Source organism: Rhizobium zaerense, assembly GCF_051810725.1.
Taxonomy (GTDB): domain Bacteria; phylum Pseudomonadota; class Alphaproteobacteria; order Rhizobiales; family Rhizobiaceae; genus Rhizobium; species Rhizobium leguminosarum_I.
In genome coordinates, this window is record NZ_JBPWQY020000003.1 from 112,869 (window position 1) to 169,139 (window position 56,271).

The 56,271-nt window shown below is 61.4% G+C and carries 55 protein-coding genes, 1 pseudogene and 1 riboswitch (2 of these 57 running past the window's edge); of the genes and pseudogenes, 39 read left to right on the plus strand and 17 right to left on the minus strand.

Annotated elements, in window-relative coordinates:
- Positions 1-823: the 3' portion of an 8-oxoguanine deaminase gene (locus tag ACS4RR_RS26925; protein WP_260112151.1), read on the plus strand. Its footprint begins 527 nt before the window's first position; only the last 823 of its 1,350 coding nucleotides appear in the window; its start codon lies beyond the left edge, outside the window; it ends in the stop codon at positions 821-823.
- Positions 824-832: 9 nt separating this feature from the next.
- On the plus strand, positions 833-2,065 hold the full coding sequence (locus ACS4RR_RS26930) for an amidohydrolase family protein (RefSeq protein WP_260112152.1): 1,233 nt from the start codon (positions 833-835) through the stop codon (positions 2,063-2,065).
- A gap of 444 nt (positions 2,066-2,509) precedes the next feature.
- On the opposite strand, the pseudogene ACS4RR_RS26935 reads toward ACS4RR_RS26930, so the two are convergent.
- The 5 genes and pseudogenes from ACS4RR_RS26935 to ACS4RR_RS26955 all read right to left on the minus strand — a co-directional run.
- Positions 2,510-3,076: pseudogene (locus ACS4RR_RS26935) on the minus strand (helix-turn-helix domain-containing protein); the annotation flags it as partial.
- Between the two features lie 278 nt (positions 3,077-3,354).
- Entirely contained in the window at positions 3,355-3,648 is a 294-nt protein-coding gene (locus tag ACS4RR_RS26940) for a type II toxin-antitoxin system RelE/ParE family toxin (protein WP_222384816.1), read from the minus strand.
- A complete protein-coding gene (locus ACS4RR_RS26945) occupies positions 3,645-3,887 on the minus strand; it encodes a type II toxin-antitoxin system ParD family antitoxin (protein WP_017968613.1) in 243 nt (80 codons plus the stop codon). Before ACS4RR_RS26945 ends, ACS4RR_RS26940 begins: the two co-directional genes overlap by 4 nt.
- 165 nt (positions 3,888-4,052) lie before the next feature.
- The gene (locus ACS4RR_RS26950; RefSeq protein WP_222293944.1) at positions 4,053-4,955 is read right to left on the minus strand and encodes an MBL fold metallo-hydrolase; all 903 of its coding nucleotides are present in this window, start codon (positions 4,953-4,955) and stop codon (positions 4,053-4,055) included.
- Positions 4,956-5,059: 104 nt separating this feature from the next.
- On the minus strand, positions 5,060-5,692 hold the full coding sequence (locus ACS4RR_RS26955; RefSeq protein ID WP_456190439.1) for a DsbA family protein: 633 nt from the start codon (positions 5,690-5,692) through the stop codon (positions 5,060-5,062).
- 114 nt (positions 5,693-5,806) lie between these two features.
- Between ACS4RR_RS26955 and ACS4RR_RS26960 the strand changes: the two genes are divergently transcribed.
- The 10 genes from ACS4RR_RS26960 to ACS4RR_RS27005 all read left to right on the plus strand — a co-directional run bounded on the left by ACS4RR_RS26960 (position 5,807) and on the right by ACS4RR_RS27005 (position 15,482).
- Complete coding sequence (locus ACS4RR_RS26960; protein ID WP_222293940.1) at positions 5,807-6,700, plus strand: LysR family transcriptional regulator; 894 nt, start codon at positions 5,807-5,809, stop codon at positions 6,698-6,700.
- A 171-nt stretch (positions 6,701-6,871) separates the two neighbouring features.
- Positions 6,872-7,138 carry an acylphosphatase gene (locus ACS4RR_RS26965; protein ID WP_222293938.1) on the plus strand — a complete coding sequence of 89 codons (267 nt, stop codon included), beginning with the start codon at positions 6,872-6,874 and terminating at the stop codon, positions 7,136-7,138.
- A gap of 155 nt (positions 7,139-7,293) precedes the next feature.
- Positions 7,294-7,947, plus strand: a complete 654-nt coding sequence (locus ACS4RR_RS26970) for a Rieske 2Fe-2S domain-containing protein (RefSeq protein WP_222293936.1) — start codon at positions 7,294-7,296, stop codon at positions 7,945-7,947.
- Positions 7,944-8,789 (plus strand): aromatic ring-hydroxylating oxygenase subunit alpha, encoded by an 846-nt coding sequence (locus ACS4RR_RS26975; RefSeq protein ID WP_222293934.1) that lies wholly within the window; start codon positions 7,944-7,946, stop codon positions 8,787-8,789. The genes ACS4RR_RS26970 and ACS4RR_RS26975 overlap by 4 nt, the downstream gene beginning before the upstream one ends.
- Positions 8,786-9,445: a glutathione S-transferase family protein gene (locus ACS4RR_RS26980; protein WP_407752411.1), complete on the plus strand. Its 660-nt coding sequence runs from the start codon at positions 8,786-8,788 to the stop codon at positions 9,443-9,445. Before ACS4RR_RS26975 ends, ACS4RR_RS26980 begins: the two co-directional genes overlap by 4 nt.
- A gap of 1 nt (position 9,446) precedes the next feature.
- Entirely contained in the window at positions 9,447-10,826 is a 1,380-nt protein-coding gene (locus ACS4RR_RS26985; RefSeq protein ID WP_222293930.1) for an amidohydrolase, read from the plus strand.
- Between the two features lie 26 nt (positions 10,827-10,852).
- Positions 10,853-11,950, plus strand: coding sequence for a BMP family ABC transporter substrate-binding protein (locus ACS4RR_RS26990; RefSeq protein ID WP_456190440.1), 1,098 nt, complete (start codon positions 10,853-10,855; stop codon positions 11,948-11,950).
- 3 nt (positions 11,951-11,953) lie between these two features.
- Positions 11,954-13,474, plus strand: a complete 1,521-nt coding sequence (locus ACS4RR_RS26995; protein WP_456190441.1) for an ABC transporter ATP-binding protein — start codon at positions 11,954-11,956, stop codon at positions 13,472-13,474.
- Positions 13,474-14,574, plus strand: coding sequence for an ABC transporter permease (locus ACS4RR_RS27000; RefSeq protein ID WP_222293924.1), 1,101 nt, complete (start codon positions 13,474-13,476; stop codon positions 14,572-14,574). The genes ACS4RR_RS26995 and ACS4RR_RS27000 overlap by 1 nt, the downstream gene beginning before the upstream one ends.
- Complete coding sequence (locus ACS4RR_RS27005) at positions 14,571-15,482, plus strand: ABC transporter permease (RefSeq protein WP_456190442.1); 912 nt, start codon at positions 14,571-14,573, stop codon at positions 15,480-15,482. Before ACS4RR_RS27000 ends, ACS4RR_RS27005 begins: the two co-directional genes overlap by 4 nt.
- Before the next feature lie 41 nt (positions 15,483-15,523).
- Here the strand turns inward: ACS4RR_RS27005 and ACS4RR_RS27010 are convergent, their stop codons facing one another.
- Positions 15,524-16,057: an NUDIX hydrolase gene (locus tag ACS4RR_RS27010; protein ID WP_170255622.1), complete on the minus strand. Its 534-nt coding sequence runs from the start codon at positions 16,055-16,057 to the stop codon at positions 15,524-15,526.
- Between the two features lie 96 nt (positions 16,058-16,153).
- Between ACS4RR_RS27010 and ACS4RR_RS27015 the strand changes: the two genes are divergently transcribed.
- From ACS4RR_RS27015 to ACS4RR_RS27035, 5 genes are all read left to right on the plus strand, one after another.
- On the plus strand, positions 16,154-16,798 hold the full coding sequence (locus tag ACS4RR_RS27015; protein WP_222293922.1) for a DUF47 domain-containing protein: 645 nt from the start codon (positions 16,154-16,156) through the stop codon (positions 16,796-16,798).
- Entirely contained in the window at positions 16,798-17,802 is a 1,005-nt protein-coding gene (locus tag ACS4RR_RS27020; protein ID WP_162117552.1) for an inorganic phosphate transporter, read from the plus strand. The genes ACS4RR_RS27015 and ACS4RR_RS27020 overlap by 1 nt, the downstream gene beginning before the upstream one ends.
- A gap of 466 nt (positions 17,803-18,268) precedes the next feature.
- The gene (locus ACS4RR_RS27025) at positions 18,269-19,582 is read left to right on the plus strand and encodes a CmpA/NrtA family ABC transporter substrate-binding protein (RefSeq protein ID WP_170260044.1); all 1,314 of its coding nucleotides are present in this window, start codon (positions 18,269-18,271) and stop codon (positions 19,580-19,582) included.
- 55 nt (positions 19,583-19,637) lie between these two features.
- The gene (ntrB, locus tag ACS4RR_RS27030; RefSeq protein ID WP_456190443.1) at positions 19,638-20,531 is read left to right on the plus strand and encodes a nitrate ABC transporter permease; all 894 of its coding nucleotides are present in this window, start codon (positions 19,638-19,640) and stop codon (positions 20,529-20,531) included.
- An 11-nt stretch (positions 20,532-20,542) separates the two neighbouring features.
- Positions 20,543-21,340, plus strand: coding sequence for an ABC transporter ATP-binding protein (locus ACS4RR_RS27035; protein WP_456190444.1), 798 nt, complete (start codon positions 20,543-20,545; stop codon positions 21,338-21,340).
- 50 nt (positions 21,341-21,390) lie between these two features.
- On the opposite strand, the gene ACS4RR_RS27040 is transcribed toward ACS4RR_RS27035, so the two are convergent.
- On the minus strand, positions 21,391-22,065 hold the full coding sequence (locus tag ACS4RR_RS27040) for a GntR family transcriptional regulator (protein WP_017968632.1): 675 nt from the start codon (positions 22,063-22,065) through the stop codon (positions 21,391-21,393).
- A 340-nt stretch (positions 22,066-22,405) separates the two neighbouring features.
- Between ACS4RR_RS27040 and ACS4RR_RS27045 the strand changes: the two genes are divergently transcribed.
- The 9 genes from ACS4RR_RS27045 to ACS4RR_RS27085 are packed head-to-tail and all read left to right on the plus strand — an operon-like array spanning position 22,406 to position 30,970.
- Complete coding sequence (locus ACS4RR_RS27045) at positions 22,406-23,533, plus strand: BMP family ABC transporter substrate-binding protein (protein WP_162117555.1); 1,128 nt, start codon at positions 22,406-22,408, stop codon at positions 23,531-23,533.
- 20 nt (positions 23,534-23,553) lie between these two features.
- On the plus strand, positions 23,554-24,681 hold the full coding sequence (locus ACS4RR_RS27050) for an ABC transporter permease (RefSeq protein ID WP_162117556.1): 1,128 nt from the start codon (positions 23,554-23,556) through the stop codon (positions 24,679-24,681).
- A complete protein-coding gene (locus tag ACS4RR_RS27055; RefSeq protein ID WP_162117557.1) occupies positions 24,681-25,607 on the plus strand; it encodes an ABC transporter permease in 927 nt (308 codons plus the stop codon). The genes ACS4RR_RS27050 and ACS4RR_RS27055 overlap by 1 nt, the downstream gene beginning before the upstream one ends.
- A 12-nt stretch (positions 25,608-25,619) precedes the next feature.
- The gene (locus ACS4RR_RS27060) at positions 25,620-26,636 is read left to right on the plus strand and encodes a formamidase (RefSeq protein ID WP_456190445.1); all 1,017 of its coding nucleotides are present in this window, start codon (positions 25,620-25,622) and stop codon (positions 26,634-26,636) included.
- A gap of 11 nt (positions 26,637-26,647) precedes the next feature.
- The gene (gene biuH / locus ACS4RR_RS27065) at positions 26,648-27,349 is read left to right on the plus strand and encodes a biuret amidohydrolase (RefSeq protein WP_456190457.1); all 702 of its coding nucleotides are present in this window, start codon (positions 26,648-26,650) and stop codon (positions 27,347-27,349) included.
- A complete protein-coding gene (atzD, locus tag ACS4RR_RS27070) occupies positions 27,349-28,404 on the plus strand; it encodes a cyanuric acid amidohydrolase (RefSeq protein ID WP_260299808.1) in 1,056 nt (351 codons plus the stop codon). Before biuH ends, atzD begins: the two co-directional genes overlap by 1 nt.
- Before the next feature lies 1 nt (position 28,405).
- Positions 28,406-29,956 (plus strand): ABC transporter ATP-binding protein, encoded by a 1,551-nt coding sequence (locus tag ACS4RR_RS27075; protein WP_170281822.1) that lies wholly within the window; start codon positions 28,406-28,408, stop codon positions 29,954-29,956.
- Complete coding sequence (locus tag ACS4RR_RS27080) at positions 29,956-30,624, plus strand: cysteine hydrolase family protein (protein ID WP_170255253.1); 669 nt, start codon at positions 29,956-29,958, stop codon at positions 30,622-30,624. The genes ACS4RR_RS27075 and ACS4RR_RS27080 overlap by 1 nt, the downstream gene beginning before the upstream one ends.
- Positions 30,617-30,970 carry a cupin domain-containing protein gene (locus ACS4RR_RS27085; protein WP_170255254.1) on the plus strand — a complete coding sequence of 118 codons (354 nt, stop codon included), beginning with the start codon at positions 30,617-30,619 and terminating at the stop codon, positions 30,968-30,970. Before ACS4RR_RS27080 ends, ACS4RR_RS27085 begins: the two co-directional genes overlap by 8 nt.
- A 32-nt stretch (positions 30,971-31,002) precedes the next feature.
- Here ACS4RR_RS27085 and ACS4RR_RS27090 read toward each other — a convergent pair whose 3' ends face one another.
- From ACS4RR_RS27090 to ACS4RR_RS27105, 4 genes are all read right to left on the minus strand, one after another.
- Positions 31,003-31,794 carry an amino acid ABC transporter ATP-binding protein gene (locus ACS4RR_RS27090; protein WP_170281821.1) on the minus strand — a complete coding sequence of 264 codons (792 nt, stop codon included), beginning with the start codon at positions 31,792-31,794 and terminating at the stop codon, positions 31,003-31,005.
- Complete coding sequence (locus ACS4RR_RS27095; protein WP_170255256.1) at positions 31,791-32,459, minus strand: amino acid ABC transporter permease; 669 nt, start codon at positions 32,457-32,459, stop codon at positions 31,791-31,793. The genes ACS4RR_RS27090 and ACS4RR_RS27095 overlap by 4 nt, the downstream gene beginning before the upstream one ends.
- A complete protein-coding gene (locus tag ACS4RR_RS27100) occupies positions 32,456-33,097 on the minus strand; it encodes an amino acid ABC transporter permease (RefSeq protein WP_170281820.1) in 642 nt (213 codons plus the stop codon). The genes ACS4RR_RS27095 and ACS4RR_RS27100 overlap by 4 nt, the downstream gene beginning before the upstream one ends.
- A gap of 98 nt (positions 33,098-33,195) precedes the next feature.
- Positions 33,196-34,023, minus strand: a complete 828-nt coding sequence (locus tag ACS4RR_RS27105; protein ID WP_162117566.1) for a transporter substrate-binding domain-containing protein — start codon at positions 34,021-34,023, stop codon at positions 33,196-33,198.
- Between the two features lie 226 nt (positions 34,024-34,249).
- On the opposite strand from ACS4RR_RS27105, the gene hutC reads away from it, so the two are divergent.
- From hutC to ACS4RR_RS27125, 4 genes are all read left to right on the plus strand, one after another.
- Positions 34,250-34,957 (plus strand): histidine utilization transcriptional repressor HutC, encoded by a 708-nt coding sequence (gene hutC / locus ACS4RR_RS27110; protein WP_456190446.1) that lies wholly within the window; start codon positions 34,250-34,252, stop codon positions 34,955-34,957.
- Between the two features lie 30 nt (positions 34,958-34,987).
- Positions 34,988-35,926 carry a LysR family transcriptional regulator gene (locus ACS4RR_RS27115; protein WP_456190447.1) on the plus strand — a complete coding sequence of 313 codons (939 nt, stop codon included), beginning with the start codon at positions 34,988-34,990 and terminating at the stop codon, positions 35,924-35,926.
- Between the two features lie 113 nt (positions 35,927-36,039).
- Positions 36,040-37,395, plus strand: a complete 1,356-nt coding sequence (locus tag ACS4RR_RS27120; RefSeq protein ID WP_170281817.1) for an LLM class flavin-dependent oxidoreductase — start codon at positions 36,040-36,042, stop codon at positions 37,393-37,395.
- The gene (locus ACS4RR_RS27125) at positions 37,392-37,928 is read left to right on the plus strand and encodes a flavin reductase family protein (protein WP_222384841.1); all 537 of its coding nucleotides are present in this window, start codon (positions 37,392-37,394) and stop codon (positions 37,926-37,928) included. Before ACS4RR_RS27120 ends, ACS4RR_RS27125 begins: the two co-directional genes overlap by 4 nt.
- Here the strand turns inward: ACS4RR_RS27125 and ACS4RR_RS27130 are convergent.
- Positions 37,908-39,071 (minus strand): aminotransferase, encoded by a 1,164-nt coding sequence (locus ACS4RR_RS27130; protein ID WP_222384842.1) that lies wholly within the window; start codon positions 39,069-39,071, stop codon positions 37,908-37,910. The genes ACS4RR_RS27125 and ACS4RR_RS27130 overlap by 21 nt on opposite strands.
- 96 nt (positions 39,072-39,167) lie before the next feature.
- Between ACS4RR_RS27130 and speB the strand changes: the two genes are divergently transcribed.
- Positions 39,168-40,223, plus strand: a complete 1,056-nt coding sequence (speB, locus tag ACS4RR_RS27135; protein ID WP_222384843.1) for an agmatinase — start codon at positions 39,168-39,170, stop codon at positions 40,221-40,223.
- Between the two features lie 90 nt (positions 40,224-40,313).
- Here speB and ACS4RR_RS27140 read toward each other — a convergent pair whose 3' ends face one another.
- Together ACS4RR_RS27140 and ACS4RR_RS27145 are read right to left on the minus strand one after the other, a co-directional pair.
- Complete coding sequence (locus ACS4RR_RS27140; RefSeq protein WP_456190448.1) at positions 40,314-40,898, minus strand: cysteine hydrolase family protein; 585 nt, start codon at positions 40,896-40,898, stop codon at positions 40,314-40,316.
- A gap of 81 nt (positions 40,899-40,979) precedes the next feature.
- Positions 40,980-43,373 carry a putative bifunctional diguanylate cyclase/phosphodiesterase gene (locus tag ACS4RR_RS27145; RefSeq protein ID WP_222384844.1) on the minus strand — a complete coding sequence of 798 codons (2,394 nt, stop codon included), beginning with the start codon at positions 43,371-43,373 and terminating at the stop codon, positions 40,980-40,982.
- Between the two features lie 105 nt (positions 43,374-43,478).
- Here ACS4RR_RS27145 and ACS4RR_RS27150 point away from each other — a divergent pair, with 105 nt between their 5' ends.
- The gene (locus ACS4RR_RS27150) at positions 43,479-44,282 is read left to right on the plus strand and encodes an ABC transporter substrate-binding protein (protein ID WP_170281811.1); all 804 of its coding nucleotides are present in this window, start codon (positions 43,479-43,481) and stop codon (positions 44,280-44,282) included.
- An 88-nt stretch (positions 44,283-44,370) separates the two neighbouring features.
- On the opposite strand, the gene fdhA is transcribed toward ACS4RR_RS27150, so the two are convergent.
- Both fdhA and ACS4RR_RS27160 read right to left on the minus strand, forming a co-directional pair.
- Positions 44,371-45,561: a formaldehyde dehydrogenase, glutathione-independent gene (gene fdhA, locus ACS4RR_RS27155; RefSeq protein ID WP_456190449.1), complete on the minus strand. Its 1,191-nt coding sequence runs from the start codon at positions 45,559-45,561 to the stop codon at positions 44,371-44,373.
- 219 nt (positions 45,562-45,780) lie between these two features.
- Positions 45,781-45,981: riboswitch (cobalamin riboswitch) on the minus strand.
- A gap of 140 nt (positions 45,982-46,121) precedes the next feature.
- Complete coding sequence (locus ACS4RR_RS27160; protein WP_456190450.1) at positions 46,122-47,045, minus strand: DMT family transporter; 924 nt, start codon at positions 47,043-47,045, stop codon at positions 46,122-46,124.
- Positions 47,046-47,157: 112 nt separating this feature from the next.
- On the opposite strand from ACS4RR_RS27160, the gene ACS4RR_RS27165 reads away from it, so the two are divergent.
- On the plus strand, positions 47,158-48,033 hold the full coding sequence (locus tag ACS4RR_RS27165) for a LysR substrate-binding domain-containing protein (protein WP_456190454.1): 876 nt from the start codon (positions 47,158-47,160) through the stop codon (positions 48,031-48,033).
- Here ACS4RR_RS27165 and ACS4RR_RS27170 read toward each other — a convergent pair.
- Positions 48,008-49,066 (minus strand): GlxA family transcriptional regulator, encoded by a 1,059-nt coding sequence (locus ACS4RR_RS27170; RefSeq protein ID WP_456190451.1) that lies wholly within the window; start codon positions 49,064-49,066, stop codon positions 48,008-48,010. The two genes, ACS4RR_RS27165 and ACS4RR_RS27170, sit on opposite strands and share 26 nt — an antisense overlap.
- A gap of 40 nt (positions 49,067-49,106) precedes the next feature.
- Between ACS4RR_RS27170 and bcoG the strand changes: the two genes are divergently transcribed.
- The 6 genes from bcoG to ACS4RR_RS27200 all read left to right on the plus strand — a co-directional run.
- Positions 49,107-50,009, plus strand: coding sequence for a 3-dehydrocarnitine:acetyl-CoA trimethylamine transferase BcoG (bcoG, locus tag ACS4RR_RS27175; RefSeq protein ID WP_456190452.1), 903 nt, complete (start codon positions 49,107-49,109; stop codon positions 50,007-50,009).
- A gap of 7 nt (positions 50,010-50,016) precedes the next feature.
- Entirely contained in the window at positions 50,017-51,507 is a 1,491-nt protein-coding gene (locus ACS4RR_RS27180) for a carnitine 3-dehydrogenase (RefSeq protein ID WP_456190453.1), read from the plus strand.
- 10 nt (positions 51,508-51,517) lie between these two features.
- On the plus strand, positions 51,518-52,678 hold the full coding sequence (locus ACS4RR_RS27185; protein ID WP_456190382.1) for an acyl-CoA dehydrogenase family protein: 1,161 nt from the start codon (positions 51,518-51,520) through the stop codon (positions 52,676-52,678).
- Between the two features lie 4 nt (positions 52,679-52,682).
- A complete protein-coding gene (locus ACS4RR_RS27190) occupies positions 52,683-54,737 on the plus strand; it encodes an acetate--CoA ligase family protein (RefSeq protein WP_456190383.1) in 2,055 nt (684 codons plus the stop codon).
- A 6-nt stretch (positions 54,738-54,743) separates the two neighbouring features.
- Positions 54,744-55,526 carry a carnitinyl-CoA dehydratase gene (locus tag ACS4RR_RS27195; RefSeq protein ID WP_456190384.1) on the plus strand — a complete coding sequence of 261 codons (783 nt, stop codon included), beginning with the start codon at positions 54,744-54,746 and terminating at the stop codon, positions 55,524-55,526.
- A gap of 119 nt (positions 55,527-55,645) precedes the next feature.
- Positions 55,646-56,271, plus strand: partial view of an ABC transporter substrate-binding protein gene (locus ACS4RR_RS27200; RefSeq protein WP_170260073.1) — the start only. 964 nt of this gene lie beyond the right edge of the window; 626 of the gene's 1,590 nt are visible here — the first part of the coding sequence; it begins with the start codon at positions 55,646-55,648; its stop codon lies beyond the right edge, outside the window.

Genomic DNA, 56,271 nt, shown 5'->3' on the forward strand with positions numbered 1-56,271 from the left:
GATCCTTGCCGACAGCGAGCGTGTGCTCCGGCGTTATCACGACCGCTCCGAAGGGGCGATGACGCAGGTGGCGCTCGCGCCCTGCGCGCCCTTCGACGTCACGCTGGAACTGATGCGCGAATCGGCGGCACTGGCGGAACGCTACGATTGCCGTCTTCATACCCATCTGGTCGAGACCAGGGCGGAAGCAGAATTCTGCCGCAGCAAATTCGCCTGCACGCCAGTGGAATATCTCGACCGCTGCAACTGGCTGAGTGCCCGCACTTGGCTCGCCCACGGCATTCATTTCGACGATGCCGAGATCGTCGAACTCGGCCGGCACGGCGTCGGCATCTGCCATTGTCCGACATCCAACATGGTGCTTGCATCAGGCATGTGCCGCACCTGCGAGCTGGAAGCCGCAGGAGTGCCAGTCGGCCTTGGCGTCGACGGCTCGGCTTCCAACGACAATTCCAACCTGATGGAAAGCGTGCGCCATGCCCTGATGCTGAACCGTCTGACCTATGGCGCCGAAGCCGTTACCCATCTCGACGCGCTGCGTTGGGGAAGCGCTGGCTCGGCAAGGCTGCTCGGTCGCGACGACATCGGGATCATCGCGCCGGGCCGCCAGGCGGATCTAGCCTTCTACAAGCTCGACGAATTGCGTTTCTCCGGTGCTGGCGATCCGCTGGCAGCCCTTGTGCTCTGCGGCGCGACCACGGCTGATCGCGTCATGATCGCAGGCGAATGGCGCGTCACCGACGGCATGCCGGAGGGTGTCGATATCGAGGCGCTGATTGCCGATCATAACCGCGTCGCCCGCAATTTTCTTCTGTCGGTCTGAGGAGGCCCCATGGCGATCGATTTCGTCGTCCGCAATGTCCGTATGGCCGGCTTGACCGAACCGACCGACATCGCATTCGAGGCAGGCCGCGTCGCGGCAATCGCACCTCGCTTCGTCTGCGACGCGCCGCACCATGATGCCGGAGGGAAATTCGCCTGCGCCGGCCTGATCGAGACCCACATTCACCTCGACAAGGCCGGCATTTTCAGCCGCTGCAATCTCTGCACCGGGACGCTCGCGGAGGCCGTCAGCGAGACCTCGAGGGCCAAGGCGGCCTTCACCGAGGAAGATGTCTATGCCCGCGCTGCCGCGGTCATCGAAAAGGCGATCGTCAACGGCACCACTCGCCTGCGCACCTTCGTCGAGATCGACCCGCGCGCCGGCTTCCGCTCGTTTGAGGCGATCAGAAAATTGAAGGCCGACTATACCAGCCTCATCGACATCGAAATCTGCGCATTCGCGCAGGAAGGTCTGACGAACGATCCCGGTACGGAGGGCATGCTCGAACAGGCGCTGAAGGTGGGGGCCGATCTGGTGGGGGGCTGCCCCTACACCGATCCGGAACCGACCGAACACATCCGCCGCATCTTCGACCTCGCCGTGCGCCACGACGTCGCCGTCGATTTCCATCTCGATTTCGACCTCGATCCCGCAGGCTCGAATCTCCCTGTCGTCATAGCCGAGACACTCGCTCGCCACTACCAGGGGCGCGTTTCGGTCGGCCACGTCACCAAGCTCTCTGCTTTGCCGCCGGAAGAGTTGGAGCCGATCGGCCGCCGTCTCGCCGAGGCTGGCATCGCATTGACCGTCCTGCCGGCCACCGATCTCTTCCTGACCGGTCGGAGTTCGACCCATCTCGTGCCGCGCGGCGTGACACCCGCTCACCGGCTAGCAACGCTCGGCGTCGTCGCGACCATCTCCACCAACAATGTCCTGAATCCGTTCACGCCGTTCGGCGACGTCAACCTGATGCGCATGGCCAATCTTTACGCCAACATCGCCCAGATCGGCACTCCCGGTGGCCTCGACGGCGTCTTCGCCATGATCACGACACAGGCTGCCACCCTCCTGGGAAGAAAGGCTTACGGCATTGCGATAGGCAGCGCGGCAGATATCGTCCTCTTCGACGCCCCCTCGGCTGCCGATGCCGTCGCGACAATCGCGCCGGCGAGCGCCGGGTGGAAAAATGGTCGCCGGAGCTTCCTTCGCCCGCGGCCGCAGCTTTTCCTGGACCCAGGCTAGGCACCGCATACGCTTTGCTGGAGTTCTCGCGATGAGCCAGTCGAAGGTAAAGCAATCATGGGTTGTGTATGTGGCGGCAAGGTTGGAATGTCCGTTTGTGTGCAAAGTAGAAGTGTCACTTCGGACGCGTCTTCAGCTATTTAGAAATGCGACACTCGGCATGTCCACTTGCGCTGAGGCAAGCCCCCGACCGGACCGGCTGGACCGGGTTGCAAGGGAAGGGAGGGGGCGGGTGAGATGCTCCCCTGCGGCTTTAGCTTGGACAGTTGGAGCAGCCGGTCATTCCGCCGCATCGAGGTCAGAGAGCGCTTGTCGCCGGCGGGCAATGACGGCGGGATCGTTCATGAAATCCTTCCGCCGTCCCGGACCGCGAGCACGTCGCACATAGCCGTTCTTCTCGCTGTTGGTCTTTACATCAGGCTGCGACTGCTGCTCCTGGCGCTCCTTGATATAGGCCAAGGCGCTTTCCGAACGGACAAAGCGCAACTGCATCAACCTGCCCGTCGCATCGTCGACGAACACCAGCAGCGAACACGGGTCACTGCGGTCCTCAAACCAGCGGTGCTCGGAGCCATCGATCTGTATCAGCTCGCCATAGGCCTCGCGCCGCAAGCGTGGCTGATGGAACGTCCGCCGCTGCTTGCGCGACAGCCAAGCGCCGGCCCCTGTCATCCAGCCGCGCAACGTCTCGCGCGACACATGCAGTCCATCGCGCTCGGCAAGCTTCTCAGCCGCCAATGTCGGCCCGAAGTCTGCATAGCGTTCGCGAACCAGCGTCACCGCGTAATCTCGAACACCGTCACTAATCCGGTTGTTCGACGGCCGACCGATCGCCTTGTGCCGGATCGACGCCGCACCACCAGTGCGGATCCGCTCCAACAGCCGTCGCACCTGGCGCTCGCTCAGATCAAGCACATGCGCCGCCGACACCATCGTCATATGGCCGGCGATCACTTTCGATAGGATCTCGATCCGCTGCAGGTCGCGCTCGCTCATCGCTATCAGTCCCATCCGCAATCTCCCCGTCGCCAATCAAACCCGGGGAGAATGACATTCCAACTTTGCAGAAACAGGACACTTCAACTTTGCGGCTACAATCACGGGTTGTGTAAAATGGCATAAGCTGAATTATGGAACTTCTCTATTCGGCGTGTTGAAGTCAAGCGCTGTCGAGCTTCCATTTACATCGCATCTGATGTCGTTCACGGCCTTGCTTCTCTTCGGGATCGGGTCTTGGCCCTCCCCGATCTCTGAGACACACCAAATCCCACAGCTCCATCCGAGGTGCGCTAAATTGAATCAGTTGCCCAATCTTCATGCGCGTGGCGAATTCGTATTACAAAAATTGTTTCATCATTTTCGATCCGATAAACGATTAGATGCGCTTTGAAGGGATGAATTCTAACGGGCGGATCGATCACATCCCGTTCGCGCGCGATGCGTGGATTGGCAGCTATCAGATCAAATAATGCGAAAAGTTCATCGTGGTATCGCTTTGCTTGGCCTGCCCCGAACAGACGCACACCTTGCTCGGCGATCGCAATGATGTCCTCTTCCGCTTCGGCAGAAAGCCTAAAACTCATGACTTGCTGGTACGAGCCATCGCCTCAGCAAAGAGTTCATCCTTTGATCGAACGCCAACACCGCTTTGGAGCCCGGCCTCGACGAAGCTTTGCATGGCGGCGATCTTGTCGTTTCGCGTCTGGTCGCGTCGGATCAGGTCGCGCACGTAGTCGCTAGCATTCGAATATCGCCCGGTCCTGGCCTGGGCCTCCACCCAATCCTTCATCGGGCCCGGAAGAGATACGTTCATCGTGGCCATTGATAACCTCCATTTGAAGGCAATATAACCGATTTTGGCAAAGTTTGTCAAAGGATCGAACGCCTTGATGAGATGCGGACCTGACGACTGCATCACCACTTTTGCGGCCTTGCCGGAGGTGAAGGGCCCTCCCAGGCCCTTCGGATCAGTTTAAAGATCGGCTGTTCAGCCCCACTTCATTTCTCCCTTGGCGACTTTGGCGCCTATGTCGAGCGCAACGCCCATGCCAAGACCCGGGAAGCGGGCTTCCATGGCGGCCTTCAGCGCGGCGGAATCGGCGGCCTTGGCGCGTTCTTCCTCAAAAGCGAGCAGATAGCTCTTCGTGTGTTCGACGGCGGACAGATCGGTTGCCGCTTCCGGCATCATGTGACCGGGAACGACAATCGTCGGCTTGCGGGCGCTGATCTTGTCGAGGGTGGCCACCCAAGCGGCACGCTGCTCCGATGCCTGGGTGTCGGCCGTCCATACGTGGACGCCGGAGAAAATCATGACGCCCCCGAAAACGGCGTTCAGCGACGGCACGAACAGGTACCGGCGATTGCTTAACCCCGCCTCGGCCGCGACAATCTCGACGGTCTCACCATCGACTGTGAGGCTTGGAGCGTCGAAGGCTTCGGGCATGACGATGTCTGCAAGGGTCTGCGGGCCGTTCTCCTTGAGCTGCGGCCCCCAAACGGCAAGCTTTTTCTCGACGTTGCCCTTGATCGCTGCAATCGTATCGGAGGCGGCCAGCACTTTTGTGCCGGGAAAGGCTTCGAGGACCGGCTTGAGGCTGAAGTAATAGTCGGGATCGGACTGGCTGACATAAATCGCGGTCAGCGTCTTGCCCGTGGCCTTGATGGCTTCCGCCAGCGCATGGCCGTCGGGATAGCTGAAGCCGCCGTCGATCAGCAACGCTTCGCTGGGGCCGGTCAGCAGCACCGGAGCGCGAAAGAAGCCATTTTGGCCGGCGGGGAAGTGCTTCCAGGCCAGCTTTGATCCGGCTGCGTTGCCGAGACCGGCAGGCGCGAAAACGGCCACCGCGCCGGCTGCGAGTGTGGTTTTCATGATTTCTCTCCTTGAATACATGGTTGTCTCCGATGATCGCCAGTTTCGATTTTCTGCTGCCGTGAGCGTTGCCCCCCGGCAGGCTTTGTCGGTAGTTCATGGAACGGTCTGCTGAGAATGAACGATCACGCCGCCTGAAGCTCGGCAGCAAGTTGGTCAAAGCCGCCGAACAAGGCATCGCTGCGCAGCACGCGGCGCTTGTCGCCGTCGCTGACCAATAGCGCCGGGACACCATCCATCCGGAATGCATCCATCAGTTGGCGGGATTTCCCGATCCTGTTGCGGTAGGCGTCGAGCAGGGCCTCGTCCGGAGCCCGGACACGAGCGGCGGCATCGGAAAACCCGGCCTGATCGAGAACGTCAGCCACGACAGCGATCTCCGAGGTGTTGCGGCCTTCAACATAACGGGCGATTTGAAGTGCTTTCAGAGCTTCGCGCTCTCTGTCGAGTTGCGTAAGGCCGACCGCAATGAGCCCGAGCGTCGCAGGGGCGGAGTCGAACATAGTGTCCGCGCCCCCGAGAACCTGATCGCGATAGAGTTGGCTGAAGACCTGTCCCGTGAGCCGGTTGATCCGCTGGTCATTATGCCAGGCATAGGCTGCGAAACGTTCATCCAGCGGCCGCGCGCGTTCGCCCGCGAAGAGTCCGCTCGGCGCAAGCTCGACGGTGAGATTGTCGAGCTTGGCCATATTGTCGAGCGCGGGCGCCGCACCATAACACCAGCCACAAAGCGGATCGTAGAGATAGGTAAGATGCATATCGGACCATCCTTGAAGCGATGGGCAACAGATAGCGCACTTCTATTGAGTGATAAATATTGTTAAATGTGACAGAATGTATGTCAAAAACTTACAATCAAGGGGAAGAAGGTCATGGAGGCTGTCAACCTCAATCGGCTTGCCTATTTCGCAGCCGTCGTCGATACCGGCTCGTTCACGAAAGCTGCCGAGCGCCTCGCGATCACAAAGACGGTCGTCAGCCAGCAGGTTGCCCGGCTGGAAGCTGAGTTGAAAACCAGCTTGCTCCTGCGAACAACGCGACGCGTCGAGCCGACTGAGGCCGGCAAGCTTCTCTACGCGCGCTGCGTCATGATCTTCCGCGAAGCCGAGGACGCGGTCGGTGAAATCACCCGCGCAAATGCCGAGCCGACCGGCATGCTACGCATTGCTGCGCCCAACGATTATGGTGCGAGCACGATCGCTCCGATTGCTGGGGCGTTTATCCAGAAGTACCCCGCTTGCAGGGTGGAGCTTCTGCTCGCCGATACGAAGATGGATTTGCTCGCCAATCAGATCGATCTGTCGATCCGCGTTGGTTGGCTCGATGACTCCAGTCATCAAGCGAGACGGATCGGTTCGTTCCGGCAGTTTCTTGTTGCGTCCCCCAGCTTCTCCTCCACGCTCAATTTGAATAGCCCAGAGGATGCGGCGGGCCAGCCGTTTATCGCCAACCTGGCCCTCAAGGAGCCGGTGGTCTGGAGGTTTATCCAGGGCGATTTCGATCGGCGGACCGTGCGGATGCAGCAGAGCCTCATGAGCAATTCGACGCCTGCGGTCCTCGCGGCCACGCTTGCTGGAGCAGGCATGTCCGTGCTTCCGGATTTTCTGGCTGGAGAGCATATAGACGCCGGCCGATTGACAAGATTGTTGCCGGACTGGAGCCTGCCGGCCGGAGGAATCTATGTCGTCTATCCGGCAGCTCGGTTCCGCACTCCCAAAGTCACGGCCTTTGTCGCAATGCTTACGGACGGTCGCTCGCCCGATTAGGCTGCGCCATCACGGAGCCTGAGTTGCTCCGAAGCAGCTTTACGGTGCCGGGCAATCGGTATGCCGCCGCACGGCTTTGCAAAGGAAACTCCGACGCCATATTCTCGCCTTGACGGCGACCGCTTCCCGAAGTTCATTCAAGCGCTATGGTGTAGGAAAACAAGGGCGAGCATGGGACAAGATACAAGCTACCTTCTAGAACGGATGACGATTGTCGGTGATCTGGAGGCTGCCTCCTTCGTTCCCTGGATCCGGCGTCATGCCGCCAAGCTTGGCCTCTCGCACACCATATCTCATACGAGTTCCATGCGGATCGAACTTGAGGTTGCTGGGCCGGAGGAGTTGATCGACATGCTGGAGATGGGATGCTCTCTCGGGCCTATCGACGTGTGGGTCGAGGGGATAGATCGAACGGCGATCAGCGGCGAAAGGACCTAGTCCGGGCTCTCGCGCATTTCATCGGTGCATATTATTTACTCAATGTTGCCAATGCGAAATAATTATGCAAACCTGATAAGGTTGCGGCGGAATAGCCTCGGCGCCGATGCGGGACGTGCTCGGCAAGCAATTGGCTTTGTTTGGGAATTCTAGTCATGCCTTCCGATACGACGGGCTTTTGGACGCCAGTCGCCCTTTCCCGGGATTTGCCGGCCGGAACCGTCATGCCGGCTTGGACGGCAGCCGGATCGATTGCCTTGTGGCGCAGCGCTTCGGGGCGCATATCGGCATCGGCGGATCGCTGTCCGCATCGCGGCATGCGCTTGTCTCACGGCTTCGTGCGCGGCGAGGCGCTTTCCTGCATCTATCACGGCTGGAGCTATGGCCAGGCCGGAAACTGCCTGCGCATTCCGGCCCATCCGGGGCTGATGCCGCCGGAAACCATCCGCGTCGCTACCCATGATGTCGAGGAAGCGGGCAGCGTGATCTGGGTGGCGGTGGGCACGCCCGCATCGAAGCCGCCGGGGCTCGAGGGCCTCATTCCCCTGCGCTCCCTGACGGCGTTCGCCGGCATCGCCGCGATCGAGGCGGCGGCCGGCGGCAAGGCGAGCCCTGATGGTCTTGTCGAGATCGACACACCCGCCGGGGCCGTCTGTCTGCTATTATCCGCCCAAGACGACGGACAGACGCAGATCCATGTGCTGCTGAAGGGTGATGCCGGCCTCGCGGCGGGTATCGGAGCTTCACGGGCCGCCGAGAGCCTGCGCCGCCGGGCCGAGGGTCTTCAGAAAAGGGAGATCGCGCAATGACCATGCAGGCGATGATCGACGAATGGTATCCGGTCGGGCTTTTCAGCCAGCTCGACAGCACCGGCCGCACGACGGCGCTGATGGGCGCGCCGATCGAAGTGGCGCGCGATGCCGATGGCAATGCGCAGGTGACGGGCGAAGACGGCCGCGTTCTGCCGGTGCGTGTACGTTACGGTCATGTCTGGTCCTCCCTCGGCCAGCCGAAGAAGGAACTTTTTCCCATTCCCGAGGCCGACCAGCCCGGTCGCCGCTTCGTCGATGTCGGCGTGGTGCGGGTGCGCTGCTCGCCGCTGCGTGCCGTCGAGAACTTCCTCGACATCGCCCATTTCCCCTTCGTCCACACCGATATTCTCGGCGCAGAGCCGCATACGGAGGTCCAGAACTACAAGGTCGAGATCCGCGAGGAAGAAGACGAGGTCTGGGCGACGCAGGTGAAGTTCTACCAGCCGCAGGCCTCGAAGTCGGCAAGCGGCGGGATCACCACGGAATACATGTACCGCGTGCCGGCGCCCACCTGCTCGGTGCTCTACAAGACCTGCCCGCCGCGCCCGAGCGAATGGGATGTCATCACGCTCTTCGTGCAGCCGCTGGCCGAGGACCTGTGCGACGTCTGGCCGTGGATGGCGCTCTTCGACGACGAGACCGCGATGACCGACCTCATCCACTTCCAGCAGACGATCTTTCTGCAGGATCGTTCGATCCTCGAAAACCAGATTCCGCGGCTGCTGCCGCTCGACCCCGGCATGGAAATCCCGACGCGGGCCGATCTGACATCGATCGCCTACCGGCGCTGGCTGAAGCGTCACAACTATACCTACGGCGCACAGCTGGTGGCGCAATGAAGCTCTACGACTACATTCTCTCGCCCAGTTGCTACAAGGTGCGCCTGATGGCGGCGCTGACCGGCGTGAAGCTTGACCTGCGCCCGGTGGATTTCCATCCCGGCGCCGAGCATCGCGGCCCCGAGCTGCTTGCACTCAACCCGGCAGGCTCCATTCCGATCCTAGCCGATGGCGACCTGATCCTGACGGAATCGTCGGCGATCCTCGTCTATCTTGCCGCCAAGGCAGCACCCGAATGGCTCGGCGGCGGCAAGGCGGAGGAAGCGGCGCGGGTGCAGCAATGGCTGTCCTTCTCCGGCCGGCTGACGGCAAGTCTCGGGGCAGCGCGGCTCCATGAGATGCTGCTGCGGCCGGGCGATATCGGCGCGCTGCAGGCTCAGGGCATCGCCGCCCTCCGCGAGCTTGAAGCCGGGCTTGTGGAGCAGGGCCTTCGCGGCATGCGCTTCCTCGCCGCCGACCGGCCGACAATTGCCGACATCGCCTGCTTTCCCTATGTGGCGCTGGCGCCCGATGGGGGCGTCACGCTGGATGCTTATCCTGCGATCCGGCTCTGGTCCCGGGCGCTGCGCGCCCTCGACAAATTTATCGAGATGCCAGGTATTCACCGGCTGCACGAGTTGAAGCCCGAACCTCATATCGAACCGGGCGAGGCGTGAGATGGCTGGATATCTCCTGAAGAACTGCGCGGCCGTGATTGTCGACGAGGGCAAGGGACCGGCCGTCCATCGCAATGTCGATCTCCTGACCAGCGGTCCGGCGATCGTGGCGATCGGCGAAAATCTGGGGGCGGACGCACTGCCTGCCGGCACCACCGTGCAGGATGCTGCCGGCTGGTTTGTCTATCCGGGCCTCGTCAACACCCATCATCACTTCTTTCAGTGTTTCGTACGCAACCGCGCCGATCTCGACTGGACGAAGCTCTCGGTGATCGAGTGGCTGGACCGCATCTACCCGATCTTTTCGCAGCTCAACGAGGCGTGCTTTTATCACTCCTCCGTCACGGCGATGGCCGAGATGATCAAGCATGGCTGCACCACGGCCTTCGACCACCAGTACAATTTCCCCCGGCACGCCGGGAAGCGGCTGATCGACCGTCAGTTCGAAGCAGCCGAGCTGCTCGGCATGCGTTTCCATGCCGGCCGCGGCGGCAACACCCTGCCGAAGTCGGAAGGTTCGACCATCCCGGACGAGATGCTGGAAACGACCGACGAGTTCATCGCCGACTGCGTCCGGCTGATCGACACCTATCATGATACGAGCCCCTTCAGCATGCGCCAGGTCGTGGTCGCGCCCTGCCAGCCGGTCAACTGCTATCGCGAGACCTTCGTGGAATCGGTGGCGCTGGCGCGTGATCGCGGCGTCATGATGCATACCCATGTCGGCGAAGGCGAAAGCCCGGTCATCCAGGCTCGCCACGGCATGCGCACGGTCGAGTATCTGGAAGAACTTGGCTTTGCCGGGACCGATGCCTTCTATGCCCATTGCTGGGAGCTCACCCACGACGAACTCAGGACAATGGCCGCCAGCGGCACCGGTGTCGCGCATTGCCCGGAACCGGTCTATCTGGTCGGCGCTGAGGTCACGGACATTCCCGCCATGGCCGCCTTCGGCCTGCGCATCGGCCTCGGCTGCGACGGCGCTGCCTCCAACGACAACTCCAACCTGATGCACTGCCTGCATTCCGCCTACATGCTGCAATGCCTCGTCGCCTCCGGCCGCGCCCATCCCGTGCCGCCGCCGGTCGATTTCCTCGGCTACGGTACGTCAGGCGGGGCCAGCCTGCTCGGCCGGCGCGATATCGGCCGGCTCGCGCCGGGCATGGCCGCCGACCTGTTTGCGATCGACACCCGCCGCATGGACTACGTCGGCACGCGGCACGATCCGCTGAGCCTGATTGCCCGCGTCGGCATCGGTATGGCGACGGACATGACCATGATCAATGGCCGCATCGTCTGGCAGAAGGGCGAATTTCCCGGTCTCGACGAGGCCAAGCTGGCTGCCGATGCCGAGGCCGCACTATCCACCGTGGAATTTTAAAAGAACCAAAAGAGGGAACTGAGAATATGACCAAACTGACCCGTAGAAACCTGATGACGGCCGCTGCCGCCACCGGCCTTGCCGGCGTGCTCGGCAGCCGCCTTGCTTTGGCCGCCGACGAGCCGCTCGGCATCACGCTCGTCGTACCGTCGCCGATCGGCGACGTCGGCTGGGGACATGCGCTTGCCGCCGGTCTCGAGCCGATCAAGGCCGCTTACGGCGACAAGGTCAAGGTCACCGTGCTTGAGAATATCGCGGAAGGCCCGGATGCCGACCGCATCATGAACAAGACCGTCGCCGACGGAAACAAGTTCCTGGTCGCCGGCTCTTTCGGTTATCAGAACGGCGCCTTGCAGATCGCCCGCCGCGATCCGAGCGTCACGGTCCTGCACGCCTCCGGCTTCCAGGTTGCTCCGAACTTTTCGCCGTTTGCCGCCAAATATTTCCAGGGCACCTATCTGCTCGGTATGGCTGCCGCGGCACTTTCCAAGACCGGCAAGCTGGGTTCCGTCTCCGCCTTCGCCATTCCCGAACTGATCACCTCCATCAACGCCTTCACTCTCGGCGCCCGGGCCGTCAAGCCCGATATCGAAGTCTCGGTCGTCTGGGTGAACTCCTGGTTCGACCCGGCCAAGGAGCAGGAAGCCGCCAAGGCGCTGATTGCGCAGAAATGCGACGTGATCTTCTCCAACGCCCAGGACACGCCGTCCGTCATCTCGGCCTGCGAGGAAGCCGGCGTCTACGCCTTCAACCTCAACTCCTCGATGAAGAAATACGCACCGAAAACCTATCTTGGATGCATCTCGACTGACTGGTCGCCGTTCTTCAAGGCTTCGGTCGACGCCCATCTCGCCGGCACGTTCAAGGGCGCCAATGCGTTCCTCGGCGTCGCCGACAAGGTCGTCGAAGTGGTCGACTGGAGCCCGGATGTTCCGGCTGACGTGATGACCAAGATCAAGGCGATCGAGGCAAAGATCGCCGACGGCAGCTTCTCGCCTTTCACCGGGCCGATCATCAAGGCCGACGGCAGCGAAGGTGTCGCATCGGGTGCGGCCATGGCCGACGCCGAAATCATTGCCATGAACTGGCACGTCAAGGGCGTGTCCACGCCGCTGCCGAAATAAGTGATGACGACCCCGCTTCTGTCGCTGCGCGGCATTTCGAAGAGCTACGGCCAGATCCATGCCAATCAGGCGATCGATCTGGACGTGGCGCCGCGATCGATCCATGCGATCCTCGGCGAAAACGGGGCGGGAAAATCGACGCTGATGAAGCTGATCTACGGTGTCGAGCAACCGGACGACGGAGACATCGTCTGGGAAGGAGAACCCTTGCGCCTTGCCTCCCCTGCCGAGGCGAGGCGCCACGGCATCGGCATGGTCTTCCAGCACTTTTCGCTGTTCGAGACCTTGACCGTCCTGGAGAATATTCGGCTGGTCGTGCCGGGTCGCAAGGCTGAGCTCAAGGACCGCATTCGGACGCTTGGACGGGAGTTCGGCCTTGAGGTCGACCCGCTCGCCCATGTGCATGCGCTATCCGTCGGCGAGCGGCAACGGGTGGAGATCGTCCGAAGCCTGATGACCAATCCGAAGCTTTTGATCCTCGACGAGCCGACCTCCGTCCTGCCGCCGCAACTGGTGGAGAAGCTCTTCGACACGCTGCGTCGGCTGCGCGACGGCGGCGTTTCCATCCTGTTGATCTCCCACAAGCTCGAGGAAATCCGGGCGATCTGCGATCGGGCGACGATCCTTCGCGGCGGACGGGTGACCGGGGATGTCGACCCGCGTGACCATGATGCCCATGACCTTGCCCGCATGATGATCGGCCGCGATATGCCCGCTCCCATCTCGGCGCTGCCGCTGTCCGGCGGTGAAAAGCGGCTGGAGATCATCGGTTTGGACTACCAGCCCGACGATCCCTTTGCCGTGCCGCTCTCCGGCATCAGCCTTGAAGTGCGTGCCGGCGAAATCCTCGGCATCGCCGGTATTTCGGGCAACGGCCAAAGCGAGCTTGCCGTGTTGATTTCGGGCGAAACGGTACTGGGGCGCGACCAACGCGACCGGATCTACATGATGGGAATGGATGTCGGCAGGCTCGATGCCGCCGCGCGGCGGACGCTCGGATTTGCTTTCGTGCCGGAAGACCGGCTCGGACGCGGCGCCGTGCCCGAAATGTCGCTCGCCCTCAATAGTCTGCTGACGGCCCATCCGCTCAAGCTTTTGCGGCACGGTCTCGTCGACAGGGCGCGGGCGTTGGCGTTCACCAAGGATTGCATCCGTCAGTACGATGTCCGCACTTCAGGCCCGGATGCGGAAGCCGGCACTCTATCGGGTGGCAATCTGCAGAAGTTCATCGTTGGCCGCGAAATCATGCTGTCTCCGAAATTGCTTTTCGTGGCGCAGCCGACCTGGGGCGTCGATATCGGCGCCGCATCCGCCATCCGCAGCCGTCTGCTCGCATTGCGCAATCAGGGCATGGCGATCCTCGTCATCTCCGAAGAGCTGGAAGAACTCTTTGAGCTCTGCGATTCCATCCAGGTGCTGCATCACGGCCGGCTCAGCCCGCCGCTCGCGACACGGGACACGAAGCCCGAGGAGATCGGCCGATACATGATCGGGGCGCAAGCCTCGCCCGAGAAAGTCCAGTGATGAGTGCTTGGTCCCTTGCTTTCGTTCCCACCCTGGTCCGCCGGGAGCGCGCCTCGCTTGCTGCGACCTTGCTGGCGCCCGTCATGGCACTTGTCATAGCGATCACGCTCAACCTCGGCCTATACATCTTGATGGGTCGCGACCCTGTCGCGGTCGTTTATGCGATGCTTTTCGAGCCCTTCCTTTCCTGGGCGTCGTTTTCGGAGGTGCTTTTAAAGGCCGGACCGCTCCTTCTGATTGCACAGGGGCTGGCGATCGGCTTTCGCGCCAAGGTCTTCAACATCGGCGCCGAGGGCCAGTTCATACTCGGCGCGATCTTCGCCTCTGCCATTCCGGTCTGGTTTCCGCAGGCGACGGGCCAGTGGATCTGGCCGGCAATGCTGCTGCTCGGTGCAATCGGCGGCGCATTTTGGGCTTCTCTCACCGCCTTCTGGCGCGTGCGCCTCAACGCCAACGAGATTCTCGTTTCGTTGATGCTGAGCCTCGTTGCGACACAGCTGCTGAATTATCTGCTGCTCGGCCCCTGGAAGGATCCGAACGGCTTCAATTTCCCCCAGTCGGTAATGTTCCAGTATGATGCGATGGTGCCTACCCTGATTGCCGGTACCCGCGTCAATGTCTCGTTCCTCATCACGCTGGCTTTGTCGGTTGCGGCCTGGGTCTTCATGCAGAGGAGCTTCATCGGTTACAAGCTGCAGGTCGGCGGTCTGGCGCCGCGGGCTGCCGGCTATGCCGGCTTCAGGGAAGGTTGGGCGATCTGGCTTTCGCTGCTGATCGGCGGCTTTGCAGCGGGCCTTGCAGGAGCTGCCGAAGTCGCCGGTCCGCTCGGCCAGCTGCAGCGTTCGGTCGCGAGCGGCTATGGCTATGCGGCCATTATCGTCGCCTATCTCGGCGGCCTGCATCCGATCGGCATCGTGATCTCGGGGCTGGTCATGGCGGTCATCTATATCGGCGGCGACAATGCCATGGTCTCGGCCAACTTGCCGATCGCCGCCGTCCGTGTCTTCCAGGGCAGCCTGCTGCTCGCCTATCTGATCGCCGTCGCCTTCGTGCGCTATCGCCTTGAATGGCGCCGCGCCGCCCACCGGAGCCCGTCATGAACGCCATCGAGTTCATTCTTGCCGGCATGCTTGCGGCTGCGACACCGTTTCTTCTCGCAGCCCTTGGCGAGCTGGTGGCCGAACGCGCCGGCGTCCTCAATCTCGGGGTCGAGGGATTGATGGCCTTCGGTGCCGTGCTCGCCTTCATTATCGTCTACCAGGGCGGCGGACATCTCCTGGGTTTCGTCGCAGCCGGGCTCGGCAGCGCTGTCCTTTCGCTGCTCTTCGCCTTCGTCACGCTGGGATTCCGGGCAAACCAGGTGGCGGCGGGCCTTGCCATCGGCATTCTCGGCCAAGGCCTTTCCGCGCTCTTCGGCAAGACCTATGAAAGCCTCACGGTCAGGGGGCTTCCAAAGCTTGCTCTTCCGGGGCTTTCGGAATTGCCGGTTATCGGTGGCCTTTTCCTCCAGGACATCGTCGTCTGGATTTCACTCGCCGCGACCCTCGCCTTGTGGGCGATATTTTCATACACCAAGCTTGGCCTCATTGTCCGCGCCGTCGGCGAGAACCCGAAGGCTGCCCACGCCATCGGCTATTCGGTAATCTCAGTCCGCGTCCTCGCCATCGCCTTCGGCGGCGCGATGGCCGGCTTCGCCGGCGCCTACGCGTCGGTGGTCTACACCCCGCTCTGGGCTGACGGGATGATCGCCGGGCGTGGCTGGATCGCGATTGCCCTCGTCGTCTTCGGGACTTGGCTCACCGGCCGTATCTTTCTCGGCGCCTGCCTCTTCGGCGCGGTGTCGCTGATGGGGCTTGCAGCCCAGGCAACCGGACTTGACGTTCCCTCGCAGCTGCTCTCGAGCCTGCCGTATCTCGTCACGATCATCGTGCTCGGCATCATCTCCGCCGACCGTCGTCTGCTGAAACTGAACGGCGTGGCATCGCTTGGCGAACCATTCGAGCGATAAAGACGCGCGGCGCTGCAACGCGTCGGCGAAGAAGCCTGTGGTCAGCCGCGATCGCGTTTCTTGCGGCCGTGCGCCTCAAATTGGACGAGCAGCGACTTGAGTTCGATCTCGCGAACGCGTCTTGCTGCTTCATCGGGGCTCACCCATTCGAGAATACGCTGACCCCGCTCCTTGAAATCGCCGCTGATGTCCGTGACTTCAATCTGAAACATGTCGACGATACAGGGCGCCACATCGCCATTGTCGAGTTCTTTGAGATAGGTATAGCGGCCGACCGGCTTCTTCTTCACCACCCCGCGCACGCCTGCCTCCTCCCAGGCCTCGATTGCTGCTGCTTCGAAAGGCTTTTTCCCTTTCATCGGCCACCCTTTCGGGATGATCCAGCGTGCGCTCTCGCGCGATGTGATCACCAGGATTTCGACCCCGGATCCGCCATTGCCGTGGCGGAAGCAAAGTGCGCCGTATTGTTGACGGAATGCGCCGGCGAACAGCGTTTCAGGAACAGCAGCGAGCTGTCGCAGCAGTGGCTGGGACTTGTCCGGTCGAGGCTTCCTGCCCTTTTTGCTAGGCGTCATATCGATTGAGCTGCCGAATTTGCTTGTTGCTTCAATTGCCTGAGCGTGTTTATGACACATTTATGACAATCGGCCGCACGAGGAAGGTTCGCAGGCATGATGAGCATTTTTCGCAAGCTGATGCCACGGGAAGACAGATTCTTTGAAATGTTTTCCAAACACTCGAAGACCGTCGTTGCCGCGGCGCACGCCCTCGATCAACTCCTGAAGGGCAATGACGTCGAGAAAAACTGCGAACGCATCGTCACATTGGAAAACGAGGCGGACGACGTCACGCGTGACGTTCTTCTTGCCGTTCGACGAAGCTTCATCACGCCCTTCGACCGCGGTGACATCAAGGACCTCATTCAGTCGATGGATGATGCGATCGACATGATGCACAAGACAGTCAAGACGATCCGCTTGTTCGAGCAAACGAGCTTCGATCCGCTCATGCAGGAGATGGGCAGTGAAATCGTCAAGGCGGCAAATCTTGTCGCGGAAGCAATACCCCTCCTCGACCGATTGGGAGCCAATGCGCAGCGCCTGGCGGCCATCGCGGAGGAGGTTACCCGAGTGGAGGGACGTTCCGATGAACTCCACGACCAGGGTTTGAAAGATCTGTTTATGCGTCATGGCGCCCGCGGCAATGCGATGGCCTACATGATCGGAAGCGAAATCTACGGAGAGCTGGAGAAAGTTGTCGACCGCTTCGAGGATGTCGCCAACGAAATCAGCGGCATTCTCATCGAGAACGTCTGATGGATGCCTCCCTCGCTCTGCCGCTGCTGGTCGGCCTGGTCGTCGTCGCCCTGTTCTTCGATTTTCTCAATGGTCTGCATGACGCGGCCAATTCGATTGCCACGATCGTCTCGACCCGCGTCCTGCGGCCACAATATGCGGTCGTCTGGGCGGCGTTCTTCAATTTCATCGCATTCCTGTTCTTCGGCCTGCATGTGGCTGAAACACTGGGGACCGGCATCATCGATCCTGCGATCGTTTCGCCCCAAGTGATCTTCGCCGCGCTGATGGGCGCGATCATCTGGAATATTCTGACCTGGATTTTCGGTATTCCATCGAGCTCGTCGCATGCGCTTGTCGGTGGGCTGGTGGGGGCCGGTCTGGCAAAGGTGGGCTTCAGCTCGATCGTCTGGAACGGACTTCTAAAGACCGTCGGTGCTATTTTCCTGTCGCCAGCCATCGGATTTCTGCTTGCCCTGGTGCTGGTGCTCGCCGTCTCCTGGCTATTCGTCCGGCAAACGCCGTTTGCCGTGGATCGGACATTTCGCACCATGCAGTTCGTATCCGCTTCGCTCTATTCGCTTGGCCATGGCGGCAACGATGCGCAGAAGACGATGGGCATCATCGCGGTGCTCTTGTTCAGCCAGGGATATCTCGGCCCGACATTCTACGTGCCGTTCTGGGTGGTCATTTCCTGCCAGTCGGCAATGGCTCTCGGTACGCTCTTTGGCGGATGGAGGATCGTTCATACCATGGGATCGAAGATCACCCGGCTCAACCCCATGCAAGGTTTCTGCGCAGAGACCGGCGGAGCGTTGACACTCTTCGGAGCGACGTGGCTCGGTATTCCCGTTTCGACGACGCATACCATCACCGGAGCAATCGTTGGAGTGGGCGCGGCTCGTCGTGTCTCCGCCGTGCGCTGGGGATTGGCTGGCAACATCGTGATAGCCTGGATCGTCACGATGCCGGCGGCTGCAGCAATATCCGCAGCCTTCTACGGCCTCGTCTCTTTGCTGCAATGAATGAGATGACGGCGAGGCAATCGCCACGCATTGACCTTCCCCTCTTGAGCTTTCCGGCTGGCATTACCGACAGAATAAGGCGCGTAGAATCCACTCTGCGGTCTGCGTGGTCGCTACTGCCATATTGCGTGCACTGCACAAATAGAACGCTCTCATGGCCGCGATTACTTAGCAGTCGCACAAAATAAAAGCAGAAAATAACAAAGCCTAAGAAATAGGCATTCGTCAATTCTTCGCATTTTTCCTTTTGGTTCATGCCGTTACCATTTCCTCTGGAATTGGCACACTGTTTGCAAGTCCTAAGACGCATCGGTCAATGGCGACCGGCGCGGATAGGCGCGGCATAAGCGCCTACAATAGACACCGACGTCGCAAGGTTTTTGCTCCGGGATTCTCCCATCCCCTGGACGCAATTTCCGGCGGCGTTTTTTTGTGTCCAAATTCAGCCAGCAGAGGGAACTTGCGCATGACAAAGAATTTGCAGACTGGGATTTTTACAACCGGCATGACCCGCCGCAGCATGCTCAAGACGACCGCAGCGGCTGCCCTCATCGGCGCTGTCAAGACGGCCTTTCCGTCCGGCGCCTTCGCAGCCGGAGCAGGCCCTGAAGTGACAGGCGTCAAGCTCGGCTTTATCGCGCTCACGGATTCCGCGCCGCTGATCATCGCCAAGGAAAAGGGCTTTTTCGACAAGCATGGCCTTCCGGAAACGGATGTGGCCAAACAGGCCTCCTGGGGTGCGACCCGCGACAATCTCGTGCTGGGCGGCGCGGCAAACGGCATCGACGGTGCGCATATCCTGTCGCCGCTCCCCTATCTCATGCATACCGGCAAGGTGACGCAGAACAATAAACCGGTGCCGATGGCGATCCTCGCCCGGCTCAACCTCGACAGCCAGGGTATTTCCGTCGCCAAAGAATATGCCGAAACCGGCGTGCAGCTCGATTCCTCCAAGCTGAAGGCCGCATTCGAGAAAAAGAAGGCGGAGGGCAAGGAGATCAAGGCCGCCATGACCTTCCCGGGCGGCACCCATGACCTCTGGATCCGTTACTGGCTCGCCGCCGGCGGTATTGATCCGAACAAGGACGTTTCGACCATCGTCGTGCCGCCGCCGCAGATGGTTGCCAACATGAAGGTCGGCAACATGGACGTCTTCTGTGTGGGCGAACCGTGGAATGAGCAGCTCGTCAACCAGGGCATCGGCTTTACCGCAGCCACCACCGGCGAGCTCTGGAAGGGTCATCCTGAAAAGGCGCTCGGACTGCGCGCCGACTGGATCGAAAAGAATCCCAATGCTGCCAGGGCCCTGCTGATGGCCGTCATGGAGGCCCAGCAATGGTGCGAAAGCATGGACAACAAGGCGGAGATGGCTGACATTCTCGGCAAGCGCCAATGGTTCAACGTTCCGACGAAGGACGTACTCGGCCGCCTCAAGGGCGACATCAATTATGGCAATGGCCGCGATGTCAAAGCCACCGACCTCTATATGAAGTTCTGGAAAGACGGCGCCTCCTATCCGTTCAAGAGCCACGATACCTGGTTCATGACGGAAAACATCCGCTGGGGAAATCTGCCGGCGAGCACCGACATCAAGGCGCTGGTCAACCAGGTGAACCGCGAAGACATCTGGCGCGAGGCCGCCAAGGATCTCGGCGTCGCGGCGGCCGATATTCCCGCATCGTCTTCCCGCGGCAAGGAGACGTTCTTCGACGGCAAGGTCTTCGATCCGGAAAATCCCTCCACCTATCTCGACAGCCTTTCGATCAAGGCGGTCTCCTGACCCGCTCCGGCGCGCTCCGGCGCGCCGGCCTTTCATGCACGTGAGGAGCACGTTGATGTCCGCCCTGGCCAATAAAGAAAACCCCTCCACGGCCGCCTCTGCCAAGCTGGCGGCAAAGGTTCTGCCGTTTTCCGGCAAGCATGGATCGCGGATCGATTTTCGTCGAGCGGCACTGACCGCCCTTCGCAATGTCGTTCCGCCAATCGTCGTGCTGGCACTCATCCTGCTCGTCTGGCAGGTGCTCTGTTCGTCGGCGGACGCGTCTTTGCCCTCGCCGCATCGGGTCTGGCAGGATAGCTATGACCTGATCGCCTATCCGTTTTTCAACTACGGCTCCCAGGATATCGGGCTCGGCTGGCGCGTGCTCGTTTCGCTGCAGCGCGTTCTCTATGGCTTTGGGCTTGCAGCAGTCACAGGCGTCATCATCGGTGCGATCATCGGTCAGTCGGTCTGGGCGATGCGTGGCCTCGATCCGATCTTCCAGGTGCTGCGTACGGTTCCGCCGCTCGCCTGGCTGCCGCTGTCGCTCGCAGCCTTCCAGGATTCCAACCCCTCGGCGATCTTCGTGATCTTCATCACTTCGATCTGGCCGGTGATCATCAACACTGCCGTCGGCGTCCGCAATATCCCGCAGGATTACCGCAATGTCGCCGAGGTGCTGCGCCTCAACCAGTTCGAGTTTTTCTGGAAGATCATGCTGCCTTCGGCAGCGCCTTACATCTTCACCGGCCTCAGGATCGGCGTCGGCCTCTCCTGGCTCGCCATCGTCGCGGCCGAAATGCTGACGGGCGGCGTCGGCATCGGCTTTTTCATCTGGGACGCATGGAACTCGTCGCGCCTTCCGGACATCATCGTCGCGCTCGCCTATATCGGCATCGTCGGCTTCGCCCTCGACAAGCTGGTGGCAGCACTCGGCAAACTGATCACCCGCGGCGCCATGGCCAACTGAGGAACGCACCTATGAACGCCTATCTGAAGCTTGATCATATCGACAAACATTTCGATCGGGGCGGCGTGCGCGCCGAGGTCCTGAAGGACATCAACCTGACGATTTCCGCGGGCGAATTCGTCTCGATCATCGGCCATTCGGGCTGCGGCAAGTCCACCCTGCTCAACCTCATCGCCGGCCTGACCCCGGTATCGGCAGGCGCCGTGCTGCTTGAAAACCGTGAGGTCAACGGACCCGGTCCGGACCGTGCCGTCGTCTTCCAGAACCACTCGCTGCTGCCCTGGCTGACCGTCTACGAGAACGTCAATCTCGCCGTCTCCAAACTCTTCAGCCGAACGAAGACCAAGGCCGAGCGGCATGCGTGGGTGATGGCCAACCTCGACCTCGTGCAGATGGCGCATGCGAGGGATAAGCGGCCTTCGGAAATTTCAGGCGGTATGAAACAGCGCGTCGGCATCGCCCGCGCGCTTGCAATGGAGCCGAAGATCCTGCTGCTCGACGAACCCTTCGGCGCGCTCGATGCCCTGACCCGCGCCCATCTGCAGGACGCGGTGATGGAAATCCACGCCCGGCTTGGCAACACGATGGTGATGATCACCCATGATGTCGATGAGGCGGTGCTGCTGTCCGATCGCATCGTGATGATGACCAACGGCCCGGCAGCCCGCATCGGCGAAGTGCTCGACGTAACTATGCCCCGTCCCCGCCATCGCATCGAACTCGCATCCGACCGGACATATCTCAAATGCCGTGAAGCTGTGCTGAAGTTCCTCTACGAACGCCACCGTTTCATCGAAGCGGCGGAGTAGAGACCGGGACATTATTTCGGCGTTTGCCGGCTGTGGTTTTCGCGCCCTCTTTACTCCCCAGGCGTTGCAAATACCGCGCTGGCATCGCTGACAATTTCCACATGGGAATATGCCGCCTGCCCTGCGGCGGCGGCGTCAGCGCGCATGATCGCGGTGACGATCCGGCCGTGCTCCTCATAGGATTTTGCCAGACGCCCGGGCAGGCGGAACTGCGCCCGCCGGAAGGGCGCGAGCCGCGCCCGTGTCTGCGTCACCATCTCGAAGACATGGTCATTATGCGCGCCACGATAAAGCCGGGTGTGGAATTCGGTGTTGTGAGCCGAATATTCTTCTTCGGCACCGGCATGCACGAGCCTCATCGATCCGCGATGCTCCAGCTCCAGAGCGCGCCGCTCGTCGACCGTCATACGCTCGGCCGAGAGCCTGGCGCAGATTGCTTCGAGTTCCGCCATCGCTTCGAACATCGAATGCAGATAGGCTTCGGTGACGTTGGTCACGACGGCACTGCGGTTTGGCTCTCGCGCGACCAATCCCATGGCGCCCAGCTCACGCAGAGCCTCGCGCACCGGGGTGCGCGAAACGTCGAAACGAACCGCGAGCGATACCTCGTCCAACTTCGCGCCCGGCAGCATTTCACCTGTGACGATCATGTCGGCAATCGCCCGCACCATCTGTTCGACGGTGGTTCCGGTACGGATCACTTCTCTGCGCCTGGGCTGCTTCACGATACGAATCTGCTCACATCAACACTCTGCATACAGATGACGTTCGAGACTGGATAAGTCAAATCGGGCGGCGAAGATATTGTTAAATGTTCACTTTCTGATGCAGGAGATACCTCGGGTAACTCGACGTTGTGCCAACTACGCAGTCACAATGAACAAGAAATACCTATTGATTACTTTTTACGCAAGAATTCGATCAATCTGTATGCACTTTGCAACATGCAAATCTTGCGGTAACGGATAAACTATAAAAAACAACAGATTAGTTTCTGGCACATGCATTGCATGCACTTTTCTGTACCCGTTCACAACCGGCCCAGCGCCGCAAGGAGCATTTCCGATGACCAAACTCCTTTCCATGAACCGCCGCAATTTTCTCCAGGCTTCTGCTGCCGGTGCGCTTGCCGGCGCCATGCCGGGCCTGATCGCCTCCTCCGCCGCTGCCCAAACCGCGCTGACCGTCGGCTTCATCTATGTCGGCCCGAAGGACGACTATGGCTACAACCAGGCGCATGCCGAAGGTGCGGCCGTCATCAAGGCGATGCCTGGTGTAACGCTGGTCGAAGAAGAGAACGTGCCGGAGACCGTCGACGTCCAGAAGACGATGGAATCCATGATCAACCTGGATGGCGCGACCCTGCTCTTTCCGACCTCCTTCGGCTACTTCGACCCGCACATGCTGGCCGTGGCCGGCAAACATCCCGACATCCAGTTCCGCCACTGCGGCGGCCTCTGGCAGGAAGGCAAGAACCCGGCCAACACGGGCTCCTATTTCGGCTATATCTTCCAGGGCCAGTATCTGAACGGCGTTGCCGCCGGCCATGCGACGAAGAGCAAGAAGATCGGCTTCGTCGCCGCCAAGCCGATCCCGCAGGTTCTGCAGAATATCAACGCCTTCCTGCTTGGCGCGCGCACAGTCGATCCTGGCATCACCTGCCAGGTGATCTTCACCGGCGAATGGTCGCTCGCCGTCAAGGAGGCCGAAGCCACCAATGCGCTGGTCGACCAAGGCGCCGACGTCATCACCTGCCACGTCGACAGCCCCAAAGTGGTCGTCGAGACGGCTGCCGGCCGCGGCGCCTTCGTCTGCGGCTATCACGCCAACCAGAGCCCGCTTGCGCCCGAAAAATACCTCACCGGCGCCGAATGGGCCTGGGGCAACGTCTACGGCGACTTCGTCAAGAAGGCGCAGGCCGGCGAAAAGCTCGGCAACTTCGTGCGTGGCGGCCTGAAGGACGGCTTCGTGAAGATGAGCGCGCTCGGTCCCGGTGTGTCCGCGGAGGGCCGCAAGGCCTTCGAAGCCACGCAGGCCGAGATGATGAAGGGCGGCTTTTCGGTCTTCAAGGGACCGTTGAAGGACAACAAGGGCGACACCGTCGTGGCTGCCGGCAAGAGCTACGCCGAAGACGCGATCGAGCTCGAAAGCATGAATTATCTGGTCGAGGGCGTTGTCGGGTCCACGGCGTAAACCGCGAAGGGAGAAGCGCCATGACCATCGAGGCCAATGATCCCGCAATAGTCATCGCGGAAAAACCGGCTTCCTTGCGCCCCGTCCTCGAATGGATCGCGCGGCGGGCCGAGCCTGTTGTCATCGGCCTCACGGCCATTCTGATCGGTCTTGCGCTCTTCTCCCTCTTCATCCTGGCGGTCGGCAAGTCGCCGGCCACTCTCTTCCAACTGATGTACACCGGCGGCTTTGGCAGCTGGTTTTCGGTGCAGAACAGCTTAAGTCGTGCCGCACCCCTTCTCCTGACGGCACTCTGCGTCGCCCTGCCCGCCCGTCTCGGCCTCGTCATCATCGGCGGGGAAGGAGCGGTCGTGCTGGGCGGCGTTGCTGCCGCGGCCATGGCTCTGCCGCTCGCCGGCACTGCGCCTGTCTTCCTCACCCTCATTCTGATGGCGATCGCCGCCATGGTGGTCGGCGGCATCTGGATTGGCCTTGCCGGTTTTCTGCGCCACTATCGCGGCGTCAACGAAACCATCTCGTCGCTGCTGCTCTCCTATATAGCCATTGCCCTGATGAACCAGTTCGTCGAAGGGCTGCTGCGCGATCCGGCAAGTCTCAACAAGCCGTCGACCAGGCCACTGCCGGCGGAATACATGCTCGGCAATATTCCCGGCATGGACGTACATTGGGGCCTGGTCATCGGCATCCTCGCCTGTGTGGTCTCCTGGATTGTGATCGAGGCCACGAGCTACGGTTTTGCCGCCCGCATCGCTGGCGGCAACGTGCGCGCCGCCCAGATCCAGGGACTGCCGGTCGGCAAGCTGATCGCCGGATTTACCGCGCTTGCCGGCAGTTTTGCCGGTCTGGCGGGCATGATCGAAGTGGCGGCGGTGCAGGGAAGTGCCAATGCCTCGCTTGCAGCCGGCTACGGTTATACCGGCATCCTCGTCGCCTTCCTCGCCAGGCACAATCCGCTGGCGATCATTCCGGTGGCGATCCTGCTCGGCGGCATCGACGCCTCGGGCGGCCTCATCCAGCGGCGCATGGGCCTGCCGGATGCGACGGTTCTGGTGCTGCAGGGCACGCTCTTCATCGTCATTCTGTTCTGCGAGACCTTCTACGGCCGCTTCAAGATCTTCAATCCCGACCTCTGGAAAAGGAGCCTCTGATGGAAGAGACAGGCATCGGCATCTGGGGCGTGCCGCTGGCAATCTTCGCGGGCGCCATCCGCGTTTCCACCCCCTTCATCTTCGTCAGCCTCGGCGAGACCATCACCGAACGTTCCGGTCGCATCAATCTCGGCCTGGAAGGCACGCTCGTCTTCGGCGCCATGACGGCCTATGCGGTGGCTGTCATGACCGGCTCGCCGACCCTCGGCGTGCTCGCCGCAATGGTGGCAGGCTCGATCTTCGGGCTGATCCATGGCTGGATCTGCAAGTTCCCGAAGGTCAACGACATCGCCATCGGCATCGCTATGATGCAGTTCGGTCTCGGTATGGCGTTTTTCCTCGGCAAATCCTTCATCCAACCGGTGGCCCCGAAACTGCCCTCGATCGCGCTCGGCGGCTGGTCGAGCAGTCCGCAGATCCAGGCGGCGCTCAATATCAACGTGCTGTTCTTCATCGGCGCGGCCCTTGCGCTCTTTCTGTTCTGGGCCTTCAAGAATACAAGGATCGGCCTGATTCTGCGCGTCGTCGGCGACAGCACCGACGCGGCCCGGGCGATGGGCATCCATCCGGACCGGGTTCGCCTGCTGGCGACGGCCGCCGGCGGCTCGCTGGCGGCAATCGGCGGCGCCTATCTCTCGCTCTACTATCCGGGCTCCTGGAACGAAGGCATTTCGTCGGGCCAGGGCCTGATGGCCGTGGCCCTCGTCATCTTCGCCCGCTGGAACCCGATCGGCTGCTTCCTCGCTGCCCTGCTTTTCGGCGGTGCCGGCGCGCTCGGCCCGGCGCTGCAATCGGTCGGCGTCACACAAGGCTACTACCTTTTTTATGCCGCACCTTACGTGCTCACCCTCGTCATCCTGATCGCCACCTCCTCGCCCACCCGCTCGCTCGCCGGTGCGCCGGGCGCGCTGTCGCTCACGAAATAACGGAGCTTGGCGATGAACGGACTTGGCGGCCTCAACAAATCCGAACACGGCGTCGGCATCGGCCTCGTTCAGCTCCAGCTGCCGGTGACCGTCACCAAAGCGGACTTGGCAAAACAGACGCAGGTGATCGTCGATTTGGTGGCCAAGGCGCGGCGCAACCAGCCGGGCATGGACCTTGTCGTCTTTCCCGAATACGCGCTGCACGGCCTTTCCATGGACATCAATCCGGAGATCATGTGCACGCTCGACGGGCCGGAGGTCGCAGCCTTCAAACAGGCCTGCAGCGACAACCGGATCTGGGGCTGCTTCTCGATCATGGAGTTGAACCCTGGCGGCATGCCCTACAATTCCGGCATCGTCATCGACGACCAGGGCGAGCTGAAGCTCTATTACCGCAAGATGCATCCCTGGATCCCCGTCGAGCCCTGGGAGCCCGGCGATCTTGGCATCCCTGTCATCGAGGGCCCGCGGGGCGCCAAGCTCGCGCTGATCATCTGCCATGACGGAATGTTCCCGGAGATGGCGCACGAATGCGCCTATAAGGGTGCCGAAATCATGATCCGCACCGCCGGCTACACGGCGCCGGTCCGCGATGCCTGGCGCTTCACCAACCAGGCCAATGCCTTCTGCAACCTGATGGTTACCGCCAATGTCTGCATGTGCGGCTCGGACGGCACGTTCGATTCGATGGGCGAAGGCATGATCTGCAATTTCGACGGCACGATCATCGCTCACGGCACCTCCGGCCGGCCGAACGAGATCATCACCGCCGAGGTGCGTCCTGACCTGGTGCGCGAGGCCAGACTCGGCTGGGGCGTGGAGAACAATATCTACCAGTTCGGCCATCGCGGCTATGTCGCCGTTGCCGGCGGCGCAAAGGATGCGCCCTACACCTACATGCACGACCTTGTCGCCGGCAAATACCGCCTGCCATGGGAAGACGAGGTAAAGGTCAAGGACGGCACGTCCTGCGGATTTGACAAGCCGATGCGCCGCTACGGCGAACCCCTCAAACCTGCCGCGGAATAGGAGAGAGAATGATGGACGCGATGGTCGAAACCAAACGGCATTTTATCGACGCCGATCCGTATCCGTGGCCCTATAACGGCGCTCTGAGGCCGGACAATACCGCCCTCATCATCATCGACATGCAGACCGATTTTTGCGGCAAGGGTGGCTATGTCGACCATATGGGCTACGACCTGTCGCTGGTGCAGGCGCCGATCGAACCGATCAAGCGCGTGCTGTCCGCCATGCGGGCCAAGGGCTACCACATCATCCACACCCGCGAGGGCCACCGCCCCGATCTCGCCGATCTGCCGGCCAACAAACGCTGGCGCTCGCAGCGGATCGGCGCCGGCATCGGCGATCCCGGCCCCTGCGGCCGCATCCTGACGCGCGGCGAACCCGGCTGGGACATCATCCCCGAGCTCTATCCGATCGAAGGCGAGACGATCATCGACAAGCCCGGCAAGGGTTCGTTCTGCGCCACCGACCTCGAACTCATCCTCAACCAGAAGCGCATCGAAAACATTATCCTCACAGGCATCACCACCGATGTCTGCGTCTCGACGACGATGCGCGAGGCGAACGACCGCGGCTACGAATGCCTGCTGCTGGAGGACTGCTGTGGTGCGACCGACTACGGAAACCACCTCGCCGCCATCAAGATGGTGAAGATGCAGGGCGGCGTCTTCGGCTCCGTCTCCAATTCCGCGGCTCTAGTCGAGGCGCTACCCTGATGCCGTCATTGCGTGCCCATGTCTTTCGCGTGCCAGCCGACGGCCCCGATGACGTTGCCGGCGTCGAGGCGCTCTTTGCCAGCGGCCTTCAGGCGAACAACATCGTCGCCGTTCTCGGCAAGACGGAAGGCAACGGCTGCGTCAATGATTTTACCCGCGGTTATGCCACCCGCAGCTTCGAGGCATTGTTCAGTAGATATGGCGTCGACGGCGTCTCGATCATCATGTCCGGCGGCACCGAGGGTGCGCTCTCGCCGCATTGGACGGTTTTTGCGCGTGAAACCGTAGAAACCCCGGGCGAACGGGCGCTGGCCATTGGTGTGTCGCGTACCCCCGCGCTGCCCCCCGAACATCTCGGGCGCCGGGAACAGATCCTGCTCGTTGCCGAAGGCGTGAAGTTCGCGATGAAGGATGCCGGCATCGATGATGCTACCGATGTCCATTTCGTGCAGATCAAGTGCCCGCTGCTCACCTCGCGCCGGATTGCCGAAGCAGAGGCCGCTGGCAGGACGGTCGCAACCCACGACACGCTGAAATCCATGGGCCTCTCGCGCGGCGCTTCGGCTCTCGGCGTCGCCGTGGCACTCGGTGAAATCGATGCGGCGTCGATCGGCGATGCCGACATCTGCACACGTTTCGATCTCTTTTCCCGCTGCGCCTCAACCTCGTCCGGGGTCGAACTCACCGATCACGAAGTCATCGTCCTCGGCATGAGCGCAAAATGGTCCGGTCCGCTGTCGATCGACCACGCGGTCATGCGGGATGCGATCGACGCGCATTCCGTCAGGCAAGCCCGCGAACGCCTGCCGGAAAACAGCCGGCTGGCAGCGGTTCTCGCCAAGGCCGAGCCGGACCCGTCCGGCAGGATCGGCGGCAGGCGCCACACGATGCTCGATGACTCGGATATTGCAGGCACCCGCCATGCCCGTGCCTTCGTCGGCGGCGTTCTCGCCGGCATCTTCGGCATTACCGATCTCTATGTGTCCGGCGGCGCCGAACACCAGGGTCCGTCCGGCGGCGGTCCCGTCGCCATCATCGTCGAAAAGGAGCAATGAAGTGAGCACAGTCCGCGACACGCCCCTTCCGCAAGCCGGCAAGGCCGTCGGCATCGAGACGCTCGATATGACCATGCGTTTCGGCAGCTTCACCGCGCTCGACAACGTCTCGATCGCCGTTCCGGCTGGGTCTTTTCACGCGCTTCTCGGCGAAAACGGCGCCGGCAAGTCGACGCTCGTCAAATGCATCATGGGCTTCTATCACGCAACGTCAGGCTCGTTGTCGGTCGACGGCCGCGAGGTGGCGGTCGCCTCACCCAAGGATGCCGCAGCCTATGGGCTCGGCATGGTCTACCAGCATTTCACACTGGTTCCCTCGCTGACAGGTGCGGAAAACCTGGTCATCAGCCGTACCGAAGTACCCGCGGTAATCAACTGGGCCAGGGAACGCAAGGATCTGGCGGGGTTCATGGAACGCATGCCGTTCAAGATCCCGCTCGACAGGCCGGTGAGCGAGCTTGCCGCCGGCGAAAAGCAGAAGCTCGAAATCGTCAAGCAGCTCTATCTCGGCCGCTCCTTCCTCGTGCTCGACGAGCCGACCTCGGTGCTGACGCCGGCCGAAGCCGATGAGATGCTCGGCATCGTCCGCGGGATGACCGAGCGCGGCGAGCTCACAGTGCTGATGATCTCCCACAAGTTCCACGAGGTGACGAAGTTCGCCGATGCCGTCTCGATCCTGCGGCGCGGCAAGCTGGTCGGCACCGGCAAGGTCGGCGAGCTCTCCACCGCCGAGATGGCGGCGATGATGATCGGCGACGTCAAGCTCGCCGAGCTCGACAGCCGTCTGCCGGTGGCGGAAGCGGCCAAATCCGTGCTCACTGTAAGCCAGGTGAAAGCTCCGGATCGCTCCGGCTTGAAGACGATCGAGATCGACGCGCTTACGGTCCGCTCCGGCGAGATCGTCGGCGTCGCCGGCATATCGGGTAACGGCCAGAAGGAACTGGCGGAAATTCTGGCCGGCCAGCGCCTGACCGATAGCGGCCAGGTCATGGTCAATGGCGAGACTTACGGCGCCACCCGTGACGAGACCCGCAAGAACAGGGTGCGTTTCATCCCGGAAGAGCCGTTGCAGAATGCCTGTGCGCCGAAGATGACCGTGAGCGAGAACCTTGCGTTCCGCACCTTCGACTTGAAGCCGGACGGCACGGACGCGGTCTGGCTGAACAAGGGCAGCATGAAGAAGCGTGCCTCGGCGCTGATCTCCGACTTCAAGGTCAAAACGGCTTCTTCCTCCTCGCCGATCGCAGCGCTTTCGGGCGGCAACGTGCAGCGAGCAGTGCTCGCCCGCGAACTGACCGGCGATGTCGATCTGCTGATCGTCTCGAACCCCTGTTTCGGCCTCGATTTCTCCGCCGTTGCCGAAATCCGCGCCCGCATCATGAAGGCCCGCAATTTGGGTGCCGCCGTGCTGCTGCTCTCGGAAGACCTCGACGAACTGCTCGAGATGTCCGACCGCATCATGGTCATTTCGGAAGGCAAGCTGGTTTACGAGACACCGGCGCTCTCGGCCGATATCGGCGTGATCGGTGCCCACATGGCGGGGCATCACTGATGGCTGAGATCAAAGCCGAACCTTTCGCCTTTCCGGTGAAGCACGCCGAGCTCGCCCTCATCGTCATCGACATGCAGCGCGATTTCGCCGAGCCCGGCGGCTTCGGTGCAAGCCTCGGCAATGATGTCAGCCGCATCACCAGGATCGTGCCCGATGTCAAACGCCTCATCCAGGGCTTCCGCAATGCCGGCCTGCCTGTGATCCATACGATGGAGTGCCACCGGCCTGATCTCTCCGACCTGCCGCCGGCGAAACGCGATCGCGGCAATCCGTCGCTCAGGATCGGCGACGAAGGCCCGATGGGCCGCATCCTGATCTCGGGCGAACCCGGCACGGCAATTCTTCCGGAACTCGCTCCTGTGAAGGGCGAAACCGTCATCGAAAAACCCGGCAAGGGCGCCTTCTACGCGACCGACCTCGGCACCGTGTTGCAGCGGAAGGGTATCAAACAGCTCGTCTTTGCCGGTGTCACTACCGAAGTCTGCGTGCAGACGACGATGCGCGAAGCAAACGACCGCGGCTATGAATGCCTGCTCGCCGAGGAGGCGACGGAAAGTTATTTCCCCGAATTCAAAGCCGCCGCCATCGCCATGATCCGCGCCCAGGGCGCGATCGTCGGGTGGACCGCCCATGTCGACGACATTCTGGAAAGCATCGCCCATGCCTGAAACGACCCGCGAACGCCTGACGTCAGGCGGCTGGAAGGAGTTGGAATTCGGCCCTTTCCGCGATGCTGTCACCATTCACTGGATCCGCCCCTTCGAGGGCGATCAGCCGGGCGTGGCGCTGTTGAAATATGAGCCCGGCGCCTCCGTTCCCCGCCATCGCCACGAGGGGCTCGAGACCATTCTGGTGCTCGATGGCGTTCAATCCGACGAGACGGGCGATTACACTAGCGGCAGTTATATCGTCAATGCGCCGGGCAGCGAACACTCGGTCTGGAGCGATACCGGCTGTGTCGTGCTCATCCAATGGGACCGGCCCGTCAAAATATTCGAAGACGAAATTTCCTGAACCCGACGCGATGATCCGGAAGGAAATGAACGTCACAGCAGCATCGAGGCGCCACGATCGATATAGGTGTCCAGAAATTGTTCGAGGCGAGGATTTCTCGGCCGTTTGAAGACGTCCTGCGGCGGGCCGGTAAACAGCACCTTGCCGTGATCGAGAAAGACGATCTGCTGGCCGACGGTTGCGGCAAATCCGATCTCGTGGGAGACGACGACCATCGTCATGCCCTCGGCGGCGAGATCGCGCATGACGTTCAGCACTTCGCCGGTCAGCTCGGGATCGAGTGACGACGTCGGCTCGTCAAACAGCATGATCTTCGGGTTGAGGGCAAGCGCCCGGGCGATGGCAACGCGCTGCTGCTGCCCTCCCGAGAGCTGCGACGGATAATGCCCTGCCCTGGCCTCGAGGCCGACCTTGACGAGTTGGGCCATTGCCCGCTCCTCGGCATCCTTGCGGCTCATCCTGTGAACCGTCTTCAGTGCTTCGCTGACATTGCCGAGCGCCGTCATATGCGGCCAGAGATTGAACTGCTGAAAAACCATGCCGATCTGCGATCGGATTCGCCTGTTCGCCGCCGCCGGCACCCGCTCGCGGACGCCCTTGGCGTTTTCCGCAAAACCAAGCACCTCGCCGTTGACGGCAATCGTTCCCTTGGTCGATTCCTCGAGAAAGGCCATGCAGCGCAGCAGCGTACTCTTGCCGGAACCCGACGGGCCGATCACGCAGGAAACCTGTCCCTGCACGATATCGAGGTCGATGCCGTGCAGCACGGTGGAGCCGCCGAAGGTCTTGACGAGATTTTTGACTGCGATCGCAGGAATGCTCATATGTTGAAAAACCTGAATCTGGTGAGTTTCGTTTCGGCGAGATGACCGAGCCAGCCGGTGATTTCCACCAGCACCCAATAAAATAAAGCAAGAACGAAGAGCGCTTCCACGAAAGCATATTGCTGCGAGCCTATGGCGCTCAGCGTCGCCGTCAATTCCGGCACGGTGATGATCGACAGCACGGCCGTCTCCTTCATCAGGATGACCGTCATGTTGACCGAAGGCGGCAGCACCAGCATGGTCATCTCCGGCAGCAATATGCGCCGGACGATCTGCCCTTGTGTCAGGCCAACGCATATCCCGGCCTCGATATGTCCCTTCGGGACGGCGGCAAAGCCCGAGCGGAAGATCTCGCTGAAATAAGCCGCCCCGTAGATGGAAAGGCCGATGACGCCGGCCGGGATCGGATCGAGCGACAATCCGACGAAGGGCCCGCCATAGTAGACGAGGAATATCTGAATCAGGAACGGGGTGCCGCGCAGCACCGCAATGACCATGCCGAATGCCTTGTCCGGGACAACGCCGCCAAAACGCCTGGCAACGGCGACAAGGAATCCGAGCGCGGCAGCGGCCGGCGTAGTGACGATCCAGATGACGATGGTGAGCCATGCGCCGCTGAGGATGTCCGGCAAGTTGCTGACAATCACATTGATGTCGAAGGTCATCGCGGCACTCCCGGCAGGGAGCGTTCGATCAGACCGCCCGCAAGGGCAACGATCCAATTGATGACGAAATAGATCAGGCCGGCGGAAGCGAAAATCTCAAGCGGCAGGAAAGTGCTGCCGGCAAGGTCCTGGGCCATGCGCGTCAACTCGATGACCCCAACGACCGAGACCAGCGAAGACGCCTTCAGGATAAGGATCGCTTCGTTGACGAGTGCTGGAAAGGTCAGCCGCAGGGCGATCGGCGCCTTGATGCGGCGGAAGATCTGGACGGGTGTCATGCCGACCATTTCGCCAGACTCGACAAGGCCCGTGGGAACGCTGGAAAAACCGCCGCGCAGATTTTCAGCCTGGTAGGCTGCAGTACACAGCGACAGACCAACGATCGCCGCAACGATGCTCGGAACGTTGATGTCGATCGCCGGCAGCAGGTTATAGATCAGCAACAGCTGCACCAGCAGCGGTACGCCACGAAAGAAACTGATGAAAATCTTCGCCGGCAGCACCATAAGCCGTTGCTGCGAAAGCAGCATGGCGGAAACAACGATGGCGATCGCAAAACCGATCAGGATAGAAACCACGCTGATCGTCACCGTGTAGATCGAGGCTTGCAGAAGCAGTTCGAAAAGCTTGATGGACATGAGCGGTGTTTGCCTGGGCGCTGCGGCCGTAAACTCTGATGCCACGGCAGATTGCGCCCCGACCAATGGCGGGGCGCGTTCGTTTCACCGACGGCTAATCAGAATGCCGGGTCCTTGACAGCGTCCGGCGTATCGAAAGATGCGCCAAACCACTTCTTCTGCAGTTCTGCCATACGCCCGTCTGCCTTAATCTTGAGCATCGCGGCATCGATCGCATCCATCAGGGGCGCATGGTCGGCATCCTTGAGACCGATGAAGCCGAAATAGGACTTCTTGCCGAATGGCGGCAGAACGACTTCGAACGTGCCTTTTCGCTGGCTGGCGACGAAGGCGATATTCGGCAGCGAGTTGGCAACGCCGGCAATGCGGCCGGCGGCGAGATCGGCGTAGGATTCGGTAAAGGCCGGATATTCGCGCACGTCGACCTTGGTCGGCAGCGTGCCGGAGAATTCCTTCAACTGGTCGAGCTGCGCGGTTGCCTTGCCGACACCGATCGTCTTGCCGGCAATATCCTCCGGCTTGCTGATCGTCGTGTCGCCGGCCTTCTTGAGGATGGCAATCGTCGCTTCGGCGATCGGCGGCGTGAAGCGATAGCGCTCCATGCGCTTCTTAGTGATCGTTGCAGGACCTGCCACCACATCGAACTTGCCGGCCTCGAGCGCCGGGAAGACACCGTCCCAGGGAAGCGCCACCCACTCGATCTTGACGCCAAGTTCCTTGCCGATCTCGGCAAAGAGGTCGACGTTCAAACCGGTGTGTTCACCGGCATCGATATAGTCGAACGGTGCGAAAGCCGTTTCAGTGCCAACCTTGAGGGTGCCGGCTGCCTTGACGGCTGCCAGCGTGTCGGCTGCATGGGCGGAAACGGCTGCTCCGAACAAGAACGCAGCGCCGACCAGACCCTTCAGCAGTGAATGTGCCTTCATCATCATCTCTCCAGTTTTATTCCCCCGGCGGAGGAGTTTTGGTTCCCGAATTCGATTTCCTCTGCGCGGATTTCTATGCTCCGCTTTTGACTATACAAATAGATATAGGCTGGCCTAGAGTGTCAATGTAAAAGACGAGGAACGCAAAATTTGTGCCGGATGGCGTCGATCTCGCTGGCATGGCCGTTCCGTATTCATGGTCGCTGACGCCGGATGAGGTGCGGGCTTGGTGTCGATTTATCAGCGTATTTTCACCGATATCGAGACGAAGATCATCAGCGGTGATTGGCGGCCCGGCGACCGCATTCCCGTCGAACACGAACTCGCGGCGAAATATCGGTGCTCGCGGATGACCGTCAGCAAGGCGCTGTCGGCGCTCGCCGAGCGCGGCATGATCATCAGACGGCGCAAGACAGGTTCGTTTGTCGCCTCGCCCCAGATCGACCGCACGGTAATGGATATCCAGGATATCAGCACCGAAGCGGAACTGGCCGGGCACGAACACCGCTTCGAAATCCTCGCCCGCAAGATCGAGCGCCTTGGAGAGACGGAGGCCCAGCAGCTGTCGGAGCCTGCCGATGCAGAAGTCCTCAGGCTCCAATGCCTGCATATTGTCGACGGCAGACCAAATGCCATCGAGCGGCGGATCATCATGCTCGATGCCGTTCCACGGGCGAGAGAGGAGAGTTTTGCTTCAATTCCGCCCGGCAAATGGCTGCTTGACGAGGTTCCGTGGTCCAAGGCCAAACATGTCATTCGCGCCGTTTCGGCCGACACCACGACGGCGCGGATCCTGCAGACGGAACGCGGCGAGGCCTGCCTCAGCCTCATTCGCCAGACCTGGCAGAACGGACGTACGGTGACCTATGTCGAGTTTACCCATCCGGGCGACCGGTTCCAGTTTGCGGGCACGTTTCATCCGGCAACAAATTGAGCTCGACGCCAATCACGGGAGGTTCTGCAAGTGTCCGATGAGCGCCTTAAGGCGATCCCGCTGAAAAGTTTGCAGGCGTTCGAGGCGGTGGGGCGCTGCGGCGGCGTGACGGCCGCAGCCCTGGAACTCAGGGTGTCGCCCGGCGCCATCAGCCAGCAGATCTGCAAGATCGAGAGCTTTCTTGGCGTTTCGCTTCTGGAGCGCAGCGGGCGAACTGTCGAGTTGACCGCCTGGGGCCGGCTCTACCACCAGGAGATATCGAAGGGGTTCGAGCAATTTGCGCTCGCCGGGCAATTGTTGGAAAAGGCGCGCAACGAGACGGCGCTGGTGCTCAGTGCGCTTTCCTCCGTCGTCAACAAATGGATCGGCAGGCGGATCTTCGACTGGCAAGCGCTTCATCCCGAAGTTCCAGTGAGGATTATCGGGCGCGACAAGGAGCCTCGGATCGGCTTCGATGATGTCGATTTCCGCGTGAGCTATGGGTCGGACGTGCTGCAGCACGAACATTATACCGAACTGTTCCGCGATTGGGTGGTGCCTGCCTGTTCGCCGGCGCTGATGCCGGACCGTGCGTATGCGGCTTGCGATCTCTTCGAGCAGCCCCTCCTCCATGTCGAGTGGGAACGGCACTTCACCCCCTACCCCAGCTGGGCGGAGTTTGCCGCCAAGGCCGGCGTCTCCCTTGATGCGTCGACGCCCGGCCTCTCCTTCACCCTGTCGAGCAGTGCGATTGACGCAGCCGTCAACAAGCGCGGCATCGTTCTCGCGCAGATGTCGATGATATCAGACGAGCTCGAGGCGCAAACGCTGGTCATTCCGGTCGACATGCGCATTGCACTGCGCGAAAGCTATTTTCTCGCCTGGGACCGCGCGGCCTTGCAGAAGCCCCACGGGCGCGAATTCCGCGATTGGCTCATTGCTATTTCGCGCCAGCAAACCGTTGCGTCGGCGCCGAAACCAATAGTTTAGAAAAACTAAAACGGAACTCAGCTGCGCGATATTGATGAAAATTTGCGCCTGGCGATAATTTGCGCAGTCGCCCTCCACCGTTGGCGGCGTGGCCGACATAGCAGGAGAGCTCGATGGCGCGAACCGACAAGATGAAACTCGGGACTTTCGTCTATACGTTCGGCTTTCACCCTGCCTCCTGGCTGCATCCGGCAAGCGATGTCAATGGCGCCAACGACTTCGCTCATCTGCTCGATGTCGCCAAACGATCCGAAGCGGCCAAGTTCGATTTCATGTTCATGGCGGATTCTCCCGCCGCCGCCGTTGGCGATCCGAAGGCGCTTGCCCGCATTCCGACCAAGATGAACCGCTTCGAACCGCTCTCGCTGCTTTCAGCTCTGGCAGTCACCACCAACGATCTCGGCCTCGTGGCGACCGTGTCGACGAGTTATTACGAACCATACAATGTCGCGCGCCTGTTCGCCTCGATCGACCATCTGAGCAAGGGCCGCGTCTGCTGGAATGTCGTCACGTCCGATCACGACGAAACCGGCTACAATTTCAATCGCGAGGGGCTCGATCCGCATGCGCTGCGTTACGAACGCGGCAACGAATTCGTCGATGTCGTATTCGGTCTGTGGGACAGCTTCGAGGACGGCGCGCTGCTTCTCGACCGTGAAAACGGCATCTACTACGACAAGGACAAACACCACACGCTCAATCACCAAGGTAAACATTTCCAGGTTCGTGGACCCCTTAACATCGCGCGAACGCCCCAGGGCCGCCCGGTCATTGCCCAGGCGGGCGGTTCGGAACCCGGAATGGAGATGGCGGCACGCACGGCCGAGATCGTCTTCAGCCTCGCATCGAATATCGAGCGCAACCGGGCCTTCTACGAAAACGTCAAGCGCCGGATGCCGGCCTTTGGGCGCGATCCCGACGACCTGAAAATCATGCCGGGCATCGTGATCAACGTCGGTGAAACCGAAGCCGAGGCAAAGGCGAAGGTGGATTATCTGATCGACAGGATGCATCCGGATGTCGGCCGGCTGATGCTTTCCGAATTCCTCGAGGCGGACCTGCGCGATGTCGCTCTCGACAAGCCCTTCCCCATGGATCGGCTGCCGGCGGCGCCGAAGGGATCACGCGCCTTGTTTGAGGAACTGGTCGATTTCGTCAGAAGCGGCCGCACCGTCGGCGAGCTCATCCGCCACTATGCCGAGAAGCATACCGGAAACGGCATGACGGGCACGCCGGCCCAGATCGCCGACTTCATGGAGGAATGGTTCGAGACGCGTGCGGCCGACGGCTTCATCCTGATGTTTCCAACCTTGCCGTCCAGCCTCGACGACTTCGTGCGGCTTGTCCTACCGGAGCTTCGCCGCCGCGGACTGTTCCGTGAGGAATACGAGGGCAAGACCTTGCGCGACAATCTCGGTCTTTCAATGCCTGTCAATCGCTTTGCCAGAACACAAGAGCCAGCCCGATGAGTGTCGAGGCTCTGATTAGCGAAGCGGACTTCAAGCTTTCGATGCGTCATCTGGCGGGTGCCGTCAGCGTGATTACGGTCGGCGACGGGCAAGACCGCACCGGCTTCACGGCAACGTCGGTCTCCTCGCTTTCGGCGGAGTTGCCGTCCGTTATCGTCAGCGTCAACCGAGCGTCTTCCTCATGGCCGGCGCTGCAGCGGTACGGCTGCTTCTGCGTCAACGTGCTCGCCGCCGACCAGCAACAGGTGGCGCAATCCTTTGCCGGTCTAGACGGACGAAGGGGCGCCGAACGTTACGGCAATGCAGGATGGTATCGTCTTAAGACCGGCGCGGCGGTGCTTGAAAATGCCCTGACGGTCCTGGACTGCAAGCTCGAAACCGCATTCCACTACAATTCCCATGCCATTTTGGTTGGACATGTCTGCGCGATGGGAATCCGGCGGGGCATAGGGCCGCTGCTATATTGGCGCGGCGGCTATCATGAACTTCCGGCGGACGTCGATCGCCGCAACCTAACGAAGGCGCTCGGATAATAGCCCGATCGAGGCGACATCCGCATTGGCAAAGGCAAGTCTGAGATAACCCTCCTGGCCCTCGCCGAAATAGGCGCCGGGCAAACAGACGATGCCGGATTCCTTGGCGAGTTTTTCGGCAACCTCTAAAGACGATTTATCGGCGTGGGGATGGCGAACAAAGGCGAAATAGGCGCCGATCGCTCCGATCTCCCAATCGGCCAGCCCGGAGAAGACCTGCCTCAAAGCCTCCGCCCGGCGGGCAATCTCCAGCCGGTTGGCGGCTCGCCAATCGGCGAGCGCCGGGATCGCCGATGCAACGGCGATCTGAGCCGAACGCGGCGCGCAGATCTGCATATTGTCCATCACCTTGGCGATCTCGGCGACTAGTTTGGGGCCAGCCGTGATTGCACCCAGTCGATGACCGGGAATGCAGAAGGATTTCGAGAAGCTGTAGAGAAGAACGAGCGTGTCCTCCCAACCCGGCTCGGAGAGGAGTGAGTGCGGCCGCCCGTAACCCTCGGCTAGGAAATCGCGATAGGTTTCATCGAGAACCAGCCAGGCGCCATATTTCCGGCAGAGCACGAAAAGCTCGTGAAGCAGGCTCGGCGGATACACCGCTCCGGTGGGATTATTGGGTGTGACGACGGCAAGCATCCTCGCGCCGGCCGCAAGGGCAGCCTCGGCCGAACGCGGGTCGGGAAGAAAGCCGCCGGCGGGGTCGCAATCGACCAATCGACGCCCGATTCCCAGCATCGATAGCGTCGTGTCGTGATTGAAATAGAAGGGGTTGGTGAGCGCGACCGTATCGCCGGCTCTCGCCAGCGCAATCGCCGTGCACATGAACGCCTGATTGCAGCCGGCGGTAATATGAATATTGTCGGCGGAAAGGGCGGCACCGTAAAGTTCGGCAATGTAAGCCACGTAGGTCTTGCGCAACCGAGGTTCGCCCTCGATCGGCCCGTATCCCGTCATCGCCTGTTGCCCGGCCGCCTCGGCAAGAAGCCGAAGCATTTCCGGATGCGCGGGATAGCCGGGCACGGCTTGCGACAGATCGATGAGCGGCCCTTTTTCCCCTTTGTATTCGCCGCTCCAGGCGACGACGGAAGGAATGGGTGGGGCTGAGAGGCGGGCAACGAGCGAATTGGGTTTTGCAGCGATCATATCGATTTCTCTTTGATCCCGCTTGCTACAACGATACCAATTGCTTTCTCAACCCCTTTGTCGGGTGAGATGGAGCTGAAGCGGAGACGCATGCGCATGGTGTGGGATAAAACGCGGCTCGAACAGCTGCGCGCAGAATTTGCGGATGCCAATGGGGGCGAGATATTCGACGAGAAGTTTCGGAAAGTGGCGGAGAAGATCATCTCCAAGAAAGGTACGAGACTGGCACCCTACGCCGGAATACCGACCTTCCTCAGCGCCCCTTACATGCAGGTTGCTGCCGATGATCCTGACTTCGGCAATCTCCAGGTTGCAATCACCGGCATCCCCATGGATCTCGGCGTCACCAATCGTCCAGGTTCGCGTTTCGGACCGAGAGCACTTCGCGCCATCGAAAGGATCGGCCCGTACAATCACGTGCTCGGCACGGCGCCGGTCTTCGATCTTCGGGTCGCCGACATCGGCGACGTATCGTTCCAAAGCCGCTACCGGTTGGAGCTCAGCCACGACGACATCGAAAAGCGCATCGCCCAGATCGTCGATGCCGGCGTTGCCCCGCTTTCCGTCGGCGGCGATCATTCCATCAGCCACCCGATTTTGAAGGCCGTCGGTCGGCAGCAACCGGTCGGCCTCATTCATATCGATGCTCATTGCGATACAAGCGGGGCCTTCGATCAGACGAAGTTTCATCACGGCGGGCCATTCCGCAATGCGGTGCTGGACGGCGTGCTCGATCCGACGAGGACAATCCAGATCGGCATCCGTGGTTCGGCGGAATATTTGTGGGAGTTCTCCTATGCGTCGGGAATGACCGTGATCCATGCAGAGGATATCAGCGGGATGGGGATTGCTGCCGTCATTGCCAAGGCAAAATCCATCGTCGGCGATGGCCCGACCTATCTTTCCTTCGACGTCGACAGCCTCGATCCGAGCTTTGCGCCCGGCACGGGCACGCCCGAGGTCGGTGGATTGACCACGCGTGAAGTCATTGAATTGATACGCGGGCTGAAAGGGATAAACCTGGTGGGCGGTGACGTCGTCGAAGTTGCCCCGCAATATGACGCAACGACCAATACAGCGCACGCCGCAGCACAGGTGCTCTTTGAGATTCTAAGCCTCATGGTGTTTAGTCCCTCGATCGGCAAACGCTGAGGCCGACCGCGCAGTCACCTGTGGCAATTGGCCGGATGGGCCGAGACAATGTCGTGCGCGCAAAACCGCCGCACAGTTTTGCGCGACGTTTTAGCCAACGCCCCTCAAAAATTCCTCGGTTTCGATGAGTTCGAGCTGCACGGAAAACCGATCGTGCAGAAGTTCCAGCGACGCATCATAGGTGTCGTCGGCGCTACTGCAGACAGCGTCCTTCAGCACGATGACACGATAGGCGAGATCGATCGCGCCGAGCGTCGTGGCAAGCACGCAGACATCCGTTTCACCGCCGGTGATCACCAGGGTATCGACCCGCTCCGACTGAAGGGCCGTATGAAGGCGCCCGTCGATCCAAGGGGAATAGGTGCGTTTGTCGAAATGCCTTGCCGGCGGAACCAGCGACGCCAGCGATGAAACGAGATCGATCAAGTCGCGCGGAAGATGTTCGCCCGTCATCATCCACCACTTCCGGTAATAATCCCGCCATTTCCCCGGCATGTCATCCGCACGCTCGGGCGGCAGGAAGCGGGTAAAGATCGTTCGTGACGGGTGCCGGCCGGCCAGTTCTTCGATCTGGGGAGAGACCCGCGCCATCCAGGGAACGTGCCATGGCGTGTCTTCGGCAAACATCCGCTGCATGTCGACGCAAAGGTGCCGCCACTCGCCGACCTCGACCATCAGATCCTCCTTCCGGTCTTCGGGGCGTCAACTGTTGCATGCGACGAAAGTTCCCCTGACCAGCGGAAGATCAGAAGCCTCTTACGCGACGGCGCCTGGAGCAATCGTCAGCAATCCGGCGGTGCTCTCAGCATTCCGGAAACTATCAAGCTCGTACAGAGGAACCGGTTTGGAGAAGAAGTAGCCTTGGAGGTCGGTGCAGCCGAGGGCGGCCAGAAAGTCGCGTTGATATTCGGTTTCGACCCCTTCGGCCGTCGTCGAGATACCGAGGTTGCGGCTGAGCGCGACGATGGCGCCGATGATTGCCGCCCCGTTGGCTTTTGTGCCGAGTTGTGAGACGAACGATCGATCGATCTTGATGCGGTCGATATCGAAGCGCAGCAGATGGCTGAGGCATGAAAAGCCGGTCCCGAAATCGTCGAGCGAAACCTGAACACCCCGGCTGCGCAGCGACTTCAGCACCGTATAGACGTCTGAGTCGTCCTCGATCAGCGAAGATTCGGTAAGCTCGAGCTCGAGCCGGGACGGCTGCAGGCCGCTCTCCTCAAGCACGGTGAAGACTTCCTCGGCGAAATTCGGTCTTCTCAACTGGGCGGGAGACACGTTGACCGCAACAAACGTGTCTTCCGGCCATTTGCAGGCGGCTCTGCAGGCTTCGCGCAACACCCAGAAACCGAGAGCATCGATGAGACCGCCCTCCTCGGCGACAGGGATAAAGCTGGCAGGCGTCAATAGTCCGCGCTGACTGTGACGCCAACGCACCAGAGCCTCCGCGCCCGACGCCGCGTATCCTGCCTCAGCGCAATGGACCGTTTGGTAATAGACCTCGAGCGATCCGAAGTCGGGCCGGTTCGCACTCGGATCGACGTGTGGACCATCAGTGGATGAGGCCATGCTTTTGGCCAGAACGTCCCGCAATTCGTTCTTGAGAATGTCGCGCGCATTCCGGCCGCCGTCCATGGACGGTGAATAGAGACGCCACTGGCCTCTCCCGCCCATCTTTGCCTCGTACAGCGCAACGTCGGCGTAGCGCATGATGTCATCGGCATTCCGTCCGGCGTCCGGCACGACGGTCACGCCGATCGAGCCGCCGACGCGCGCGACGGCCTCGCCCCTCAAAAGCGGGAAGGGCTTGCCAAGTTCGGCAACGATCGCTTCGCAGATTGCCGGTAAAACGTGGTCATGATCTTTGATGTCCCGGAGAAGCAGAGCGAACTCATCGCCTCCGAGCCGGGCCAGCGTGTCCCCCGGACGAAGCACGGAGCGGATCCGCTCCGCAGCCATTCTGATGAGCTCATCGCCGGCGGCATGGCCGAACGTGTCGTTTACGGCTTTGAAGCGGTCGAGGTCGAGAAGTGCGACTGCCGAGCGCTCGGCCGAGTTCCGCGTCTCGGCCAGGCACTCGTCAAACCTGATCGCGAACAAAGCGCGGTTGGGAAGATTGGTGAGCACATCATGCAAGGCAAGCTGCCTTGCATGCAGTTCGCTTTTCTTCAACTCGCCGAGACTGCTTCGCAGGCGCACCAGCAAGACCGAGAACAGGATCGCGATCACCAAGGCGGCAATCGAAAGCGCCGGCATCAACCGGCCGATCACCCTCGAACCTGGAAGATCGGGCCGCCAGACGATGAAGCCGATCGGTTCGCCGTTTGCCGTGGCGTCGATTTGGAACGCAACCTCGTTTTCGTCTGCATCGGCCGTGCGCGCGAAGCGGGCGCCGTTAAGGCCTTGTTGCCGGCTCAGTTCGTCCAGCGCCGCACCATCGATAAAGCGCACGACAATCAGGAATTGCCGCGTCGGCTGGCTCTGCCTCTCATTGGTCTCGTTGATGGCGACGATGCCGACGATCGTCGGCCGACCTTCCAGCCGCATCAGATTGGCGAGCGCACGGTTGGAGCGGGCGGCACTCGCAAGGCGGCTTTCCATTGAAGACGGCGTTCGTTCGTTGGAAACCGTGCCTTGTCTTACCCCAAGGCGGGCATCCCGAAGGAGGGGCAAGAAGAGAGGCTTCATCCAGCGATAACGCTTTTCCGTTTGGGCATCCGCCAGCATGAGCAGTTGCGCCTTCTCGTCGACGACAAAGGCCTGATCGTAGCCGAAGGCGGACATTGCGGTTTGGCTGATCGCACTTCCGGCCGCCGCCGTCAGAACGGCATCGAGGCTGGAGGAACCTCCGGTCGACCGGGCGGCCGGATAAACGCGTGTGAGATAGCCGTTGCCGAACTGGCCGATAACATGCGCGACTTGATCGACCTGCTCCAGCAGGCGGGCATTTACAAGCTGGCGCTGTCGATCAAGAGCGGCAGCGTCGCTCTCGGTTCCCGCCCACAGTGCCGAAAGCACGACAAGACCGATAGCGCCAAGTCCGCTGACGGCAATCAGAAACAGAATTCTTCCCGAAGCGATCCAGGATTTCTGAAACGTGTTGGAGCTGGAAGGAAGAACGATGTGCAAGCCTGGACCCCTGAACACCACGACGTGGGCGTATTCGTCGAAGCTAACAAAGAAGCGTTCACGTAGAATTAAAGGCTGCGGCCCACTATAGGGCGAGATCGACTACGCCCCAAGGAGCTCCTGACGATGTTGCGCATATCCATACGGACTATATTGCGCGGAGCGCTGATGGCAGGCGGGATCGGTATCTTTTTGGCCGCCTCGCCGTTCGAGGTGGCTGCGCAAGATCGCATACCGATGAGAATTGCCGTCGAAGGTGCGTTTCCGCCCTTCAACTATCTCGATGCAAATAACGAGCTTCAGGGCTTCGACATCGATATTGCCAATGCGCTGTGCGAGGTTGGCAAGTTCGAATGCCAATTCATCATCGAGAAGTGGGACGACATTATCCCCGATCTCGTTGCCGACAAATACGACGCGATCATCTCATCCATGTCGATGAGCCTTGAGCGGCGTCAAAAGGTTGCCTTCACTGAAAAATACTATAACAGCCCGTCGGTGTTCATCGCTCGGAAGGATTCGTCGATCAATGATGTCAGCCCCGCCGGCCTCAGCGGCAAGATCCTCGGGGTGACGTCGTCGACGGCGCAGGAATCCTACGCCAACCATCTCTATCCGGAGATGAAAAAGAAGGTCTTCCGGTCTTCGCCAGAATTGTACAAGGGGTTGTCGGATGGCAGCGTCGATATCATCCTGGAGGACAAACTCGCCATCTACGACTGGATCGCCAACACCAAGGCGGGAACCTGCTGCGAGTTCAAAGGGCCGGATCTGGTCGACGTCACGTACTTCGGCGAAGGTGCCGGCATCGCGCTGCGCCTGGACGACAAGGAGCGTCTAACGCGCCTGAACGAAGCCCTGAAGAGTATTAAGGCGGACGGGACCTACGATATGATCAACGCAAAATATTTCCCGTTCAGCATCCAGTAATTCGTCAATCAAATTGTCATGTGGCAAATGCGGAATGGCCGGTTTACCGCCGACCATTCCTATTGTGTAAAGTCCTCAGTCGTAACCGCTACGCGGCTTTCGCGACCTCACCGTGCGGATCGAGGACATATTTTGTCGCCGCTCCATGATCGAAGCTCTCATATCCAGCGGCGGCATCGTCGAGCGGGATGACCTTGGCGTTGACGATATCGGCAATGGGCAGTCGGTCGTGGAGGATCGCCTGCATGAGCTGACGATTGTATTTGATCACCGGAGTCTGGCCGGTGTGGAAGGACTGCGCCTTGGCCCATCCGAGGCCGAAGCGGAGCGAAAGATTGCCGTGTTTGGCGGCATTGTCGACGGCGCCCGGATCCTCGGTGACGTAGAGGCCGGGAATACCGATCGAACCCGCGGCGCGGGTAATCTCCATCATCTGATTGAGGACGATCGCCGGCTGTTCCCCGCCCGAGTGGCCGCGTGCCTCGAAGCCGACCGCATCGATGGCGCTGTCCACTTCGTTGGTGCCGACGACCTGTGCGATCATGTCGCCGAGACGGTCGCTCTTGGACAGGTCGATCGGTTCGAAACCGACCTTCGCCGCGTGTGCCAGACGGTCCTTGTTGAAATCACCGATCATGACGACCGCAGCACCGAGAATGCGAGCCGAGGCGGCAGCCGCAAGGCCGACCGGGCCGGCGCCGGCGACGTAGACGGTCGAGCCTACTCCAACGCCGGCACGCACGGCGCCATGGAAGCCGGTGGGCAGAATGTCGGAGAGCATGGTGAGATCCCGGATCTTCGCCATTGCCTTGTCCCGATCGGGGATTTTCAGCAGGTTGAAATCTGCATAGGGAATGGTGACGTAGCGTGCCTGTCCGCCGATCCAGCCGCCCATGTCGACATAACCGTAAGCGCCACCGGCGCGGGCCGGGTTTACCGTCAGGCAGACGCCTGTATCCTGGGACTTGCAGCAGCGGCAGCGGCCGCAGGCGACATTGAACGGCACCGAGACGATATCGCCGATGTCGAGCATCTCGACGTCGATGCCTTTCTCGATGATCTCGCCGGTGATTTCATGACCGAGGACCAGGCCCGGCATCGCCGTCGTGCGGCCGCGAACCATGTGCTGATCGGAGCCGCAGATATTGGTCGAGATCACCTTCAGGATGACGCCGTGTTCGATGCGGCGGCCGTCGGGCGCTTTCAGCTTCGGGTCGTCGATGTCGCGAACTTCGACCTTGCCCGGCCGGAGATAGACGACGCCTCTATTTTTGCTCATGGATTCCTCCCACTTGTTTGAATGCCTCGATCTGCAACCGATGCAGTCGATGGCAACTTCCCTCCGGCCTGCCTCCTCTGCAGCCCGGTGTCCAAAACACGCGGATACCGCCGCACCGGGCGATATTCGAATTTTCAAAACGGACAGATTGGATGCAGTAGAGGAGTGAGCGCAACGGTTTTCGCCTGTCTTTCCGCTCGTGACCGTCTGCCGCAATCCGTCGATTTGCTGCGCAAGAGCTGGTTTCCGGCTCCAGAATCTCCTTCCGATCCATCTCGATATCTTTCCGGATGTCGATCCGGCGATTTCCTTGAGGATTTCAGTTCTTCTACCGCTGCGGGGCAGCGCCGGCATCGGGCCGGCTTGCCAATGGTCCATTTCGCCAGTTTGCGAGATAGCGCCTTGGACACCACAAACAAACCACGCCTGACGGAAAACAGCGATCAAGAAAACGACATGGGCGCAACTCAAAGACGACAGTCGCAAAGTCGCAACAGCGCTGCGTGGCGGAAATAATTGATCCCGCGAATACGGCGGTTTTCCGGTTCGTCCCGAAAGATTTAATCGTCGCCTAAAGACTTGAGGCGCGACGGTCGCCGGCTGCGGCTGACGTCGAGTGCCGTGTGCCAGAACACCGCGGCGAGGATGATCGCGCCGCCGAAAAAGGTGGCGACGGGCGGCTCTTCGGAAAATAGCAGCCAAACCCAGAAGGGCGTGAGCACGATTTCCATCGTGCCGATCAGCGCCGCCTCCGCCGGCGGCATTCGCTTCGCCCCGGCAAGGAAGAGCACCAGCGCGAGGGAGAAATTGGTCGCGCCGAAGGCGGCAAGAACGATCCAGTTGTGCAGGTCGAGCGAGCCGACCGAACCGAACGGAGCGAAGATGACGAGCGTCAAGAAGGCGCTGATCACGGTCGGCGGCAGGCTCGGCACGTCGGGACTGATGCGCGGGATGATAATGACCAGCGCGAAGGACGCGGTCATGCCGAGCGCCAGCAGGTCGCCGAGACCAGTCCCGCCGCCGATCGAAGAGGCGACGATGACGGCGACGCCGAGGAAAGAGATGCCGCCAGCAATCAGTGTCCGCCGGGCAACCCTCTCCTTGAGGATGACCCAGCCGAGCATGGCTGCGATGAAGGGCGCGGTCGCATAAATCATCGTCACATTGGCGACGGTGGTCATGTAAAGCGCGCCGATGAAGCATCCCTGACTGAAGGTCTGGCATGCGATCATCGCAAGGCTGGACGGATGGAAGACGGAACCCCATTGTCGCCGCGAGATGCCCCCTTCGAGGAAAAGGCAGGGGATCAGCAGGAACAGGCCTCCGAACAACGACCGCCAGGCGATCGCCGTCCATACGTCGGTGGTCAGGAGTCGCGAATAAACACCGCTCGCGCTCCAGGCAAGTGTCGCGGCAATGATGAGAAGCACACCCTTCTCGTGCTCGCTGCCTGCGAGGCGTCTGGCCGGATTTTCAATGGTCACGCAGATATTCTCAAAGAAGGAAGTCGAACGCGGCTCTTTTGTGCGCTGAGAATTGACATCAGACAAACGAATAGTAGTGATGACTATCATCGATTTTTTCTATGGCTATTCCATGCATGAGCCGATTGAGAGCGACCTGCTGAGAACCTTCCTGGTCGTTGCCGAAACCTCCAATTTCTCCGCCGCTGCCCAGCGCATCGGGCGGACGCAGTCGGCCGTCAGCACCCAGATCAAGAGGCTTGAGCAGACGATCGGCGAAACGCTGTTCGAGCGTGGCGCCCGCGGTGTGCTGCTCACACGCCAGGGCATACAGCTCGTGCCCTATGCCCGCAGGATCATCGATCTCCTGAACGAGGCCGCCGCGACGATCCGCAGCAAACCGCTGGACGGGCCGGTACGCATCGGAATTCCCGAGGAATACAGCCAGACGGTGCTGCCGGCGGCGCTCACGGCTTTCGCCGTACGCCACCCGGCCGTCGAGGTCACCGTGTCCTGCGATTATACCGTCCGCAACCTCGCTGCCCTTGAGCGGGACGAGCTCGATCTGGCCGTTGTTTTCGACTGGAGCGATGAGACCAAAGGCGAGGTCATCTGCATCGATCCCACGGTCTGGGTCACATCGATGGTGCACCGGCTGCACGACATCGATCCCCTGCCGATAGCGACCTATCGCAACTCCACCTGGTCACGCGATTTTGCGCTCCGGTCGCTGGAGCAGATCGGCCGCAACTATCGGATCGCTTTCATCGCCGATACCGGTTCGGGGCTGAAGAATGCCGTGACCGCGGGCCTTGCCGTCACCACGCTTTCCCGCAGCAGCATTCCGCCCGGCTGCCGGGAACTCACCGCTGAAGACGGTTTCCCGCCGGTCGATTCCTCCAAGGTCGTGCTCCGCCGGAGCACCTACCGTTCCAGCGAGGCCGTCCGGGAACTTTCCGAAATGATACGGGACGCGTTCCAGCCTATGCCCGCATCTCCGATGGTGTGACGCGGCGGCGCAAGCGGCGCCGGGTCTCGGACGGGCTCTCGGAAAAACTCGCCCTGTAGCTTCTCGCAAAGGCTGAGGCTGAGTTGAAGCCGGTCGCCGCCGCGATGTCGGCAAAGGAGGCTGCCGTCTCGATCACCTTGCGGCGCGCCGCATTCAAGCGCAGCGCGAGATAATGCACATGCGGCGGTGCGCCGATGCTCTGCTGGAAGAGATCCTGCAGATGCCGAGCGCTGATGCCCACCCGCCTGGCCAGCCGCGTGAGGATCAGAGGCTGCTCGATATGCTCCTCCATCAGCCGTACTGCCTGCGTCACGCGGGGATCGTGCATGCGCAGTCCGGCAGCGGCTGCGGAAAGTGATTCATCGGCATGGAAGGACGGCTGCTCGTAACGGAACAGCCGGCTGACCTCGAGCGCCAGCGAATAGCCCTGCCGTTGCCGGATCACCTCCAGCATCAGGTCGACGGTCGGAAGCGAACCCGAGGTCGTCAGCCGCTTGCCGTCGATGACGAAACGATCCTTGACGGCCCGCACCTCGGGATAGGCGAGCGCAAAATCCTCGTAATCCTCCCAGTGAACGGTCGCCGGTAACCCGTCGAGCAGGCTGGCTTCAGCCAGCAGCCATGTGCCGGACTCGATGCCGGCAATCACCGTGCGATAGCGGGCGGCCTGGGAGAGCTGCATCTTGAGTGCCGGCGTAGCACTTCGGCGCCAGTTGTAACTAGCCAGCACGAACAGTGGCGTATTCTCGGTGGTCGCTTTGAAAGCGCCTTGCGCGGGCACGGCGATATCGCTGGTGGTCAGCACCGGTGCTCCGTCCGGGGTCAGCAGCCGCCAGCGATAGAGCTCGCTGCCGGAAATGCGGTTGGCGCCGCGCAACGGCTCGATGACCGAGGCGATCAGGATCAGGTTCGCGTCCGGCAGGACGAGAAGGTCGATATCGAGCCGTTCGGTCGATCGCTGTAGCAAGGCCACCTCCCTGGAGTTCCGATAATGTATCGATTGCTTCCGAAATTGCAACGCATCGTCATCCATCCTGTCGCGTAATGGGCACAAGACGAGGGAGAACAAAAACATGCCTCTTGCGATGAACCGCGATGTCTTCATCACCTGCGCCGTCACCGGCGCCGGTGACACGGTTTCTAGATCCAGCCACGTGCCGATCACTCCCAAGCAGATCGCCGATTCCGCCATCGATGCGGCAAAGGCCGGTGCCGCGATCGTTCACTGTCATGTGCGCGACCCGGAAACAGGAGCCGCCAGCCGCCGCAACGACCTCTACAGGGAAGTTACCGACCGCATCCGCTCGGCCGATGTCGACGTCGTCCTCAATCTCACCGCCGGCATGGGCGGGGACCTGATCTTCGGAGATGTCGAAAGCCCCCTTCCCCTCAACCCGAAGGGCACGGATATGGCGGGCGCTACCGAGCGCGTCAGCCATGTGGCCGAATGCCTGCCTGAGATCTGCACGCTCGACTGCGGCACGATGAACTTCAACCTCGGCGACTATGTCATGACCAACACGCCGGCCATGCTGCGGGCGATGGCGAAGAAGATGACGGATCTCGGCGTGCGGCCGGAGATCGAGGCCTTCGACACCGGCCATCTCTGGTTTGCCAAGCAGCTTGCCGAGGAAGGCCTGATCGAAGATCCGGTGCTGATCCAGCTCTGTATGGGCATTCCATGGGGTGCGCCCGACGATCTCAATACATTCATGGCGATGGTCAATAACGTGCCTGAGAGCTGGACCTTCTCGGCCTTTTCGATCGGCCGCAACGCCATGGCCTATCCAGCGGCAGCCGTGCTGGCGGGCGGCAACGTGCGCGTCGGCCTGGAGGACAACCTCTTTGTCGGCAAGGGCCAGCTCGCCACCAATGCTGAGCTCGTCGAAAAGGCCGTACAGGTGGTCGAGGGCATGGGTGCGCGGATCATCGGTCCGGAAGACGTTCGCAAGAAACTCAAACTGACGAAGCGCTGAGGATGGCATGACAGGGATCAGCAAGGCGGCTTGCATCGGCGGCGGCGTCATCGGCGGTGGATGGATCGCGCGTTTCCTGCTGGCCGGGATCGACGTCGATGTGTTCGACCCGCATCCGGAGGCGAGCCGCATCGTCGGCGAAGTCGTCTCCAATGCCGAAAAAGCTTATGCCATGCTGACCGGCGCACCCCTGCCGCCGCGCGGCAAGCTCACCTTCTGCAAGACGCTGGAAGAGGCTGTTGCCGGCGCCGGCTGGATTCAGGAAAGCGTGCCCGAAAGGCTCGACCTCAAGCGCGGTGTGCTAAACGAGATCGACGCCGTGGCACGACCGGACGCCCTGATCGGCTCTTCCACCTCGGGCCTGCTGCCGACCGACCTGCAGCGCGACATGAAATATCCTGAGCGCCTCTTCGTCGCCCACCCCTATAATCCCGTCTATCTGCTGCCGCTCGTCGAAATCGTCGCCGGCGAAAAGACTTCGGCGGCGACCATCCAGACGGCGATCGAAAGACTGCCGCCGCTCGGTATGAAGGGCGTCCACATTGCCAAGGAGATCGAGGCCTTCGTCGGTGACCGGCTGCTCGAAGCGCTCTGGCGCGAGGCCTTGTGGCTCATCCACGACGATATCTGCACCGTCGAGACGCTCGATGACGTCATCCGCTACTCCTTCGGCCTGCGCTGGGCGCAGATGGGCCTGTTCCAGACCTATCGCATCGCCGGCGGCGAGGCCGGCATGCGCCACTTCCTCGCCCAGTTCGGGCCATGCCTCGCCTGGCCCTGGACCAAGCTCACCGATGTCGTCGATCTCGACGACGCGCTGATCGAAAAGATCGGCCAGCAATCCGATGAACAGGCGGCTGGTCTGTCGATCCGCGAGCTCGAACGCATCCGCGACGAAAACCTCGTCGGCATCCTGCAGGCCCTCAAGGGCGGCGATGGCGGCAAGGGCTGGGGCGCCGGCAAGCTGCTGAAGGACTTCGAGCAATCGCTCTGGGCACAAGGCGGCGGGACGACGACGTCTTTCGATCCGTCGAAGCCGCTGAGGCTCGTCGAGACCAAGGTCAGCCCTGCCTGGGTCGATTATAACGGCCATATGACCGAACACCGCTACCTGCAGGTTTTCGGCGATACCTCAGATGCGCTGCTGCGCCTCATCGGCGTCGACGTTGCCTATGTCGAGGCGGGGCAGAGCTACTACACAGTGGAAACCCACATCCGCCATCTCGGCGAGGCGAAGCTCGGGCAGGCGATCCATTCGACCTGCCGGATCCTTGATGTCGACGACAAGCGGCTGCACGTCTTCCACACGCTTCACGATACGGCGACGGGCGAGACCATTGCCACCGCCGAGCACATGTTGCTGCATGTCGACAGCAAGGCCGGTAAGGCCACACCCGCGCCGGCCGTCATTCTCAACAAGGTCAAGGCGATCGCTAGAGCGCATGCGGAGTTGGCTGCGCCTGAAGGCGTCGGCCGTCACGTCGGCCAGAGGCGGTAGGAGGATCGGCATGGATTTCGGACTGAGCGAAGAACAGGAAATGATCGTCGAGACGGTCCGCGCCTTCGTCGAGACCGAAATCTATCCGCATGAGAATGAGGTCGAGCGCACAGGTATGGTCCCGCCGGAGCTTGGAGACGAGATCCGGCGCAAATGCATCGATCTCGGCTTCTACGCCTGCAATTTCCCGGAAGAAGTCGGTGGCGCCGGCCTCGACCATGTCACCTTCACCCTGGTCGAGCGGGAGCTCGGGCGCGGTTCCCTCGGGCTGACGGTTTTCTTCGGCCGCCCCTCCGGCATCCTGATGGCCTGCGAGGGCGAGCAGCGTGAGCGCTATCTCCTGCCTGCGGTGCGCGGCGAGAAGATCGACGCGCTTGCCATCACTGAACCGGACGCCGGGTCTGACATGCGCGGCATGAAATGCGCCGCCCGCCGCGACGGCAGCGATTTCGTTCTCAACGGCACGAAACACTTCATCTCCCATGCCGACGTCGCCGATTTCGTCATCGTCTTTGCCGCGACGGGCGAGGAGGAAACGCCGAAAGGTATCAAGAAGAAGATCACCGCCTTCCTGGTGGATCGTGGCACGCCGGGCTTCGAGATCCTCAAGGGCTATGATTCTGTTTCGCATCGCGGCTACCACAATTCAACGCTCAGCTTCGAAGATTGCCGGGTTCCCGAAGCCCAAGTGCTGGGCGAGGTGCATCGCGGCTTCGATATCGCCAATCAATGGCTCTACGGCACGCGGCTGACGGTGGCCGCTACCTGCGTCGGCCGGGCGCGGCGCGTCTTCGATCTGGCTTTGCCCTACGCCGCCGAGCGCAAACAGTTCGGCAGGCCGATCGGCGCCAATCAGGGCGTGTCGTTCAAGCTCGCCGATATGATTACCGAGATCGACGCGGCCGACTGGCTGACCCTTGCCGCCGCCTGGCAGGTCGATGCCGGCCGCCCCGCAGACCGGCAGATCGCCTCGGCCAAGCTCTACTCCTCCGAAATGCTGGCCCGGGTCACCGACGAGGCGATCCAGATCTTCGGCGGCATGGGACTGATGGACGACCTGCCGCTCGCCCGCTTCTGGCGTGATGCGCGCGTCGAACGCATCTGGGACGGCACTTCCGAAATCCAGCGGCATATTATCAGCCGCGACCTGCTTCGACCTTTGGGAGCGTGAGCCGATGATGCCCCGCCCGCTCGACCGCCTGCTCAGACCGCAAACGATCGCCGTCTTTGGCGGCCGTGAGGCGCGCAGAGTGATCGAGCAATGCGACCGCATGGGCTTTGCCGGCGAGATCTGGCCCGTCCATCCCAAACTCGACGAGGTGCTCGGGCGGTCCTGCTATCGCTCCGTATCCGACCTGCCTTCGGCGCCGGATGCCGCCTTCGTCGGCGTCAACAGGACGCTGACCGTCGAAATCGTCCGCAGCCTTTCTGAGGCCAGTGCCGGCGGGGCGGTCTGTTATGCGTCGGGTTTCAGCGAGGCGACGGCGGAACTCAGCGACGGCGCCGAACTGCAGCAGGCCTTGCTGGACGCAGCCGGCGACATGCCGATCCTCGGGCCGAACTGCTACGGGCTGATCAACGGTCTCGATGGCGCGCTGCTCTGGCCCGATCAGCATGGCATGCAGCGTATCGAACGTGGCGTTGCGATCCTTACGCAGTCCTCCAATATCGCTATCAACCTGACCATGCAGACTCGCGGCGTGCCGATCGCCTATGTCGTCACCGCCGGCAACCAGGCGCAGACATCGCTTGCCGATGTCGCCTGCGCACTGATCGACGACCCGCGCGTCACGGCGGTCGGCCTTCATGTCGAAGGCTTCGGCGATCTCTCGGCACTCGAACGCCTGGCCGCCCTTGCCCGGCGGTCGAGAAAGCCGGTCGTCGTGCTGAAGGTCGGCAGGTCCGAGCAGGCAAAACGTGCGGCGGTGTCGCATACCGCCTCGCTCGCCGGCAGCGATGCCGTCGCCGACGCCGTGCTCGCCCGCCTCGGCCTTGGCCGTGTCCAGACCTTGCCGGCGCTGCTCGAAACCCTGAAACTGCTGCATGTCGCCGGACCGCTCGCAAGCCATTCGATCTCGTCGATGAGCTGTTCCGGTGGCGAAGCCTCGCTGATGGCGGATGCCGCCGTCGGTCGCAACGTGGAATTCCCCGCGCTGCAGCCACAACAATTGCCTCGTCTGCGGCGGGTCCTCGGCGAGATGGTGACGCTGTCCAATCCGCTCGACTACCACACCTTCGTCTGGGGTGATCTTGCACGCCAGACTGAAGCCTTCAGCGCCATGTTCGAGGCCGGCTATGCCCTCAATCTCGTCGTCCTCGACTTCCCCCGCGGCGACCGCTGCGATGCGTCCGAATGGGCGATGACGGCAGACGCGGTGATTGTGGCTGCCGCCGCAACCGGTGCGCTGGCCGGCCTTCTGGCAACCCTTCCAGAAAACATGCCGGAGCCTGTCGCCGATCGGCTGATGGCAAATGGCATCATTGCCTTCTGCGGTATCGAAGAAGCCATCACGGCAGCGGAAGTTGCCGCCGGCATCGGCCAGGCGTGGGATCGCCCGCCTCCCCTGCCGCTGCTCAATGTGTCCTCTATCGATGGCGAGATCGAGACGTTGACGGAAGCCGATGCGAAGGCTGAGCTTTCTGCCTTCGGCCTTCCGATTCCGCGAGGGCTGCTGGCCTCCTCTCCCGGTCAGGCGGCCGAGCAGGCTGAGCGGCTCGGCTTTCCCGTCGTGCTGAAAGCGCTCGGCATTGCGCACAAAACCGAGGCTGGGGCCGTCGTATTCAACCTGGAGGATATTGAAGCCGTGTCGAATGCGGCGGCGGCCATGCCGCCGAATGCCGGCTATCTCGTCGAGAAAATGATCGATCCGCCGGTCGCCGAGCTCATTGTCGGCGCCGTCCGCGACCCTGTCTTCGGATTGTCGCTTACGCTTGGAGCGGGCGGAATCTTCGTTGAATTGCTTGACGATTCCGTCATCCTGCCCCTTCCGGCGACGAAAACCGACATTCACGCGGCAATTTCGCGCCTCAAACTTACAAAATTGATCTATGGCTATCGAGGGCGGCCAAAAGGCGATCTCGAGGCCGCTGTCGGCGCTGTCTCAGCAACGGCACATTATGTCGTAAAGAACGCGGCACGGCTGGAGGAACTGGACATTAATCCATTGATGGTTCTTCCCGAAGGGCGTGGCGTGGCCGTGGTCGATGCTCTGATACGGCGGAGGAGGTAGCATAGGTTGAGCGATCCCATTCGCACACGACAGGACGACGGAGTGCTCGAAGTCGTCATCGACCGGCCGAAGGCGAATGCCATCGACCTTGCGACCAGCCGTGCCCTGGGGTTGATCTTCCGCGATTTCCGCGACGACCCGGCGCTGCGGGTCGCCATCGTGTCGGGTGCCGGCGAGAAGTTTTTCTGTGCCGGCTGGGACCTCAAGGCGGCGGCATCAGGCGATGCGGTCGACGGAGATTACGGCGTCGGCGGCTTCGGCGGACTGCAGGAACTGCGCGACCTCAACAAGCCCGTCATTTGTGCGGTCAACGGCATCTGTTGCGGCGGCGGTCTGGAGATCGCGCTGTCGACCGACCTGATCCTCGCCGCCGAGCATGCGACCTTCGCCCTGCCGGAAATCCGTTCCGGCACGGTTGCCGATGCGGCTTCCATCAAGCTGCCGAAACGCATTCCCTACCACATCGCCATGGACATGCTTTTCACTGGGCGCTGGCTCGACGTTCACGAGGCGCATCGCTGGGGCTTCGTCAACGAGGTTCTGCCGGCCGAGCGGCTGATGGACAGGGCCCGGGAGCTTGCCCGCCTGGTCGCAAGCGGGCCGCCGCTCGTCTATGCGGCCATCAAGGAAATCGTGCGCGAAGCGGAGGGTTCGACCTTCCAGACTGCCATGAACAAGATCACCAAGCGGCAGTTTGCGACGGTCGACAGGCTCTATTCGAGCGAGGATCAATTGGAAGGCGCGCGGGCCTTCGCCGAGAAGCGAAGCCCCATTTGGAAAGGAAAATAACCAGGCGGCAGCAACCGCACCGTTTTCCCGCATGATGCGGGCACCGGAGGTGGAGAGGAAACCGCCTGCGGACCATGCCCGGAAGTTCTGTCAACGCACCACAAAGAAGGAACAGGGGAATGACCGACTACACGAAATATCTCACAAGCCGCGTCACCGCCGGCGGGCTCAGCCGCCGCGAATTCATGGGACGCGCCATGGCGGCAGGCATCACACTTGCCGCTGCCGACAAGCTCTTCACCGAAAGTGCGCAAGCCGCCGAACCGAAGCGCGGCGGCCATCTGAAGCTCGGCCTCGAAGGTGGTGCCGCCACCGATTCCAACGATCCGGCAAAATTCCTGTCGCAGGTGATGTTCTGCATCGGCCGCTGCTGGGGGGACATGCTGGTCGAATCCGATCCGCTGACGGGTGCTGCCGTGCCGGCACTCGCCGAATCCTGGGAGCCGTCAAAGGACGCGGCGACCTGGACCTTCAAGATCCGCAAGGGCGTCAAGTTCCACAATGGCAAGGAGCTGACGATCGACGACGTCGTTGCGACGCTGAAGCGTCATACCGATGCGAAGTCGGAATCCGGCGCGCTCGGTGTTCTCGGCTCGATCAAGGAGATCAAGGCCGACGGCAGCAATCTCGTCTTGACGCTCAGCGAAGGCAATGCCGACATGCCGTTGCTGCTGTCGGACTACCATCTGGTCATCCAGCCGAACGGCGGCGTAGATGATCCGTTGGCGTCGATCGGCACCGGCCC

Excerpts from the sequence above, each read along its gene's own strand:
- ACS4RR_RS26995 (WP_456190441.1), top strand. The coding sequence starts at position 11,954 with ATGACGACCCCGCTTCTGTCGCTGCGCGGCATTTCGAAGAGCTACGGC.
- ACS4RR_RS27020 (WP_162117552.1), top strand. The coding sequence starts at position 16,798 with ATGGATGCCTCCCTCGCTCTGCCGCTGCTGGTCGGCCTGGTCGTCGTC.
- ACS4RR_RS27170 (WP_456190451.1), bottom strand. The coding sequence starts at position 49,066 with ATGGATGACGATGCGTTGCAATTTCGGAAGCAATCGATACATTATCGG.
- ACS4RR_RS27105 (WP_162117566.1), bottom strand. The coding sequence starts at position 34,023 with ATGAAGGCACATTCACTGCTGAAGGGTCTGGTCGGCGCTGCGTTCTTG.
- ACS4RR_RS26970 (WP_222293936.1), top strand. The coding sequence starts at position 7,294 with ATGCCTTCCGATACGACGGGCTTTTGGACGCCAGTCGCCCTTTCCCGG.
- ACS4RR_RS26930 (WP_260112152.1), top strand. The coding sequence starts at position 833 with ATGGCGATCGATTTCGTCGTCCGCAATGTCCGTATGGCCGGCTTGACC.
- speB (WP_222384843.1), top strand. The coding sequence starts at position 39,168 with ATGGTGTGGGATAAAACGCGGCTCGAACAGCTGCGCGCAGAATTTGCG.
- atzD (WP_260299808.1), top strand. The coding sequence starts at position 27,349 with ATGCCGTCATTGCGTGCCCATGTCTTTCGCGTGCCAGCCGACGGCCCC.
- ntrB (WP_456190443.1), top strand. The coding sequence starts at position 19,638 with ATGTCCGCCCTGGCCAATAAAGAAAACCCCTCCACGGCCGCCTCTGCC.
- ACS4RR_RS27010 (WP_170255622.1), bottom strand. The coding sequence starts at position 16,057 with ATGACGCCTAGCAAAAAGGGCAGGAAGCCTCGACCGGACAAGTCCCAG.
- ACS4RR_RS27150 (WP_170281811.1), top strand. The coding sequence starts at position 43,479 with ATGTTGCGCATATCCATACGGACTATATTGCGCGGAGCGCTGATGGCA.
- ACS4RR_RS27025 (WP_170260044.1), top strand. The coding sequence starts at position 18,269 with ATGACAAAGAATTTGCAGACTGGGATTTTTACAACCGGCATGACCCGC.
- ACS4RR_RS26975 (WP_222293934.1), top strand. The coding sequence starts at position 7,944 with ATGACCATGCAGGCGATGATCGACGAATGGTATCCGGTCGGGCTTTTC.
- ACS4RR_RS26990 (WP_456190440.1), top strand. The coding sequence starts at position 10,853 with ATGACCAAACTGACCCGTAGAAACCTGATGACGGCCGCTGCCGCCACC.
- ACS4RR_RS26955 (WP_456190439.1), bottom strand. The coding sequence starts at position 5,692 with ATGCATCTTACCTATCTCTACGATCCGCTTTGTGGCTGGTGTTATGGT.
- ACS4RR_RS26985 (WP_222293930.1), top strand. The coding sequence starts at position 9,447 with ATGGCTGGATATCTCCTGAAGAACTGCGCGGCCGTGATTGTCGACGAG.
- ACS4RR_RS27130 (WP_222384842.1), bottom strand. The coding sequence starts at position 39,071 with ATGATCGCTGCAAAACCCAATTCGCTCGTTGCCCGCCTCTCAGCCCCA.
- ACS4RR_RS27000 (WP_222293924.1), top strand. The coding sequence starts at position 13,474 with ATGAGTGCTTGGTCCCTTGCTTTCGTTCCCACCCTGGTCCGCCGGGAG.
- ACS4RR_RS27165 (WP_456190454.1), top strand. The coding sequence starts at position 47,158 with ATGCATGAGCCGATTGAGAGCGACCTGCTGAGAACCTTCCTGGTCGTT.
- ACS4RR_RS27190 (WP_456190383.1), top strand. The coding sequence starts at position 52,683 with ATGATGCCCCGCCCGCTCGACCGCCTGCTCAGACCGCAAACGATCGCC.
- ACS4RR_RS27180 (WP_456190453.1), top strand. The coding sequence starts at position 50,017 with ATGACAGGGATCAGCAAGGCGGCTTGCATCGGCGGCGGCGTCATCGGC.
- ACS4RR_RS26940 (WP_222384816.1), bottom strand. The coding sequence starts at position 3,648 with ATGAGTTTTAGGCTTTCTGCCGAAGCGGAAGAGGACATCATTGCGATC.
- ACS4RR_RS27045 (WP_162117555.1), top strand. The coding sequence starts at position 22,406 with ATGACCAAACTCCTTTCCATGAACCGCCGCAATTTTCTCCAGGCTTCT.
- ACS4RR_RS27015 (WP_222293922.1), top strand. The coding sequence starts at position 16,154 with ATGATGAGCATTTTTCGCAAGCTGATGCCACGGGAAGACAGATTCTTT.
- ACS4RR_RS27090 (WP_170281821.1), bottom strand. The coding sequence starts at position 31,794 with ATGAGCATTCCTGCGATCGCAGTCAAAAATCTCGTCAAGACCTTCGGC.
- ACS4RR_RS27060 (WP_456190445.1), top strand. The coding sequence starts at position 25,620 with ATGAACGGACTTGGCGGCCTCAACAAATCCGAACACGGCGTCGGCATC.
- ACS4RR_RS27050 (WP_162117556.1), top strand. The coding sequence starts at position 23,554 with ATGACCATCGAGGCCAATGATCCCGCAATAGTCATCGCGGAAAAACCG.
- ACS4RR_RS26945 (WP_017968613.1), bottom strand. The coding sequence starts at position 3,887 with ATGGCCACGATGAACGTATCTCTTCCGGGCCCGATGAAGGATTGGGTG.
- ACS4RR_RS26950 (WP_222293944.1), bottom strand. The coding sequence starts at position 4,955 with ATGTATTCAAGGAGAGAAATCATGAAAACCACACTCGCAGCCGGCGCG.
- ACS4RR_RS27035 (WP_456190444.1), top strand. The coding sequence starts at position 20,543 with ATGAACGCCTATCTGAAGCTTGATCATATCGACAAACATTTCGATCGG.
- bcoG (WP_456190452.1), top strand. The coding sequence starts at position 49,107 with ATGCCTCTTGCGATGAACCGCGATGTCTTCATCACCTGCGCCGTCACC.
- ACS4RR_RS27120 (WP_170281817.1), top strand. The coding sequence starts at position 36,040 with ATGGCGCGAACCGACAAGATGAAACTCGGGACTTTCGTCTATACGTTC.
- ACS4RR_RS26965 (WP_222293938.1), top strand. The coding sequence starts at position 6,872 with ATGGGACAAGATACAAGCTACCTTCTAGAACGGATGACGATTGTCGGT.
- fdhA (WP_456190449.1), bottom strand. The coding sequence starts at position 45,561 with ATGAGCAAAAATAGAGGCGTCGTCTATCTCCGGCCGGGCAAGGTCGAA.
- biuH (WP_456190457.1), top strand. The coding sequence starts at position 26,648 with ATGGACGCGATGGTCGAAACCAAACGGCATTTTATCGACGCCGATCCG.
- ACS4RR_RS27080 (WP_170255253.1), top strand. The coding sequence starts at position 29,956 with ATGGCTGAGATCAAAGCCGAACCTTTCGCCTTTCCGGTGAAGCACGCC.
- ACS4RR_RS27055 (WP_162117557.1), top strand. The coding sequence starts at position 24,681 with ATGGAAGAGACAGGCATCGGCATCTGGGGCGTGCCGCTGGCAATCTTC.
- ACS4RR_RS27185 (WP_456190382.1), top strand. The coding sequence starts at position 51,518 with ATGGATTTCGGACTGAGCGAAGAACAGGAAATGATCGTCGAGACGGTC.
- ACS4RR_RS26980 (WP_407752411.1), top strand. The coding sequence starts at position 8,786 with ATGAAGCTCTACGACTACATTCTCTCGCCCAGTTGCTACAAGGTGCGC.
- ACS4RR_RS27095 (WP_170255256.1), bottom strand. The coding sequence starts at position 32,459 with ATGACCTTCGACATCAATGTGATTGTCAGCAACTTGCCGGACATCCTC.
- ACS4RR_RS27100 (WP_170281820.1), bottom strand. The coding sequence starts at position 33,097 with ATGTCCATCAAGCTTTTCGAACTGCTTCTGCAAGCCTCGATCTACACG.
- ACS4RR_RS27125 (WP_222384841.1), top strand. The coding sequence starts at position 37,392 with ATGAGTGTCGAGGCTCTGATTAGCGAAGCGGACTTCAAGCTTTCGATG.
- ACS4RR_RS27140 (WP_456190448.1), bottom strand. The coding sequence starts at position 40,898 with ATGGTCGAGGTCGGCGAGTGGCGGCACCTTTGCGTCGACATGCAGCGG.
- ACS4RR_RS27005 (WP_456190442.1), top strand. The coding sequence starts at position 14,571 with ATGAACGCCATCGAGTTCATTCTTGCCGGCATGCTTGCGGCTGCGACA.
- ACS4RR_RS27085 (WP_170255254.1), top strand. The coding sequence starts at position 30,617 with ATGCCTGAAACGACCCGCGAACGCCTGACGTCAGGCGGCTGGAAGGAG.
- ACS4RR_RS26960 (WP_222293940.1), top strand. The coding sequence starts at position 5,807 with ATGGAGGCTGTCAACCTCAATCGGCTTGCCTATTTCGCAGCCGTCGTC.